Here is a 57,218-nt window from a genome sequence, read left to right on the forward strand (position 1 = left end):
CAGCGTTTCCGTCGTCGCTTTCCAGTATCCGAGATTGATGATGAACAACAGGCCGAGTGCGGTGAAGATGGGCATGCCGACCGAGCGGCGCGTCCAGGCCGAAAGCGCCGTCACGATCGCGACGATGATCAGCGGATGCGGCGCCTGCAGCACATAAAGCAGGGCGTTGATGACGCTTTGGAAAATGAAGGAGAGCCAATCGAAGAAAAAAGCAAGATTGCCGGTCAGCCAGTCGATGGCCTCCTTGGCATATCGGCCGACAGGCAGGCGGTTTTCAGGAGCGCTGAGCCATTCCACGGTAAGAAAAGACCTTTCGTGAATGAGAGCAATTCCAGCAAAAAAGCAGAGCGGTTTTGCGTCCGGAATTGCGCAGACAACAAAGAAACGGAGGATTCCGGTGATCCCGTGTCACCGGAATTGCTCCAATGCAGAACGACGACCGGCAGCGTGTCTGCCGGGCGCGGTGCAGATACATGGCCTTCTATGCGAGGAAAATTCGCGCGCAAGGTCATGCATGGGCATCGTATTTCCCGCTGCATCCGACCTGCCGCGCAGGCCGGGTACAGTCATGCATCGTCTTGCGGCTTAAAGGCCGAGAGCCTTCTTGACGGTGGGCAGGGCATCGGCGCTGCCATCCTTGGTCTTGACGTTGGCGAGCCAGGGCTCGATCGCCGCCGGATTGGCCTTCAGCCAGGCGGTCGCAGCCGCCTCACCCTCGAGACCGTCATTCAGGATCTTGCCCATGATCTCGTTTTCCATGGGCAGCGAAAATTGCAGGTTCTTGAGAAGGACGCCGACATTCGGGCATTCCTCAACATAACCCTTGCGGACATTGGTATGGATCGTCGCGCCGCCGAGATTGGGGCCGAAGACTTCGTCGCCGCCGGTCAGATAGGTCAGCTTGAAATTCGCATTCATCGGATGCGGTTCCCAGCCGAGGAACACGATCGGCTCACCGGATTTTTCGGCGCGGGCCACCTGGGAGAGCATGCCTTGTTCGGAGGATTCCACCACCTCGAAGGACTTCAGTCCGAAACTGTCCTTGGCGACCATGTCGAGGATCAGGCGATTGCCGTCATTGCCGGGCTCGATGCCATAGATTTTGCCGCCGAGTTCGGCGCTATGGGCAGCGATGTCCTTGAAATCCTTGATGCCGAGTTCGGCACCCTTGGCATTGGTCGCCAGCGTGTACTTCGCGCCGGTCAGGTTTTCCCTGAGCGTTTCGACCGATTTGTCTGCACGGTAGGGCGCGATATCACCTTCCATGGTCGGCATCCAGTTGCCGAGGAAGACGTCGATATCCTTGTTTTTCAGGGATGTGTAGGTAACGGGTACGGAGAGAAGCTTGACGTCGGTTTCATAGCCAAGGCTTTTCAGAATCACGGTGGCGGTCGCCGTCGTGGCGGTGATGTCGGTCCAGCCGACATCGGAGAAACGCACCGTGCCGCAGCTTGCCGGTTCGGCGGCAACGGCCGCGCTGAACGTCATGGAGGAGATTGCTGCAGCCAAGGCCAGACAGCGAGTTCTATTTGCAAACATTGTTTGCTCCCTGTTTTTTCGTTCCCTTGCCATTATCAATATCTTCCGGACACAATCAACTCGCGTGCATTTGCGTGCTTTGGCCCCCCGTTTGCGACAAAATCGTGAAAATAACCGCCTTTTCGCCGATCCGATTCGCTGAAAGGTCAGGTTGCGGAAATCTGTGTTTTTCCCTCGATGGCACTTTTCAACCCGCTTTTCCGCAGTCAAAAGACGCGGCATATGGCATCGGCGCAAAACGAGAATCGCTTTTGTGGGACGCGATGTGCCGTTTAATAGATTGAAGCATTGTGAAGCGTCCGCAGACGTAAGGCGCTCCGGGAGTGGATGATGGCAAAACTCTATTTCAATTATTCGACGATGAATGCCGGCAAATCGACCATGCTGCTGCAGGCGTCCTACAATTATCAGGAACGCGGCATGCGCACGCTGATCTTCACGGCTGCCTTTGACGATCGGGCGGGCGTCGGCCGCGTTGCCTCGCGCATCGGCCTGTCCTCCGAGGCCCGGACCTTCGATGAAAATACCGACCTGTTCGCAGAGGTATCGGCACTGCACGCGGAAGCACCTGTCGCCTGCGTTTTCATCGACGAAGCCAATTTCCTCTCCGAGCATCATGTCTGGCAGCTTGCCAATATTGCCGACCGGCTGAACATTCCGGTCATGACCTATGGCCTGCGCACGGATTTCCAGGGCAAACTCTTCCCGGCCTCGAAGGAACTGCTCGCCATTGCCGACGAGCTTCGCGAAATCCGCACCATCTGCCATTGCGGCCGCAAGGCGACGATGGTGGCCCGCTTCGACAGTGAAGGAAGGGTCGTGACGGAAGGTGCCCAGATCGAGGTCGGCGGCAACGGAAAATACGTTTCCTTCTGCCGCCGCCACTGGGTGGAAACGTTTAACGGCGGCTGACCCGCTGCGTCCGGTTGCCGCATTTGATTTTTCGCAAAGATGGCTTGTTCGCTCCTGCGCTAAGACGACGGGGACACATTCGCGTGGATGTGCTTTCTCTCAGGAGCAAAACTATGCAGAACAGAACTGCCAAATTCGCCGGCCTCGTCATCGTCGCAGCTCTTTGCGCTTTTCCCGCTTTCTCCGCCGAAATCGAAGTGAAGATGCTCAACAAGGGCAGCGACGGTCAGGCGATGGTCTTTGAACCCGCGACCGTCAAGGCCGCCATCGGCGACGTCATCACCTTCGTGCCGGTCGATAAGGGCCATGATGCGGCAGCCGTGAAGGACATGATCCCCGAGGGCGTTGCCGAGTTCAAGGGCAAGATGAACGAGGCGGTGAAAGTGACGGTCGAGAAGGAAGGCGCTTACGTCGTCAAATGCACCCCGCATCTCGGCATGGGCATGGTGGCGCTCGTCGTTGTCGGCGATGCGACGCCAGCCAATCTGGACGCCGTCAAGAATGGCAAACTGCCGAAAAAGGCACGCGACCGGCTGAATGAGGAGATCGCCAAGCTCGGTCTCTAACCTCATATTGCCTCGGTTCCGTGCCGCCCCTGTTGCTCCGGCATCATCGACATGCCGCAGCGGCCGGCGCGGACCGCAGGTTGAGAAAAGTTTCGCAATCATGTTGTATCCCGGTTGACCGGGACATATCTGGAAGACAGTAAATGACCGCGGTTGATATGGAGCGCCGAAGGGCGCCCGGCCGAGCCGCGGATTTTTCTTCCCGCATCCGGCCCACGGGCAGAGGAGACTATGACGACATGATAGACCGGATCACCGCTTTGATTCAGGCAGGCTTCAGCGCCATCGGCAGGGCCGCCGGTCTTCTCGTCGCATGGCTTTTGTGGCCCTTCATGGCCGCGCATGGCTGGTACAGCCGCCGCAACTGGCTCATCAAGGGCCCGATCGCTCTGATCGTCATCCTGCTGGCCGGTTTCTACGGATATTTCGTCTGGCAAACCCAGGTCTGGACGAATTTCGATCCGGATTATATTTCCCGCTACAAACTGGCCGAACGCACCGTGCCACCCGGACAGGAATTGCCGACCGCAACCCCTGCTGCCGCCGCCGGCGCAACCGGCGTTGCGGCAAACACCTCAGCACCCGTGTGCCAGCGCTCGGCCATCGTGGATGCGGCCGCCGATCTTACCGACTTCAACGTCAACCAGAACGCATGGATTTCCTCCATGCTGCTCTATCGCCTCGGCCTCTTCGGCATGGAGTGGGACAGCACGCCGTTTCTCGATAACAAGGCGTCATTCCAGCGTGGCGTAAACCAGGCCGTTCGCCGTACCTCGGTGGAGCTGGTGGATACGCTCGGCCGCGTGCGCGGCACCTCCGGCATCAACAACAATCTCCAGGAAGCGCGCGGGAACATGCAGTTCAGCGAATATTCCTGGTATTTCGGCCTTGATCCCTTCGGTCCGAAGACACCGACCCCCAGCTATTACCGCGCCGCCATCCGCAGCTTCCAGGCCTTCAACGGCGAACTCACCGCCTGCAAGGCCGTCTTCGATACCCGCGCCGACAACCTGATCCAGTTCATCGACCGTATTTCCGGCGATATCGGCTCCACGTCTGCAATTCTGCGCGAACGCTCGGAAAACTATAATGGCGGCTGGTTCGACACCCGCGCCGATGACCGTTTCTGGTTCGCCTATGGCCAGCTTTATGGTTATTACGGCGTGCTTTCCGCCGCCGGAGCCGACTTCGCGCAGGTCATCCGCGAGCGCAACCTGACCAATCTCTGGAACGACACGCTGTTGCAGACCCGTGCGGCATTGCGCATCCAGCCGGCCATCATTTCCAACGGCGAGGAAAGCGGCTGGATCATGCCTTCGCACCTTGCCACCATGGGATTTTACGTTCTGCGGGTTCGCTCGAACCTCGTCGAGCTTCGCTCGGTTCTCGACCGGTGATAGGAAAGCCGGCCCCGCGCGGCCGGCTTACTCTATCAGCCGCAGTCGTATGGTCTTGGCCACCAGCTGCGTGCGGTTGACACAATCGAGCTTGCGCATGGCATTGTTCATGTAGGTATTGACGGTGTGCTCCGAGATGGAGAGAAGCTCGGCAATCTCCACCGAGGTCTTCCCCTGCGCCGTCCAGCGCACCACATCGAGTTCCCGTTTCGTCAAGGGCGACGGCCCTTTCGAACCGAGGCGGCAGAGGCGGTCATAGGCTTCCAGCGCATGCACCGCGATCATGCAAAGTTCATTCAGCGATGCCTGCGGCAGGGTATCGCGGTCGCCCGCGAAATTCATCAGATGCCGGTTTCCGGACATGCCGTTCACCGGCACCATGAGGCCAGAGGTGATGCCCATGCTGCCCACCGAGTCTACCGCATCCACCAGCGACCCGCAGGCGATATCCGGGTCATCCAGCGACCAATATTGCGGCATCATCGATGAGGCGCCACGCTTTATGACGGGACAGTCCCCGAGCGCCCCATCCTTGGTCATCGCATTCACGACCCAGACCGGCAGGCTGCTTTCAACAACCACGGGCAAAGCATAGGCGTTCGGTCCGCCTGGTAACCTCAAGAGGGTCACATGGGCATAACCAAACGCATGCATCACCTCCTGCAGCGCCTCCAGCCATTGCGATTTGTCGGCGGCGGCCGACAGATCCCGGCACAGTCTGGCTTGGCGCTCCGTCTTTACCATTCACGCACCGCCGCCATGCCGGGCTGGCCGGAGCGAAGAACACCTGAGCGGGTCAAACGGGGGGCGACCTTCATAACGAGCGGACCAACTGGCCTAAAGCACCGGCTTTTCGGATTTGTCCTTCGGCTTGGCCATCAGTTTTTCCAGAAAACCGAGCATGACCGCCGAGACGACAAAAGCCAGATGGATGATGGTGAACCACATCAGCTTGCTGTCCGAATATTGATTGGCGTTGAGGAAGATTTGCAGCAGGTGGATAGACGAGATCGCCACGATCGACGACGCGACCTTGATCTTCAGGCTGCCGGCATCGAGCTTGCCCAGGAACGAAACCTCGGCATCCGCCTCATCGAAGCGGCTGACGAAATTCTCGTAGCCGGAGATCATCACCATGACGATCAGGCTGGCCACCAGCGCCGCATCGATCAGACCGAGCATGGCAAGGATCATGTCGGCTTCATCGTAGATGAAAACATTCTTCGCAACTTTGAGGAATTTTAGCGCGAAGGAGAAGGCATAAACCGCCAATGCCGCGACGAGCCCGAGATAAAAGACGACGAGGAGCCAGCGGCTGGAGAGAATGATCCGCTCGACGAGCAGTTCAAGAGACTTCATTTCCGTATCCGATTAAATGATCTGTTTTGCATGGGGCATGTTTTTCTTTCGCCATGTAAACTGGCCGCGAATATCCTAGCAAGCGCCAATGTCGGGACTTTGACCACACTGCGGCGTTTTAAGCCCCGATCCGCCATTTTGGCCACGGCCTGACAAACGTAGTATTTTTGCAACATACCCTTATACACTAAAACATGATGCAAAAAGTCATATATAATATGTTGACAGTTATCGTCATGTTTTTTAGTCCTCGCGTATCGGCTCGCCCGTAACACATCAGAACATGTCCAGCCGCGCTTGAGCGCGGCGCGTTTTTGCGCGCCGTGGCTTCCTTGCGCGCATATCCGGGGGTATTTAATGTCCATCTCACGCACGCAATCCGCGCTGCTTCTGTGCACCGCCATGTCTCTTCTGCCCCTGACCGGCCATGCGCAGGCGCAGGATGCCGCTTCGCAGGAAAACGGCACGACCGCGCTCGAAAAAATCGTGGTGAAAGGCAAGCGCGTCAAAAACGCCAATGCCGCCGCCGACACGCCGCTGGCAAGCCAGACGACCGCGGAAGATATACGCAAAAAGGAAATCAATAACGCCCGCGATCTGGGCAACACCACCGAGCCCGGTGTCGATTTCATCGAAGCCAAGCCCGGCAAGCCGGGCGGTCTGTTCATTCGCGGTCTGGGCGGCGCGCGCGTCACGACGCTGATCGATAATATCCCCGTTCCTTTCTTCGAGAATTATGCGCGTAGCACGGTAGCTACGACCGGCATGAGCGACGCCAATAACAGCTATGACTTTTCCTCTCTGTCGACTGTCGATGTCGTGCGTGGCGCAGATTCCAGCCGGATCGGACCCGGAGCGCTAGGCGGCGCCTTGGTACTGCGCACGCTGGAGCCGGAAGACCTCATCGAAGAGGGCCGTGATTGGGGTGGCGTTGCAAAGACGACATATGACAGCGAAGACAGAAGTTTCGGCGGGTCTCTGGCTGTCGCCAAGAAAATCGAAAATACGTCCGTTCTGTTTCAGGGCGGCTACAAAAAAGGCCATGAGCGCGACAGTCAGGGAACTGCGGATATTCTCGGCATCAATCGCACGGAATCAAACCCCAGCGATTACGACCAGTACAATCTTTTGTTCAAGGTCCGCCACGATCTGGAAGGTGGCCATCGCATCGGCCTGACTGCCGAACGGTTCAATCTTGATAGCACCACCGATCTGAAAACCGTTCAGGGCCTCATCCCGAACCCGCCCGCACCTGCCTCGAACTTCACACCCGGCAATTACTGGGGCTACGACGATACGCGGCGTGAACGTATATCTCTCGACTACAGCTATGAATCTCCTTCCACGGATGGGCTGATCGATTCCGCAAATCTCGCCCTGTATTGGCAAAGATTGCAAAAGGACGCAGGTTCCTACGGAACGCGCGGCATACCGCCGGCCGCCCTGTCGGCATATTCCCGTGACAATGAGGTAGAAGAAAGCTCTTTCGGCATTGTCGGCGACATGCTTTCAGAATTCAGCGCGGGCGATTTGAACCACGCGATCCGCTTTGGCGGATATTTCCAGTACTCTGAAACGCAGCAGTTCCTTCGCGTCGTACCCGCCACCACGGTCGTATCGCAATCGGATATGCCGGATGTCGATGCCAAGCGCCTGGGTCTTTACCTCGACGATCGCATTGCCTTTGCCGATAGCGGCTTTGCTTTGACACCCGGCGTCCGGCTCGACTGGTACGACTACACCCCGAAGAATTCCGACGCCTTCAGAAACAATACCGGTTTCTCGGTCTTCGGCTTGCCGGACGGACAGGACGGCATACGCTTGTCGCCAAAGCTTCTGGCGACCTATCAGCTTACCCCGGAAGTCGAGCTCTTCGGGCAATGGTCCATGGCGTTCCGCCCACCGACGGTCAACGAACTCTATATAGATTTTCGCAATGGCAGCAGCTACGCGAATATCGGCAACCCCAACCTGAAGCCAGAAACGGCGCAGGGCTTTGAAATCGGCGCGAATTATACGAGCAACGATCTGAACGGGAAGCTCTCGCTATTCCATAATCGCTACTCCAATTTCATCGATGTTTTCCGGACGACCGGCAACATCGCCGCCGGGGAGCCGGCCATGTTGTTCACCTGGCGCAACCGCGACAAGGTCGAAATCTCAGGTGTTGAAGTCAGCGCACGCAAGGACTTCGCAAACGGGATATTCCTGCATGGTTCTCTTGCTTATGCTTATGGCAAGGATTCTGACACCGGTGAATTCATCCGCACGGTTGCGCCGCTGAAATCGGTCCTCGGCGTTGGCTACGAACAGGAGCAATGGGGCCTGGATTTCTCCACCATTCTTTCTTCAGGCATGCGCAAAGACGGCACGGCGACGACGATTACCGGCACATCCTACGAGACCTTCGATGCGCCCGGTTACGGCATCTTCAACCTTACCGGCTGGTGGGAGCCGGAACAGACAAAGGGTCTGCGCATTCAAGCGGGTATCTACAACATCTTCGATAAAACCTACTGGAATGCAGTCGGCGTGCGCGATGTCAGCACAAGCAGCACATCGACCACAAACCAGCCCGTCGCCTTCTATTCCGAACCGGGTCGTACCTTCAAAATCTCCCTGACCCAGAAATTCTAAAACGGGACGGGATCATCATCTCCAGTCGGGGCGGCCTTCGGGTCGCCCCTTTTTGTCAGCGGCAATAGAGATAGCCACCTTTCCGTTCCAGCACGTCGAGATGCAGGTGATCCTGATGGGTGGCGTCGCTGCCGGGCGAGAGAACCGTGCGGAAGAACAGACAGGCGGCGGCGGTGATGGTGCGCTGGAAGGCGCCTTCCCGCGTCCCGTCCTCACCGCGCGGCTTCATCACCAGCGGCTCGCCCTTGTCGAAGGAGATTGTGGAAATATCGACGGCATTGCCCTTGGCATGTTCGGAAATCTTGCCGTTCTCCGCGCTGTTGCGGTTGCGGCAGATATAGGTCGAGGCATTGGCGATGGCCGTCACCTTTTTCTCCGGCATGGCAAGCGCCGCCGCTGGCAGCATCATATCCTTGGTCCAGCGGGAAAGGGCAAGCGCAGTTTCACAGCGCATGGTGCCTGATGGTTCGAGCTTGATGCCGGGCAGAACCACGGAAAGCTCGATGGGCGCTTCAATACCACAGCCCTGCTCCTCATCGCGAACGGGTTCAAGCTCCCTAAACTCCGCGCCGATCTCCTTCAATGCGCCAAGGCAGGCCTGAAGTGCTGCCGGGTCTTCCGGCTTTACCGGCTCTCGTGGCGTCTCGGGTTTTGCCGCCTCGTCAGCCGGTTTCTGCCGTTCCCCGCCGTCCTTGCCCTCACCTTCCTTTTTAGGATCATCAGAACCTTTATCGGCGGGTGGCTTTTCAGTATCCGGTTTCTGCTCTTCCGGCGTCTCTGGTTTCGGGGCTGGTTTCGGCGCTTCCGCCGGACTTTGCAGCTTTTCCTCCCCTGGCTTTTCCGAAGGGGTGGAGGATTGCCCCTCACCCGGCTTGGGTTGTGGCACCGGCACCTGCGCCGGGGGTTCGGAAGCGGAAATCAATGCGAGGCTGGCTACCAGAAGACACAGGCGATGAAGCATTTTACGGGGCACTCCTGACCGTTTCGGCAGAAGTGCAACGCGGCGGCGGCGGGTAAGGTTCATTCCGCTTCTAAATCCCCTTGCCAAGGCGGATCGTGCACGCTAACAATTTTCCTATGAATATCGTGTCTAAGAACATTGCTAACTGGTGGTGGAGCAGCTTTTTGCGGCCTTGACCAGTCATGTCTTCAGACAAAGTCCAAGCCGCCCGAATTTTCAGGCGGCTTTTTTGTTATTATGCCGCCTGTCATCGGGCCTGAACAACAGGAAGTACGAAAGAAATGGTAACGATCATTCAGGATGACGGAGCGGAAACCTACGAGACGAAAGGCGGCATCAAGGTCAGCCGAAAGCGTCGGCCCGCCGATTACGCCAGCGCCATCGATAATTACATCGAAAAGCTCGATTCCCATCGCGGCGCGGTTTTTTCGTCCAACTATGAATATCCGGGCCGTTACACCCGCTGGGATACGGCCATCGTCGATCCGCCGCTCGGCATTTCCTGTTTTGGCCGCAAGATGTGGATCGAAGCCTATAATGGCCGTGGCGAAGTGCTGCTCGATTTCATCACCGAAAAGCTGAAGGCGACGCCTGATCTCACCCTCGGCGCCTCCTCGACCCGCCGCCTTGATCTTACCGTCAACGAACCGGACCGCGTCTTCACCGAAGAAGAACGCTCGAAAATCCCGACGGTCTTCACCGCTCTCAGAGCCATCGTCGATCTCTTTTATTCGAGCGCGGATTCGGCCATCGGCCTGTTCGGCGCCTTCGGTTACGATCTCGCTTTCCAGTTCGACGCCATCAAGCTCTCGCTTGCGCGCCCGGAAGACCAGCGCGACATGGTGCTGTTCCTGCCCGATGAAATCCTCGTCGTGGACCACTATTCCGCCAAGGCCTGGATCGACCGTTACGACTTCGAAAAGGGTAGCGTGACGACGGACGGAAAGACCTCGGACACCACGCCCGAACCGTTCCAGACCACCGATACGATCCCGCCCAAGGGCGACCACCGCCCCGGCGAATATTCCGAACTTGTCGTGAAGGCCAAGGAAAGCTTCCGCCGCGGCGACCTGTTCGAAGTCGTTCCCGGCCAGAAATTCATGGAACGCTGCGAAAGCAATCCCTCGGCAATTTCACGCCGCCTGAAGGCGATCAACCCGTCGCCCTATTCCTTCTTCATCAATCTCGGCCATCAGGAATATCTGGTCGGCGCCTCGCCGGAAATGTTCGTGCGCGTCTCCGGCCGCCGCATCGAGACCTGCCCGATCTCAGGCACCATCAAGCGCGGTGACGATCCGATTGCCGACAGCGAGCAGATCCTGAAACTGCTCAATTCGAAAAAGGACGAATCCGAACTCACCATGTGTTCGGATGTGGACCGCAACGACAAGAGCCGCGTCTGCGAACCCGGCTCCGTGAAGGTCATTGGCCGCCGCCAGATCGAGATGTATTCGCGCCTCATCCACACGGTCGATCACATTGAGGGTCGCCTGCGCGACGACATGGATGCCTTTGACGGTTTCCTCAGCCACGCGTGGGCCGTCACCGTCACCGGCGCGCCGAAGCTGTGGGCCATGCGTTTCATCGAAGGCCATGAAAAGAGCCCGCGCGCCTGGTATGGCGGCGCGATCGGCATGGTCGGCTTTAATGGCGACATGAATACCGGCCTGACGCTGCGCACCATCCGCATCAAGGACGGCATCGCCGAAGTGCGCGCCGGCGCGACCCTGCTCAACGATTCCAATCCGCAGGAAGAAGAAGCAGAAACCGAACTGAAGGCTTCCGCCATGATCGCTGCCATTCGTGATGCCAAGGGCACCAACACCGCCGCCACCAAGCGCGATGCCGCCAAGGTGGGCACCGGCGTGAAAATCCTGCTCGTCGATCACGAGGACAGCTTCGTGCACACGCTGGCGAATTATTTTCGCCAGACGGGCGCCACGGTCTCGACCGTCAGAACGCCTGTCGCGGCAGAGGTGTTTGATCGCTTCCAGCCGGACCTCGTCGTGCTTTCTCCCGGTCCGGGCAACCCGACCGATTTTGATTGCAAGGCGACGATCAAGGCTGCCCGCGCCCGCGATCTGCCGATCTTCGGTGTCTGCCTTGGCCTTCAGGCACTGGCGGAAGCCTATGGTGGCGAGCTGCGCCAGCTTGCGGTGCCGATGCACGGCAAGCCTTCGCGCATCCGCGTGCTGGAACCCGGCCTCGTCTTCTCCGGTCTCGGCAAGGAAGTGACAGTCGGTCGCTACCACTCGATCTTCGCCGATCCCACCACCCTGCCGCGTGATTTTATCATCACCGCGGAAAGCGAGGATGGCACGATCATGGGTATCGAACACGCCAAGGAGCCGGTGGCCGCCGTTCAGTTTCACCCGGAATCGATCATGACGCTTGGCCAGGATGCCGGCATGCGGATGATCGAGAATGTCGTGGTGCATCTGACCCGCAAGGCGAAGACGAAAGCCGCGTGATGGCGCTCGACGACACCGTCTGCATCGAGCCTATCCGGGCGGAGCACGTTGAAAGCTTTCACCGTGCACTCGATACGGTGTCGCGTGAGCGGAAATATCTGAGCTTTCTGGAGGCGCCGCCGCTCGAAGCGGTGCGCGCCTTCGTTCTCGACATGATCGAAAACGACCATCCGCAATTTGTCGCGATTGCGGATGGCGAAGTGATCGGCTGGTGCGATATTCGCCGCGGGAGCAGAGCAACCCGCACCCATTGCGGCACGCTCGGCATGGGCCTCCTGCCGGCCTATCGCGACAAAGGACTGGGCGGACGGCTGATGTGGCGGACGCTCGATGCTGCCCGCGAATTCGGGCTGCATCGTATTGAACTGAGCGTACATGCCGACAACACCAGAGCCATTGCGCTTTATGAAAAGATCGGCTTCGTGCATGAGGGGCGGGCCCGCGATGCCGTTTCGATCGACGGGCGCTATATCGACAGCCTGAACATGGCGATCATCTTTAGCGACTAAACCCTTGGCAGCGAAGCCGAGATGCACAGCGCAAATTTCTTCAGAAGCTGCATGTCGAAATGACCACCCCGCCGCAGCATCCAGGTCAGCGCATCATTCGCCGTCCATGGCTTCTTATAGGGCCTGACCGAGGTGACGGCATCATAGACATCGCAGATTGCCGCAATACGCGCGTAGAGGCTGATCTGGTCGCCCGCACGACCGGTGGGATAACCGCCGCCATCCATCCGCTCATGATGATTGAAGCAGACATCGAGCACCATGTCAGGCATCTCCCCGTCACGCGACAGAATATCCCGGCCGACTGCGGGGTGACGATTGATGACCTCCCGCTCTTCAGCCGAAAGCCCCTCTGTCTTGTTCAGAATGGATGAGGGTATTTCCACTTTGCCAATATCGTGGAGCAATCCGCTGACGCCGAGCAAATTCACCGTTTCCTTGTTCAGCCCGAGATAATTGCCGAAGAGGATCATCAGGCCGCTGACGGAGACCGAATGCACGAAGGTCGTCTCATCCTTCGACTTCAGGCGGGTGACGCCGATAAAGACGGCCGGGTTGGCCTGAATGGCGTCGGAAATCTTTCCCCCCGCCGCCGTCATTCCCTCGAAGGAAACGCAACCGCCGCCTTCGGCAACTGAAAATGTCTCGGCGATCGCATCCGCGGCCGAACGCACCGCCTGCGTGACGGCTGTTACCATCAATGGGGACGAATCCGTCTGCAACACGCCGGCACTCCCCGAGTGTTGGCTGGCGCTGACATCGCTGCCCTTGGCGGTATTGATGACGATACTCTCGGCCCCGCTTTTTTTCAGCTGCTGCACAACCTCCTCGCGCTGCAAAAGAAAACGGTATTTCTGTGTAATCTTATGGTTCGAAAACGTCCCCTCGACCGCTTCGATAAACATGCCCACAGCCAATTGCTGGGTTGAAATTCGTTTCAACATCAGACTCTTTTATTTTCCTTCCCGGGAATGTTACGGTCGAACCGAAATTCGTAAGAACCCGGCCAGACCGCCCTCCCTCGAAGCATAAAGCTTTCGCCCTCCCGGCGTTGCTCCATGATGCGACACTATAAATAAGATAACACGAATATGAAAATTTTTTACTATCGCTATATTTAAAAACCACAAAAACACGAAGGAAGAGGCGGAAAACAGCCTCAGAATGTAAATGAAAGAAAATATCGCATGCAAACAATACCAGGAGTCGAACAAAAGCCCATGAGTTCCCAGTTAGAATCACGCATCGATCAGGGTACTGGCCGGGAACCGGCAGATCTGGTTCTCAAGGGAGGGCGTTTTTTCGACCTTGTCACCGGAGAACTTGTCGCCTCGGACATTGCTATTTGCGGAGATACTGTCGTTGGCACATGTGGAGACTATAAAGGTCTTCGCGAAATAGACATTTCCGGAAAAATCGTCGTTCCGGGTTTCATCGATACGCACCTCCATATCGAATCCTCGCTCGTCACGCCGCATGAATTCGACCGCTGCGTTCTGCCCTATGGCGTCACCACCGCCATCTGTGATCCGCATGAGATTGCCAATGTGCTGGGCACGGAAGGGCTTCAGTTCTTCCTCGACAGCGCCATGGAAACCATCATGGACATCCGCGTGCAGCTGTCCTCCTGCGTGCCCGCCACCCATCTGGAAACGTCGGGCGCCGATCTGCCGATCGAAAAGCTGCTGCCATTCCGAAATCACCCGAAGGTCATCGGGCTTGCCGAATTCATGAATTTCCCCGGTGTCATCCACAAGGACCCGGTGTGCATGGCCAAGCTTGAGGCGTTTCAGGGCCAGCATATCGATGGCCACGCACCGCTTTTGTCGGGAACGGCGCTGAACGGTTATCTCGCCGCCGGCATCCGCACGGAGCACGAATGCACAAGCGCCCCGGAGGCGCTGGAGAAAATCCGCAAGGGCATGCATATTCTGGTGCGCGAAGGCTCTGTCTCGAAGGACCTGCACGCCCTGATGCCTATCATCACCGAGCGCCTTTCGCCCTATCTGGCGCTCTGCACGGATGATCGCAACCCGCTCGATATCGCCGAACAGGGCCATCTCGACTATATGATCCGCACCGCGATCGCCAGCGGCGTGGAACCGCTTGCCATCTATCGCGCCGCCTCGATTTCCGCTGCGAAAGCCTTTGGCCTGCGTGATCGCGGTCTTGTCGCACCCGGCTGGCGCGCCGATCTCGTGGTCATCGACACCCTGCAAAACTGCAAGGCCAGCATGGTGTTTTCCGGCGGCCGCATCGTCGATGACGCGCTGTTTGCCACCCGCAAGCCGGTCGCGCCCGTCGGCCTAGACAGCGTCAAGGCAAGGCCGGTGCTCGCCTCCCATTTCGGCGTGCCGGTCACGGAAGGCGAAAGCCCTGTCATGGGCGTGCTTCCCGGCAAGATCATCACCGAACATCGCCGTTACAAGCTGCCGACGGACGGCAATCAGACGACCGTCGATCTCGGAAACGACATCATCAAGGTTGCCGTCATCGAACGCCATGGCAAGAACGGCAATCATGCCAACGGCTTCGTGCAGGGCTTCGGGCTGAAGAAGGGCGCCATCGCCTCCACCGTGGGCCATGACAGCCACAATATCTGCGTCGTCGGCGTCAACGAAGACGACATGGCGCTCGCCGCCAACCGGCTGGGTGACATCAAGGGCGGTTTCGTGGTGGTTGAAGACGGCAAGGTGACGGGCGAAATCGCGCTCCCCGTCGCCGGACTGATGAGCCTCGAACCTTACGAGACCGTACGCGATACGCTCCACACCCTGCGCAAGGCCGCCTACGCGCTAGGCACGACGCTGGAAGAGCCCTTCCTGCAGGTGGCCTTCCTGCCGCTGCCCGTCATTCCGCATTTGAAGATTTCGGATATGGGCATGGTGGATGTAGATCGGTTTGCGCTGATCTGATGATATCTTATAGATCAGAAACGGTGAAACGCGGTGTAACCGCGTTTTGAGATGAAGAAATATCCATATATTCCAAATACAAAAAACACTAAAACAAGAAGAGAGTTTCAGGCAAGTTCAATACCGCATTAAAAACCGTGATTTGTTTGAATAACAAATGAAATTACTCGAACTTTACACGGGGCATCCATGAAAATTCCCGGAAGCAATTATTTCACCTATACGACATCGACCAGAAACGTGACATCTCCAAGCGGGGGTGTTGCAGCGACCAAGCCCGCCTATGCCGGACTGGCCGATTATAACAGTCGCGACAATATCATTTTTCAAAACTTACTGAAAAATCCCACCGTTCAGGACAACGTCGTTCTGAATGAAGATGGAACCTATTCCTTTATTATTCCCGGCGCGAGGGCGCTCAGCGAAGAGGAAGATGTCATACGCGCGCTGATAGAGGAGCAGAACGGCGATTTCTTTCAGTCGGGAGACCAGCAACCCTATTCCATGGCTGAACTTACAATGTTCAGACAGATGACCGGCTACAATCTCCTGCAAGCGGGGGGCGGATACAGTATTGTAGACGACTTTGGACGCAGCGTCCCCCAAGACGACCGTCAGATGGTGGCAGCCGCATGGGAGACGTTCGACATCGCGAAAGGCATTCAGGAGCTGGAGGCGCCAAATAGCGAGATCACCATTGATGGCCTGAAAGCCGTCGGCGCAATGCTTCGGGATCGTCTGGGGGCGAATACCGAACTTTACCAACACCTCATCGATATGCTGACGGAGATGGGGCAGACGACTGACAGTGCAAATGCAAATACCGCAGCGCTTTCAAAAGACAACCAAATATGAATGCAAACAAGTCAACCTACCCTGCCGGGCAAGGTAGGTTGACGAACGGCCGGTCCAGCGGACGCGAAATGTGCAAGACGCTCGATTTGCAAATCCGGAAGTATCGACCGCATTATTCCTTCGAGGACAGTACCTTCCGGAAATAAACCACTCGCTCCGTTTCCTCAAATCCAAGCGCCGCATGCATGCGATGGGAAACGACATTTGCAATATCGGCATCGGACGCCAGCTCGCTCACGCCTCGGCCGATTGCCCAGCGCGTCACCTCCTCCACCATGAGGGCGGCAACGCCCCGTTTGCGAAATGCCTCCTCGACATAAATCCCCTCTAGAAACGCCACAGGCGATGTATCGCAGCCGTTGACATAGTCCCGCCGCAGGCTGACCTCCGCAAAACCAATGGCCACGCTGGCCGGGTCGTGGACGATAAATCCAGCCCCTGTTTCGGAGACGTCCTGCAACTCCGCCCTATGTTCGGCGGGCGTGGTATCGGGCCACAGGCGATGCCGTAAAAGGCACCACGCATCAGGGTGGTCGGCGGCGTTTCCGATAACAAATTGCCCGCTCATGCAACGGTCCCACAAAATACATCCAGCCCCTCGAGCTTCACGATATCAGCATCATAGAGCGGCGCAAAACCCGGCATCGGCACGATATCCGTAACGCGCATGGTCTTCGGCACGGGAAACTCCACCGCCTCGCGCGTCAGGTTGAAAACGAACAGCAGCTTTTCATCACCCTTCTGGCGCGTGAAGGCCAGCACATCGAGATTGGTCTTGATGAAATGCATGTCGCCGTCGCGTAGCGCACCATGGCTTTTGCGGAAGGACAGGACGGCCCGATAATGGTTGAGAACCGAATCCGGCTTGCGCTCCTGCGCATCCACGGCCTGCATGGCGTGAACATAGGGAACCGGCAGCCAGGGCTTTTCAGCGCTTGAGAACCCGGCATTCGGCTTGCCCGTTTCCCACACCATCGGTGTGCGGCATCCGTCACGCCCCTTGAAGGCGGGCCAGAAGCGGATGCCATAGGGATCGCGCAGATCCTCGAAGGAAAGCTCTGCCTCGGTCAGACCCAACTCCTCGCCCTGATAGAGACATATGGAGCCGCGCAGGCTGGCGAGAACGCAGATGGCGAGTTTCGCCACCCGCGTCTGCTCTTCCACGCTTTCGGAAAATCGGCTGAGATGGCGCACCACATCATGGTTGGAGAAAGCCCAGCACACCCAGCCATCCGTCACCACCTTGCCGAATGTCTCGACGGAAGCGCGGAGATGCTTCGCGCTGAAATCCGGCCCCAGCAGGTCGAACGTATAACACATGTTGAGCTTGTCATTGCCGGATGTATAGGCCGCGACCGTTTTCAGCGATCGCGCGCCATCTCCCACCTCACCTACCGTGGCGCGGCCCTCATATTCATCGAGCAGAGCGCGGAAGCGCTTCAGAAAAGCCACGTTTTCCGGCCGCGTCTTGTCGTAAAGATGGTCCTGCATGCCATAGGGATTGACGTCGGATGCATCGAGACCAAAGCTTTCCTCGTCGAAAAGCGGCGGGTTGTCGCGCAAAAGCTTGTCGTGGAAATAGTGGTTGACGGTATCCAGCCGAAAACCGTCCACACCGCGATCCAGCCAGAAGCGCACGGTTTCGAGAAGCGCGTCCTGAACATCCGGATTGTGGAAATTCAGGTCCGGCTGCGAGGCGAGGAAGCTGTGCATGTAATATTGCTTGCGCACGCCGTCCCATTCCCAGGCCGGCCCGCCGAACACGGAAAGCCAGTTGGTGGGTGCGGTGCCATCCGGCTTGGGATTGGCCCAGACATACCAGTCGGCCTTGCTGTTGATGCGGCTTGCGCGGCTGTCCACGAACCAGGGATGCCGGTCGGAAGTGTGCGAAATCACCTGATCGATGATGACCTTCAGCCCCAACCGATGCGCCTCGGCCATCAGCGCATCGAAATCCGCAAGCGTGCCGAACATCGGATCGACATTGCAATAATCGGAAACGTCATAACCCATATCGGCCATCGGCGAGGTGAAGAAGGGCGAGAGCCAGATGCCATCGACGCCAAGCGAGGCGATATAGGGCAGACGTTTCGTCACCCCGGCAAGATCACCAAATCCGTCGCCGGTCGTATCCTGAAACGAGCGCGGATAGACCTGATAGATCACCGCTCCTTTCCACCAGTCCGATTGTGCTTGAGGTTTGTGGACCGGGGCATGGGGCAGCGTCATCGGCGATCTCCTGAGGGTGTCTCGCGGGAGAATATAAAGCCGTTGCCTCCGCGTAAACCGGAACTTCGCACATGCACAATCGGCCAGAACCGCCCTTGTCAGCGGCCTATACTCGTCGTAAGCCGCATGGCTGGAAAAAACGGGAGGATGACGGCGTGGGCGGACGGTTTCTGTCGATTGGCGAATGCATGGTGGAACTGTCGCAAGCCGGCAACGGGCTGCTGCGCAAGGGTTTTGCGGGCGATACGTTCAATACCGCCTGGTATGCCCGCGCCTGCCTGCCGCAAGACTGGTCCGTCGATTATTTCACGGCACTCGGCGATGATCCGTTGTCGGAAGACATGCTGGCCTTCATTGCGGAAGCCGGCATCGGCACGGAAAAAATCCGCCGCATCAAGGGCGGCACGCCCGGCCTTTACCTCATCAACCTGAAGGATGGCGAACGCACCTTCAGCTACTGGCGCAATGCCGCCGCCGCAAGACAGCTGGCCGCGGATGCGGATCACCTGCGCAGGACGGTCGAAAGCGCCGATGTGGTCTATTTCTCCGGCATCACGCTCGCCATTCTCGCCTCCGCGCATGATGTCGATACGTTCCTCGCGGAACTGCGCCGCGCCAAGGCGGCCGGCAAGCTGGTGGTCTTCGATCCCAACATCCGCCCGCGCCTCTGGGCCGACAGGCAAGTGATGCTGGAGACGATCTCCAATGGTGCCCGCGCCGCAACGCTCGTCATGCCGAGCTTCGATGACGAAGCCAGCCATTTCGGCGACATCTCCGTTGAAGCGACCATCGACCGCTACCGTTCGCTCGGCGTCGAAAATATCGTCGTGAAGGACGGCGCCAAGGGCGCAACGCTCGATTTCGGCGGCAGCCGCAGCCACGCCCCGGCGGAAAAGGCCGTGGATGTGGTGGACACGACGAGCGCCGGTGACAGCTTCAACGGCGCCTTCCTTGCCCGTTACGTGACCGGAAGCTCTCCGGAAGAGGCCGCCACCTTCGCGGCAAGGGCTGCGGCAACCGTCATCGGCCACCATGGCGCGCTGATCAGCCCCGAACTTCTGCCGCTGGTGGGATAGGTAGCGACGCTGCCCTGAAAAGGGACGATACTGACCATCCTATGGCCTGACATGATCCTGTAACACGCGCGCCGCATATACGGGCAGAAGCCGGGCAATGGGGATTCGCCCGTGCGCAGATGAGCAGGATCAGTGTTTCATGACGAGAATCACGATTGTCACAGATGCCTGGCACCCGCAGGTCAACGGCGTGGTTCGCTCGATCGAAAACACCAATACCGAACTGGCGCGGCTGGGCGTGGATGTGCGCATGGTCACACCGCAGAGTTTTTACAGCATCCCCTGCCCCACCTATCCGGAAATCCGCCTGTCGGTCGCCGGTTATCGTCGTGTGGCGGCGGAGATTGAAAAAAGCCAGCCCTCCTTCGTGCATATTGCGACGGAAGGGCCGCTCGGCTTCATGGCACGGCGCTGGTGCGTGAAGAACCGCATGCGGTTTTCCACCAGCTATCACACCCGCTTTCCCGAATATGTGGCGGCGCGTTTTCCGGTCCCGGAAAGCTGGCTTTATGCTTTCGTGCGCTGGTTCCATAATGGCGGCAACACCTGCATGGTGGCGACGCCGAGCCTCGAGACCGAACTGGAAGCCCGCGGCGTGCGCAACCTCAAGCGCTGGAGCCGCGGCATCGACGCCGAGCTTTTCCATCCCCGCCCGAAAACGACGTTGCCGTTCGACCTGCCGAGGCCGATCTTCATGACGGTGGGACGTGTGGCGGTGGAAAAGAACCTGCCGGAATTCCTGGAACTCGATCTGCCGGGATCGAAGGTCGTCATCGGCGACGGTCCCGCCCGCCATGAATTGCAGGAGAAATATCCGGATGTGCTGTTCACCGGCATCAAGACCGGCGAGGACCTCGCCGATGCCTATGCGCAGGCCGATGTCTTCGTTTTCCCCTCGAAGACCGACACATTCGGCAACACCATTCTGGAAGCGCTGGCAAGCGGCGTACCCGTGGCCGCCTTCCCCGTCACCGGACCTATCGACATTCTGGGCGGCAACCCCGCCGCCGGCGCGCTGGACAATAATCTGCGCGATGCCTGTCTGGCGGCGCTTCAGTGTTCACCACAGGCAGCACTTGCCCTTTCCAAAAGCTACAGCTGGGAAAAGGCCTCGCGGCAATTCCTCGACAATGTAATCCACGCCGCCGGAAAATCGCTGCCGCTTCTATCCCGCTCGCGGCTTGCATGAGCAATCCCCGAGATTTGTGAGGGAATGAGTGGACGAAAGGGTGCGGGAGTGTCACAAGGCGATCAGGACGCGACTGCCGTTATCTTTAGAACGGGGTCGGGCTGCTGATTGACGTCAGGCGGCTGCCGCGAGATTACGCTGGCCGTCCTTTTATCAGATCGATCTCCTCACCAAGCACCAATGAGAGACTGGCCCGTCAGCGGCACGGTCCGCGCCTTACCGTCCCGGTCGGTCACCGAAAGTGATGCGGCCATCTGCTTTGGGGATTTGCGGAACCAGTTGGCGGCAACGCTCGCCATATCGCCGATCATCGCCTGTTTGTGCCAGTCGGCAAAACGTCTGGCCGTGGCTTCCGGCTCGGAACGGTAGAAGAAATCGCCCGATTGCCCGAGATCATTGATGGATACCGCCATGGCCGACAGCGGCCGCTGGAACATTTTTGCCGGCACCGAAAGCGCATCGGCACCCTCAGAAAAAGCGGGTGCCATGAAATCGATAGTCCAGCCGTCGGCCTCGACCCAGCAATGGAAATTCTCGCCCGCGCCCGTCACATAACCGTCTTCGCGATGATCTGCGAATAAGAGAACCGTTCCGCCGAGATTATAGGCGGCAAGCCCGCCCTTCGGCACCGCCTTCACCTTGTAATACTGCTGCAGGATGAAGGCGCCGAAGGTGCTGAAATACATGGAGGCCGAGGCGGGATCGGCATTCTGGCTAATGAGCAGGCTGTTGATGACGCGGTAAATCCGGTGATAGTCCGTCTGCTTGATCAGCATGATATTTTCCTGATTTTTAACCTGGCCGCCTCAGCTCATGCAGACGCGACAAGCAGATGATGGAGCGGCGTGCGATGCACGAATTCAGCTTCGATATGCCGCAGCACATGGCGCTGCCCTGAAAACGGAACCATCGTCAGCGCATCCTCGAACGAGACCCAGCAAAACGCGCTATGCTCTTCATTCAGCACGACGTTGCTGTCGGAATCCACCATACCGACAAAAACCGGCAGCATGCCGATAGAATTCCGGTCGGCCTCATAAAATTGTTCGCAGATATCCGCCGAGTATAGTTTGCGGCAGGTCAGCCCGGTCTCTTCAAAAACCTCGCGCAGGGCAGTTTCCCATGCCTTTTCGCCGTTTTCGATGCTTCCAACGATCTGGCACCACTCACCGACAAGCGTGTGGTTGCGCCGAAGCAAGAGAACATCGCGCCTGCCTTCGATTTCGCGAAGCACGACGACAGACACGGCAGAACAACGAATGGGAATGTCAGCCATAACTTTCTGCAATCTCCGCGGCAGGACTTACCGCCGCTTCTTCGCCTTGCTCTCGAACGGATTGTCCGAACCACGATAATGCACGCGGATCGGCACGCCCGGCATGTCGAAATCCTTGCGCAGGCCATTGACCAGATAACGCGTATAGCTCTCCGGAATGGCTTCCGGCCGTGTGCAGGAAATCATGAAGGCCGGTGGGCGGGCCTTGACCTGCGTCATATATTTCAGCTTCAGGCGGCGGCCGGAGACGGCCGGCGGCGGATGCTGCGTGGTCTGCGCATCCAGCCAGCGGTTGAGTTTGGCGGTCGAGATGCGGCGGTTCCAGGTCTTGTCCGTATCGATGATGTTCTGCATCAGCCGGTCGAGGCCATAACCCGTCTGGCCGGAGATCGGCACGGCGCGAATGCCGCGCGCCTGCGGCAAGAGACGCTCGGTCTTTTCACGCAGATCGGCCAGATAGGCCTGCGGGTCTTCCACCAGATCCCACTTGTTGAAAGCGAGCACGGCGGCGCGGCCTTCGCGGATGACGAGATCGACCAGTTGCAGATCCTGCTTTTCGAACGGGATGGTGCTGTCGAACACAATCACCACCGTCTCGGCAAAACGGATGGAGCGCAGCGAATCCGCCACCGAGAGCTTTTCCAGCTTCTCCGTCACCTTGGCCTTGCGGCGCATGCCGGCCGTATCAAACATCTTGATGGTGCGGCCGCGCCAGTCCCATTCAACCGAAATACTGTCGCGGGTAATGCCGGCTTCCGGGCCGGTCAGCAGCCGGTCTTCGCCGAGGAAACGGTTGATGAGCGTCGACTTGCCCGCATTCGGTCGACCGATAATGGCGACGCGCAGCGGCTTTGTCTCGTCATAGACGGGCTCTTCGTCTTCCTCTTCCTCGCTGCCGGGCTCAGTGCGCGGCAGAACGATATCCGTCTCCGCTTCATCCACTTCGGGCGGGAAGGCGGCGTCTTCGCCGATCGCCGCAACGATGGCGTCGCGCAGGTCGATCATGCCCTGACCGTGTTCGGCCGAGATCGGGCAAGGCTCGCCAAGACCCAACGTGAAGGCATCATAGAAACCGGCGTCAGAACCGCGCGCTTCGGACTTGTTGGCCACCAGCACGACAGGCTTGCCGCGACGGCGCAGCATTTCGCCCAGCGTCTCGTCGGCGGGCGTCAGCCCGGCCTTGGCGTCAACCACGAACAGCGTCACATCGGCTTCATCGATCGCCGCTTCCGTCTGCGCCCACATGCGGCCCTGAAGCGTTTCCGGCCCGGATTGCTCCAGACCGGCAGTATCGATGATGGTGAAACGCAGGTCGACGAGCTTCGCATCGCCGGGGCGGCGGTCGCGGGTCACGCCCGGCGTGTCGTCCACCAGCGCCAGTTTCTTTCCGACCAGACGGTTGAAAAGCGTGGACTTGCCGACATTGGGGCGCCCGACTATGGCGACGGTGAAGCTCATTGATCGTTATTCCTTAGGATGGCGAAGCGGCGTTAAGCAGCTTTGCCCGAAGCGGTGATATTGTCGAGCATGATCTGCGCGCGGTTCGTCACGTTGCGCGGTGCCTGCGTGTCACTCATGATTTGCTCGAACCATTGTTTGGCCTTGGCGAAATCGCCGGCCTTGTAGGCGGCGAGACCCAGAGCCTCACGGGCCGACGCCCGCATGGTCTGGCCCTCAGTGCTGAGCGGCTCGGCAAGCGCCACGACCTGATCATAGGTGCCGTTATCGACCAAAAGCCAGGCCGCGCGCACCCTGGCGGTGTCGCGGAAGACCTGCGGCGCGGAGGTGTCGTTGCCGATGGCGGTGAAGGCGGCAATCGCGCCGGCCGCATCGCCCTTCTGCGACAGCAGCGTGGCCGAACGGAACTTCGCAAGCACAGGATAATTGCCGTGACCGGAGGTTTCGAGATCGGCAAAGGCCTTCAGCGCGTCATCCGTCTTGTTTTCGGAAGCGAGCTTCAGGGCGGCCAGGAACTGGTCGCCGGAATTGGAAGCGCGGCTGGTGTTCCAGTATTCGTAGATGCCGGCGCCCGCAGCACCGACAACCACGAGAATGGCCGCACCCACGACCACGATACCGTACCGGCCCCAGAAGCGCGACAGTTGCTCGGAGCGGATCTGCTCGTTCACTTCGCGGATAAAGGTATCATTTTCGTTTGCCATCAAATTCTCCGTTACCCGCGCGGAGATCGTTCCCGATCCATCCGTCCGCGGACATACCAAGCCGCTTACCCGGATCAGCAAAAAGCGGCCGACCGAGGGTCATGGTCGGCCTTCTAGCCTATTTTGCCTGATATGTAAGGGGGAAACGTCGTTTTCCTACAAGGCGATGGGCTGAACGCCGATCAACCATTCGTGCAGTTTCAGAATGAAAGCACCCCAAAGAACGATGCCGCCGAGAATGGCCACCAGATCATAGCGGCTTGAAACGAAGTCGCGGACCACTTTTTCGCCCGCCCTTTCCCGCCGCTTCAGCGAAATCCGCATCACCACGCCCCAGGCCAGGAAAGATGCGAAGAGCAGGATCGAGGAGGTTTCGCCATTGGCCAGAAGATGGGCGAGCGCCCAGATCTTGACCGACAGAATGAGCGGATGTTTTGTCTTCGTGGCGATGTGGCCAGCCGGGTGGAGGCTGGCGACCAGACAGATCATCGCCAGCAGCATCAGTGTCACGGCGATATGGCTCATAAACACCGGCGGATACCAGAGCATGCCTGTCTCCTGCCGGGCTTCACCGAAAGCATAGATGACAAGGCCGAGCGTGATGAGGCTGACGAGGGAATAAACGCCCTTGAAAGGCCCCTCCCCCATCGCCGCAATCATGCGGGCGCGAAATTGCGGTGCGACCACCTTCAAAAGATGGGTCAGCAGGAACAAGGCAAGACAGAGTGCGAGAAAAAGCATGGAACACGGTCCCCCGGTGGAACGAATGCGGCCCGATCACCGCGGTTGAGAACAGGAATTAGGCTGAAAGTCATCAAAACGCCAGCCACTTCAAAGCTTCGCCTTATTCCACCCGCAAAAGGCCACGGTGTTTCATATGACGGATAACTGATGTTTCGCCCCTTTGTCGCTTTTTCCCTGTCGCTTCTCGCCGCCCTTCCCGCACTTGCGCAAGAGACGCAGAAGCCGAAGCAGCTCGTCATCGTCTCCTTCGACGGCGCGGGCGACAATTCGCTGTGGGAACGAAGCCGGGCGACGGGCAAGCAGGTCGGTGCGCATTTCACCTATTTTCTCGCCTGCACGCTTGTCATGGACAGGAAGACCAGCGCCAAGACCTATCAGGGACCCGGCCAGAAGGCCGGCCGCTCCAATGTCGGCTTCGGCCAGTCACCGGAAGAGGTGGAGACGAGGCTCAGAAACATCTGGGCGGCCTATCGCGAAGGCCACGAGATCGGCAACCACACCTGCGGCCATTTCGATGGCGGGCAGTGGACCGCCGAACAATGGGACGGCGAATTCACCACCTTCACCAGCACGCTGGAAAATGCCTGGCAGATGATTGGCAAGAAGGGCGAGGAGCCCGAAGGCTGGCGCGACATGGTCAAAAAGATCAATGGCTTCCGCGCCCCCTATCTGTCGCAGGGGCCGGCGCTGACCTCAGCACAGAAAAAGCACGGCTTCGTTTATGACGCGACCAGCATCACCAAGGGGCCGGAATGGCCGGTGGAGCGCGAAGGCATCCAGCATTTCGGCCTGCCACTCATTCCAGAGGGACCCGGCAACCGCCCGATCATCGCCATGGACTACAATCTCTTCATCCGCCATTCCATCGGCATCGAAACGCCAGATCGTACCGCGGAATTTGAGGAACGCGCCTACACGGCATTCCGCAATGCATTCGACAGGCAATATAATGGCGAGCGCATTCCGCTGCAGATGGGCTTTCACTTCGTGAAGATGAACGGCGGCGCCTATTGGAACGCCTATGAGCGGCTGCTGCGCGAAGTCTGCCAGAAAGGGGATGTCGCCTGCGTGAGTTACGCCGAGGCGATGCCAATGATCGAGGCGCGCAGGAAGCAGAAGACGGAGGGGTAAGTTCCCCAAGTATAATGCAAAGGGCGGCCAATCGGTCGCCCTTTTTGTTTTCCGTCAAGGTTTGTTGGCCGCCAGCTCTCCGGCTTCCGCCTCCCGCAGCAGATAACGCTGGTCAATTTCAGGAAGGGGCTTGTCGTCAATCGCAGCTTCGAAGGCGCGCAGACGTTTGTAGATCGACATCAGCTCAACAATGGTTGTCCATGAGTTGATGAGATACTGGAACGAGCCACGGACCTGATCGAAGACATTGCCGATCTGCGTGAAAACACCAAGCGTCACCTTGCCGGCGGCGATGGATGGAATGAGCACGATAAGGCTGTAGATGTTATCTGCCTGAAGATAGAAAATCCGCGCCACGTTGAAATACATATAGTGGAAATAGAGACGGAAGTAGTTCTTGCGAACATTTGCAAACAGCTCGGCCACAGTGACTGGTTGCGCACGATTTCCGTCGTCTTCACCATAGACGAGTTCTTTTCGGTAAGCCGCCTCGACCCGCTGGTTGCGGAATTCGAGACCCGGCAGCTTGATACCCACGAGGGCAAGAAAGCCGGTGCCAAACAGCGACCACAAAATAGCCGCCCAGACCAGAGCATGCGGCACCTGACCGATGATCGGCAATTCGTTGATCGTTTCGGAAAAGGTGAACAGAACCGGCAGGAACGCGATAAGCGTCATAATGGCGCGCACCAGACCGACGCCAAGCCCCTCGACTGTCGAGGAAAACCGCATCGTATCTTCCTGAACGCGCTGGGAAGCACCTTCGATATGGCGCAGACGATCCCAGTTCGCCATGTAGAATTCGTTCATCGCCGTGCGCCAGCGAAAGATATAATGGCTTACGAAGAATAGGTTCAGCACACCGACCGTGATCGCAAAAAACAGAATGCCGCTGACGCCAACGAGGCCCATATAAAGCTGCTCGGCGGTCACCGGCGCGGTCTTTGCCAGCGCCTGCTGGATAAGGTCGTAATAAGGTCCATACCACGCATTGAGCGCGACACTGACCTGCACCGAAAAGTAAGTGGCGAAAACGATGAGCGCGGAACCGAGGATGGACCAATTCTGCCAGCGGTGCGGCCTGTACCAGAACCAGAATCCGGCAAACACCAGCACGGCCGCAGCGTAATAGACGTAAAACCACAGGAACGGCGTGGACCAGAACACCGAGACGCCGATCGCTGGCGCCTGCCCCTCCGGCAACGGCGGCAAGCCGATTGTCGCACCCCAGTTGCGGGCGCCTGCATACCACAGCCCAATCATGGCCATTGTCCAGACGAAGGCAGAGGTGAAGAACAGTTTCGGCTTTGGAAAGAAGGAATGAAACACGTTGTTGGACTCACGCGCGTTTGAAGTCAGCCATTATTGGCGAAGCACTAGATGGCCCGAACCTAGGGCAGAAATTTGTGCACAGCAACGACGAAGCAGCCACCTTAACAAGATGTAAGACACAAACGGTGGATCGATCCCCACAAAATATCGCAGATATCACCCGAGAGAAACGAAAAGGCGGATGGCGGGCTACCGCCGCCCTTCCGTGGCAAGCACCGGCAGCATCAGCAGAATGCTGACGACAAGCACAGCGGAAGCGAGAATGCTGGGTGCGGTGAAACTTCCCGTCACCTCGGCAATCCAGCCGGCGGCAAGCGGCCCGACGATCTGGCCCGTGCCGAAGGCGGCAGTCATCAGCGCAAAAGCGCGACGCGGGCTCGGTCCGGCAAATTCCCGGCCAAGCTGCAGGCCATAGGCGGTGATGACCATGAAGGTCAGCCCGAGAAGCAGGCCGCCGGCCAGCACGCCGGCCACCGGCGGCAGCATCACGGAGGCAAAGACGCCGACAGCCTCGACGGCGAGAACGATCACAAAAGCCCGCTTCAGCCCCTGTGACTTCAGGACCGGTTTCCACAGGAAAAGCGAAACGGCGGCAGCGCAGCCGGTGATGAACCAGGCCAGGAATTCCACGAAAGCGCCGGCCGCCGCCATGCGGGCAATCGCCACGATGAAGGTGGCAGTAATGACGTAACCGAAACCGAACAGCCCATAGGCCAGCGTCGTCAGGAACAGCGGTCGCGTCCAGCTAAGCGGCGGCTCAGCCACTGAGGATGCATGCCGCGGCGGGCCGGCGGGCAGCACCCGGAAAACGAGAAGAAACGTGATGAAGGAAAAGACGGCACCGGCGATCCACTCCTCTCTCCACGAGGAGCCGCCGCCTTCAAAAACCACGCCGATCAGATAGACCGCCAGCGAGGAAATCGCGATACCGGCGCCCACCCCGCCATAATGCAGCGCCTGCACACTGTCCCTGCCGGCTTTTGCGGCATGGCCGATGACGATCTGCGAAGTGAAGATCATGGTCATTGCACTGGCGACGCCCGCCAGAAACCGGATGACGGTGAAAGCCGCAACGGAGTTGAAGGCGGCCATGGCAAGCAGCAGCGCAGCCGTGGAAAACAGGCCGCAAAGGGCAACCAGCCGCTCCCGCCCCGCCCCCCAGGAAGAGGCGGCGAGAACCGCACCCGCGAGATAACCCGCGAAATTTCCGGCCGCGACAATCCCCGCATCCCCTGCCGAGAGCGGCACATCAGCCATCATGCCGGGCAGGATGGGGGTAAAGGAAAAGCGGCCGAAACCCATGGCGGAGGCCATCATGAGGGCTCCGGCGAAACCGAGCGCGGTCAGATGTCTGGCGGAAAGTGGCTTGTCGATGCTCATGCACGGCTTATCGCAACCGGCTGGATAAGCGACAAGCGAGTTATTTTGATCGGCGTTATAAGCGGTCTTTATCGGTCATGAGTGTTCGGATGTTGCTGCTTCGCTCCGACTGCGAACACAAGGGCGGCAAAAGAAGGTTGTCACTCCGCAAGCGTCAGCACCAGCGGCCCGTTCTTCGTCGCCACCACGGTATGCTCATATTGCACCGTCGGCGCGCTCGGGTCGCTGTAGAGCGTCCATGGATCATCGTCGCCGTCTTCGGCCCAATAGGCGCCCGTCGAAAGAAACGGCTCGACGGTGAACACCATGCCTTCCTGCATGATGCGGCGCTCGTCCTTGTCCGGCCAGGTCGCCAGTTCCTTCGGCTCCTCATGCAGCGAACGGCCGATGCCGTGGCTGGCGAGGTTGGTGATCAGCGTGTAGCGGTTCTTTTTGGCAAAAGCCCCGATGGCGTTGCCGATATCGGCGAATGGCCGCCCGGTTTTCACCTGCTGCAGGCCCGTCCACATGGCACGTTTGCCATCACGGCACAGCCGCTCGATGTCCTTCTTCACCGGCGGAACGGCGAAAGACGAGCCTGTGTCACCGAAAAAGCCGTTCTTCACCGCCGAGACATCGATATTGACGAGATCGCCCGCCTTGATGATGCGTGGCCCCGGAATACCGTGGGCCACTTCCTCATTGACGCTGATGCAGGTCGCACCCGGAAATTTGTAGCAGAACTCCGGCGCCGATTGAGCGCCGTTATCCTCCAGCACCTTGCGGCCGATCGCATCCAGTTCGGCCGTGGTGATGCCGGGTTCCAGCGCGTCCGCCATGGTCTGCATGGCAACCGCACACAGGCGGCCGATATCCTTCAGCAGATCAAGTTCTTCTTCGGTGGAAATGACCATGTCTCTGTCCGTCGTTCTGCATGGCGGGTCTGAAAACGCCCGCCTTGGTAATCATCAGGCCGTGGCTTTCACCGGATCGGCACTCCCCGTCAATTCTTTTCTGACAACAGGGGCGACTTTCGTACCATAAAGCTCGATGCCGCGCATGATCTGATCGTGCGGCATCAGGCCGATGGCCATCTGCAGCAGGAAGCGATCATTCTTGAAAACGCCATGCGCCTTGATGATCTTTTCCGCCACCAGCTCCGGCTCGCCGAGGAAGAGATTGCCCTCCGGCCCGCGCGCCGCATCGAAATGCGCACGGTTCGTCGGTCCCCAGCCGCGCTCGCGGCCGATGCGGTTCATCACTTCCGCCTGCGGGCCGTAAAACTGGTCAGCAGCCTTGTCCGTGGTATCGGCAATGAAACCATGGACGTTGATGCTGGTGCGCAGCTTCGTCTTTTCCTGGCCAGCCCGGCGAGCGGCCTCGTGGTAAAGATCGAACAGCGGTGCAAAGCGGCGATATTCGCCGCCGATGATGGCAAGCGCCACCGGCAGGCCCATGGCGCCGGCCCGCGCCACCGATTGCGGCGTGCCGCCCACCGCGATCCACACCGGCAGACGCTCCTGAAGCGGACGCGGATAAACGCCGCGCCCGTTGATGGCCGGGTGTTTGGTGCCGGACCAGGTGATGACTTCCTGTTCGCGCAGCGCCAGCAGCAGATCGAGCTTTTCGGCAAACAGCACGTCGTAATCTTCGAGATCGTAACCGAACAGCGGATAGGATTCGATAAAGGAACCGCGCCCGGCCATGATCTCGGCACGACCGTTCGACAGAAGATCGACCGTGGCGAATTGCTGAAATACGCGCACCGGGTCATCCGAGCTCAGTACCGAGACGGCGCTCGTCAGTCGGATGTTCTTCGTCTTCACCGCCGCCGCGGCAAGCACGGTGGAGGGTGAGGAAACGACGTAGTCCGGGCGGTGATGTTCCCCCAACCCGAACACATCGAGCCCAACCTGATCGGCGAGTTCGATTTCCTCAAGCAATTCCCGCAGCCGGCGCGCGCCTTCCGGCCCGCGGCCATCGGCAGGATTGGGATTGACATCCGCGAATGTATAAAGACCGAGTTCCATAAACGATACCTCTGTTTGCTTGCCTGAGAGATAGGGACGGAGGGTCCATCACACAAACGCAAAATCTGGAAGCTTAGCTTCGAAAAAATGGATGGGCGCAGCCGGTTTTAACGCGCCGCCACCCTTCCCCGAAATGACGCCTCAAATGGCGATTGCCAGCCCGCCCCCTTTGGGCATAACCTGCTTAAATATGTGCGAAGTAATGCAAAAAGGGGAAAGCATGCATCGGACAGTTATCGTGACAGGCTCCACAAGCGGCATCGGCCTTGGCATTGCGCAAAGATTTGCGCGGGAGGGCGCCAATATCGTGCTGAACGGCTTTGGCGACGAAGACGAGATCGAAAAACTGCGCCTTCTACTGGAAGCCGAAAGCGGCGGGCGCGTGCTTTACCACCCCGCGGATATGACGAAACCGGACGAGATCGCCGATCTCATTCAATCCTCGCACGAAAAACTCGGCTCTGTGGATGTCCTCATCAACAATGCCGGTATCCAGCATATCGCGCCCATCGAAGAGTTCCCGACGGAAAAATGGGACTGGATCATCGCCATCAATCTGACCAGTTCCTTCCATACCATGCGCGCCGCGATACCGTTGATGAAAAAGGCCGGCAAGGGCCGCATCATCAACATTTCCTCGGCCCATGGTCTCGTCGCCTCGCCGTTCAAATCGGCCTATGTGGCGGCCAAACACGGCATCATGGGCCTGACGAAGACGGCAGCGCTCGAACTTGCGCAGACCGGCGTCACCGTCAACGCCATCTGTCCCGGCTATGTGCTGACGCCGCTGGTTGAAAAGCAGATACCCGAAATGGCCAAGGTGCGTGGCATCAGCGAAGAGGCGGTAAAGAACGACGTGATGCTGGAATTGCAGGCAACCAAGCAATTCGTCACCGTCGATGACGTCGCCGCCGCCGCCATCTTTCTGGCAAGCGACGCGGCAAGCAACATCACCGGCACGCATATTTCCGTGGATGGCGGCTGGACGGCGCAATAATTGCCGGATTTTCTTTCCGTTATGGAAACAATGAATTGCCAAAACGGAAATCGATATGCACGCGCGGCCGTGCATAGATGGGCATAAAGCATTTCCAGTAAAAGTGCGTAGCGGTTTTACGTCCGGACAATGCGCTAAAACAAAGAGATAGAGCACGTCCGATTTCGTGTAAATCGGACGTGCTCTAGACAATGACAAGAAACCGGCTCGGCAGCCGGTCAAAACAGCAGGGCATTGCATGAAAGACGCGATCAGCTTCATCCTCAACAGCGAAACGATTTCGCTTAAGGATTTCGGACCGACGGATACGCTTCTCGATTACCTCCGCATCAGCAAGCGGTTGACCGGGACAAAGGAAGGCTGTGCGGAAGGCGACTGCGGCGCCTGCACGGTGCTGGTCGGGCGGCTGCTTGATGGTTCGCTGCGGTACGAAAGCGTCAATGCCTGCATCCGTTTTTTAGGCTCGCTGCACGGCACCCATATTGTCACGGTGGAGCATCTGGCTGCCCGCGACGGCACGCTGCATCCCGTGCAACAGGCCATGGTGGATTTCCACGGCTCGCAATGCGGTTTCTGCACGCCGGGCTTCATCATGTCGCTTTATGGCCTGTGGCTATCAAGCGAAAACCCCGGCCGCGCCGATATCGAAAAGGCTCTGCAAGGCAATCTCTGTCGATGCACGGGCTATGAGCCGATCGTGAAGGCCGCCGAAAAAATCGCCGCAGCCCGCCCGAGCGCACTGTTCGACCCGCTGCAACGGGACCGCACCGACATCATGGCAAGGCTCTGGGCGGTCCGAGAAAACGAGACGATCACCGTCGTCAGAGGCAAGGAGCGCACCATCATTCCGGCGACGCTTGCTGATTTGACCGAGATTTACGCCACGGAACCGAAGGCGACCATCGTCGCCGGTTCCACCGATGTCGGCCTGTGGGTGACGAAGCAGATGCGGGCGCTGAACCCTGTCATCTTCATCAACAATCTCGGGGACTTGCAGACCACCACCGTGGGTGAAGACGGCATCACGCTGGGTGCCGGCGTCACCTACAGCCAGGCCTTCAAGACCGTTGCAGAACACTTCCCGCCGCTCGCCCGGCTGTTCGACCGTCTCGGCGGCGAGCAGGTACGCAATATGGGCACCATCGGCGGCAATATCGCCAACGGCTCACCCATCGGCGACACCCCACCGGCGCTGATCGCGCTGGGCGCGACGCTCACCTTGCGCTCTTCCTCCGGCAACCGAACCCTGCCGCTGGAAAGTTATTTCATCGATTATGGCAGACAGGACCGGCTGAGCGGCGAATTTGTCGAAAAGCTCTTCATTCCGTTCCAGAAGCCGGAAAGCCACTACGCCGTCTACAAGATTTCCAAGCGCCGCGACGAGGATATTTCCGCGCTGTGCGCCGCTTTCAATCTGACGCTCGACGCTGACGGCACGGTCGAAGACATCCGCATCGCCTTCGGCGGCATGGCCGGCACGCCGAAACGGGCCGCGCATCTGGAAGCCGCGCTTCTCGGCAAGGCGTGGTCGCAGGACACGATCGACGCGGCGCGCGATGCACTGGATGAGGATTTCACCCCGCTGACGGATTGGCGCGCCACCGCAGAATACCGACAGCTGACGGCCAAGAACCTGCTGACGCGGTTCTTCCTCGAGACATCAGGCGAAAAGCAGGAACTTGCGCGCTTCACGCTGGAGGAGGTTTGAACCATGGACACCACAAGCTTCGACAAGACCAAGACCGAAATCGACGGCCCCATGCATACCTCGCTTCGGCACGATTCCGCCCATAAGCATGTGACCGGCAGCGCCGAATATATCGATGACATCCCTGAACCCGCCGGCCTCGTCCACGGCGCACTCGGCCTTGCCGACCGTGCCCATGCCGAAATCATCTCTATGGACCTCTCCGAAGTGGAGGCCACACCGGGCGTGCTCTGGGTGATGGTTGGCAAGGATGTGCCCGGCGAAAACGATATCTCCTCCGGCGGTCGTCACGACGAGCCGCTGCTGGCCGAGACAAAGGTCGAATTCCACGGCCAGCCGATTTTTGCGGTCTTTGCCGAAACCCGCGATATCGCCAGAAAGGCGGCGCGCAAGGCAAAGATCACCTATAAAGACCTGCCGCATTTCACCGATATCGACACGGCTATAGAAAATGGCGGCGCCCTCGTCATCGATCCGATGACGCTGACGCGCGGCGATGCCAAGATCGAAATGGATGTCGCGCCCCGCCGCCTCACCGGCACCATGCGGATCGGCGGGCAGGAGCATTTTTATCTCGAAAGCCACATCGCCATGGCCGTGCCGGGTGAGGATGACGAGGTGACGCTGTGGAGCTCCACCCAGCATCCGAGCGAAATCCAGCACATCGTCAGCCATATTCTTCAGGTGCCGTCAAATGCCGTAACGGTGCAGGTGCGCCGCATGGGCGGCGGTTTCGGCGGCAAGGAAACTCAAGGCAACCAGTTTGCAGCACTCTGCGCCATCGCCGCCAAGAAGCTGAACCGGGCCGTGAAAATCCGTCCGGACCGCGACGAGGACATGAGCGCCACCGGCAAGCGCCATGATTTCCGCGTCGATTACGAGTTGGGCTTCGATGAAGAAGGCCGCATCCACGCCGTCGACGCCACCTATGCCGCGCGCTGCGGTTTTTCCTCCGATCTGTCCGGCCCGGTCACGGACCGCGCGCTGTTCCATGCGGATTCCAGCTATTTCTATCCGCATGTGCACCTCACCTCGCGGCCGCTGAAAACCCACACGGTCTCCAACACCGCCTTTCGCGGTTTCGGCGGCCCGCAGGGCATGCTGGGGGCTGAACGTTTCATCGAGGAAATCGCCTATGCCGTCGGCAAGGACCCGCTCGATATCCGCAAACTGAATTTCTACGGCGAGACCGGCTCCGGCCGCACCACGACGCCCTATCATCAGGAAGTCGAAGACAACATCATCGCCCGCATCGTCGAGGAGCTGGAGACATCCAGCGACTATCGTGCGCGACGCGAGGCGATCATCGAGTTCAACAAGACCAGCCCGATCATCCGCAAGGGCATTGCGCTCACCCCTGTCAAATTTGGCATCTCCTTCACCATGACTGCCTTCAATCAGGCGGGTGCCTTGGTGCATATCTATAATGACGGCTCCATCCACCTGAACCACGGCGGCACCGAAATGGGCCAAGGCCTTTACACCAAGGTGGCGCAGGTGGTGGCCGATGCCTTCCAGGTGGATATCGGCCGGGTGAAGATAACAGCCACGACCACCGGCAAGGTGCCGAACACGTCAGCCACCGCCGCCTCCTCCGGCACCGACCTCAACGGCATGGCGGCGTATGACGCCGCGCGTCAGATCCGCGAGCGGCTGGTCAAGTTCGCCGCCGAGAACTGGAACGTGCCGGAAGAAGAGGTTGTCTTCCTGCCGAACCGGGTGCGCATCGGCCTTGAGGAAATCGCCTTCAATGATTTCATCAAACGAGCCTATTTCGCCCGCGTGCAGCTCTCCGCCGCCGGTTTTTACAAGACGCCGAAAATCCACTGGGACCGCGCCGCCGGTCGCGGCACGCCGTTTTATTATTTCGCCTATGGCGCGGCCTGCTCGGAAGTATCGATCGATACGCTGACCGGCGAATACCTGATGGAACGCACCGATATCCTCCACGATGTGGGAAAGTCACTGAACCCGGCCATCGATATCGGCCAGATCGAAGGCGCCTTCGTACAGGGCATGGGCTGGCTGACGACGGAGGAATTATGGTGGGACGGCAAGGGGCGGCTGCGCACCCACGCGCCCTCCACCTACAAGATCCCGCTCGCCTCCGACCGGCCGAAGAGCTTTAACGTCAAGCTGGCGGAATGGGCGGAAAATGCCGAGCCCACCATCGGCCGCTCCAAGGCCGTGGGCGAACCGCCCTTCATGCTGGCGATCTCGGTTCTCGAAGCCCTCTCCATGGCCGTCGCCTCCGTCGCCGATTACAAGGTCTGCCCGCGCCTCGATGCACCGGCAACGCCGGAGCGGGTGCTGATGGCGGTGGAACGGTTGAAGAAGGTGTGAGAATGCCAGCGCCAATGCCTGACACCCCACTCACCAATTTCCTCACCCGCTCCACCCCCGCAATTCTCGTGGAAATCGAGGCCGTCAAAGGCTCCTCACCACGCGAGGCCGGCACCTTCATGCTCGTCTCACAGGACGACTTGTGGGAAACCATCGGCGGCGGGCAATTCGAATATATGGCGATAGACCACGCACGCGCCATGTTGCGAAGAGGTGTCGCCGAAGACCGCATGGATATTCCGCTCGGGCCGGAAATCGGCCAGTGCTGCGGCGGCCGCACCCTCATCCGCTTCAGGCTGATAACGACGCAGATCGCGGCCGCGCTCGAAGCAAGGCTAAAGGTCGAAGCCGAACAGCAGCGTGCCGTGTTCATTTTCGGCGCGGGCCATGTCGGCAAGGCACTGGCCCAGGCGCTGTCGCTGCTGCCCCTGACACTGACGGTAGTGGAAACCCGTGAAAGCGAGTTGCGCGATCTTCCAGCGACGGTCGCATCCGTACTCACACCCGTGCCAGAAGCGCTCATCGCAAAAATCCCGGCCAATGGCGCGGCGATCATCGTTACCCACGACCATGCGCTCGATTTCCTGATTGCGAAGGAGGCGCTTGCCCGCAATGATCTCGCCTATGTCGGCATGATCGGTTCGAAGACCAAACGCGCCACCTTCGCCCATTGGCTGGCGGATCAGGCAGAGCCCGCTTCCGGCCTTGCAAGACTGACGCTGCCCATCGGTGGCACAGGCGTCAGGGACAAGCGTCCCGCCGTCATAGCGGCCCTTGTGGCAGCCGAGTTGCTTCAAGCGCTTTCTGCCACCGAAACTGGGAATCCCCGCAAACACCAGCCCGCCCATCCCTGAGGCCGAGATCGCGCTTCAACGCATCAGGCAGGCTTTCATCGGCCAGATTGTCCGGCCGAAAGCTCTCAAAAGCAAAATGTTCCGCTGTCCGCAGACCCGCGCGCAGGCGGGACCACGCGCGCAAGAATGCTGTGCGCATGTTCATCTCCATCCGAATTTTCAGAAGCTCAGTTGATCTATGAAACTGAAAATGACTTGATTTCCGGATAAAAACCAATGAAACGTTTGGGGGGTTAGCATAAAGAGAGCTTATCCATGAAGATGTCTCGCCAGTTTCCGCTGAATGCGCTGCGTGTGTTCGATGCCGCAGCAAGACATCTGAGTTTCACCAAGGCCGGTGAAGAGCTGGGCATGACGCAGACGGCTGTCAGCTATCAGGTGAAGCTGCTGGAGGAGAACATCGGTGAGCCGCTCTTCATCCGCAAAGCGCGGCAGGTTCTGCTGACCGAGGCCGGACACAAACTGGCGCCGAGGGTGGCGGAAGCCTTCAACAGCCTGCAGGAGGCCGTCGACACTATTCGCGACACTTCGGACGCCACCCTGACCATCCATTCCACCGCCACTTTCGCCTCGCGCTGGCTGTCGCGGCACCTAGGGGCCTTTCAGCTCGAGCACCCCTCGATCGCGGTGCGGCTCGATACATCAAGCGCATTGATCGATTTTTCCCAGTCCGACTGTGATGTCGCCATTCGCTGGAGCCGCGACGATGGCAAGGGGCTGACCTATCATCAATTGCTGCGCGGCGTTTATACGCCGATGCTACATCCGAGCCTCGCCGAGAGCATCGGCGGATTGCACAAGCCGGAAGATCTGCTGCGCCTGCGGATCATCGATCCCGGCGATATCTGGTGGAGCCAGTGGTTTCGTGAGGTGGGCGTCGAAAATCCGGGCCTTGACCGTTATCCGCGCAGCCGCCTCAATGTACAGGCCTTCGAAGCCGCCGCGGCAATCGCCAATCAGGGGGTGGCCATGCTCACACCGGAACTCTATGCCGACGAGATCGCGCTCGGCCGCCTTTACCAGCCCTTCGAGCACCTCAGCAGCGAAGGCAAGAACTACTGGCTGGTCTATCCCGAAAACCGCAGGAACATCCGCAAGATAAAACTGTTTCGCGACTGGATATTGAAACGGATCGAAGAAAGCCGGCCACCGCAGCTGCCTCAATACCCCATGTCCGGCGCATAAAAGCAGCGCGGCGTATCCTCGTCCGGAAACAGACAGAGATGATATTCGCCATCTTCGGATCGTCTTGCCTCGCTCTGCGACCAGCTGAAGAAATGACGCCGCGTGACCATGCGGTGATCGCCGGGCGCGAGCGAAACCTCGTAACCGTCGGGCGTGATACGAACGCTGCGTGTGGGGATCATCTGGCAGTCGCCGGTTTCGGCGTCGCCATTGCAACAATAGCTTTCATATTTGAACCCCTTGTGGGATTCATGAGCAAGTGCTGTGGCGGTGACCGCCAGGAGCAGAAAGAGAACCGTCAGAACAAGGCGCATCGGCATGGTCTCCGTTGAAAACAACGGCGGCTGCCGGAAGGTCATTGCGTCCCTTCAAAATTTCACACATCAACCCGCACCCGGACACAATGGTACCGGGAACTGCAACACCTGCCCCCTGATCTGCCCCCGCCCCAGGGTTTGCAGCGCCCGCCTTCGGAATAACCGCCAGCGAAACATGTCATGGGAGCTTAAAAGCTCCGCAGCCCTATATTTTAGCACATCGGCGGGCCGCTCACAGAATAATAGCTGAGTCGCGTTAGCCAGCTAAGCACAAACTATGCGGCAGGAAGCGCGCATTGCAACTTTACCGGGCCTACCGCGATACCTTGCAGCCCGAACCGGGTTGTGGACATGAACGCACCGGATTGTGAACAATCACTCCCCGACCGCTGCTTTTCCCTTTCCTAACGGTCAAATTTCTCGCAAGGTGCGCTGCACAAGGATCAGGGGAACCGCATGTACGAATATGCCATTGCGTGGGAATGGATGGCCTTTGCCGTCCGCTGGCTCCACGTCATCACCGCCATCGCCTGGATCGGCTCATCCTTTTATTTCATCGCACTCGATCTGGGGCTGGTCAAACGCCCGGATATGCCGCCGGGGGCCTATGGCGAGGAGTGGCAGGTGCATGGCGGCGGCTTTTACCACATCCAGAAATATCTGGTCGCCCCTGCCCGGATGCCCGAGCACCTGACATGGTTCAAATGGGAAAGCTACGTCACCTGGCTTTCCGGTTTTGCCATGCTCTGTATCGTCTATTATGGCGGCGCGGACCTGTTCCTCATCGACCATTCCGTGCTTGATCTCACCCAGTTCCAGGCCATCTGTCTGTCGCTGGCATCGCTGGCCATCGGCTGGCTGTTTTATGATTTTCTCTGCAAATCGCCGCTCGGCAACAATACCTGGGGCCTGATGGTGGTGCTCTATGTCGCGCTGGTGGCGATGGCATGGGGTTATACGCAGGTCTTCACCGGCCGCGCCGCGTTCCTGCATCTCGGCGCATTTACCGCCACCATCATGTCGGCAAACGTGTTCTTCATCATCATTCCCAACCAGAAGATCGTCGTCGCAGACCTGATCGCCGGGCGCACGCCGGATCCGAAATATGGCCGCATCGCCAAACAGCGCTCGCTGCACAACAACTATCTGACGCTGCCCGTCATCTTCTTCATGCTGTCGAACCATTATCCGCTGGCCTTCGCCACGCAGTTCAACTGGATCATTGCGGCGTTGGTGTTCCTGATGGGCGTCACCATCCGCCATTGGTTCAACACCACCCATGCCCGCAAGGGCAAGCCGACATGGACCTGGCTTTTGACCGCGCTGATCTTCATCGTCATCATGTGGCTTTCCACCGTGCCGAAAGTGCTGACCGGCGAAGAGGAGCAGAAGGCAGCGACCCTTTCCCCCATGCAGCAGCAATTCGTCAGCGACGCCCATTTCACCAAGGCGCGCGATGTGGTTCAGGGCCGCTGTTCCATGTGCCATGCCGCCGAACCGGTGTGGGAAGGCGTGCCCTTCACGCCGAAATCGGTGAAGCTGGAAACCGACGAACAGATCGCCGCCCATGCGCGCGAAATCTATTTGCAAGCCGGCCGCAGCCATGCCATGCCTCCCGGCAACATCACCGCCATCACCCCGCAAGAGCGCAAAGTGCTGACCGCCTGGTATGAAAGCGCGGTTTCCGGGGCTGGAAAAGCCGAAGGAAAGACTGAATGAGCATGGTTCTGCTGCGTGGCCGCCTGCTGAGCTTCCGCCGCGCGCCGCTCTCCATCGACGATACGCAAAGCTATCTCTATATCGAAGATGGTGGCCTGCTGCTCGAAAACGGCAAGATCGCCGCCATCGGCGAATACGCCGATATCCGTGAGACAGCGCCTGATGACATCGAGGAAAAGGACCACCGTCCGCATCTCATCGTGCCCGGCCTCATCGACATGCACCTGCATTTCCCGCAGATGCAGGTCATCGGCTCCTATGCCGCCAATCTGCTGGAATGGCTGAACACCTATACGTTCCCGGAAGAATGCCGCTTCGTCGAAAGTGCCCATGCCCAGCGCATCGCCACGCATTTTTACGACGAGCTGCTGCGCCACGGCACCACCACGGCCGCTGCCTATTGCTCCGTGCATAAAACCTCCGCCGACGCCTTTTTTACTGAGGCCATGAAGCGCAACATGCTGATGGTCGGCGGCAAGGTGATGATGGACCGCAACGCCCCGCAGGGCCTGCTGGACACGCCGGAAACCTCCTATGACGAGACGCGCGCCGTCATCGCCGACTGGCACGGCAAGGGCCGCAACCACGTCGCCATCACGCCGCGCTTCGCCATAACCTCCACCCCGAAGCAGATGGAAGCCGCCCAAGCGCTGGCGCAGGAATTCCCCGATCTCTTCATCCAGACTCACCTCTCGGAAAACTTGGACGAGATCAAATATACCTGCGAGCTGTACCCCGAAGCGACCGACTATACCGACATCTATGTGCGCTACGGCCTGATGGGCAACAAGACGCTGCTCGGCCACGCCATCCACCTCTCCGAACGTGAGGCGGACGTACTGTCGGAAACCGGTGCGGTGGCCGTGCATTGCCCCACCTCCAACCTCTTCATCGGCTCCGGCCTGTTCCCGATGAAAAAGCTGCAGCGGCGTGAAAAGCCGGTGCGGATCGCGGTCGCCACCGATATCGGCGGCGGATCGAGCTATTCCATGCTGCGCACCATGGACGAGGCCTACAAAATCCAGCAATTGCTCGGCGAGCGCCTGAACCCGCTGGAAAGCTGGTATCTGATGACGCGCGGCAACGCCGAAGCGCTTTCCATGGTCGACCGCATCGGCACGCTGGAGGCCGGCACTGACGCCGACATCACGGTGCTGAACGCCTCCTCCACGCCCGCCATGGCGCTGAAGATGGAAGTGGTGAAAAGCCTGACGGAAGAACTGTTCCTGATGCTAACCATGGGCGACGACCGCACGGTGGTGGAAACCTATGTGGCCGGCAGGGCGATGAAGAGCGTGTTGGCATAGTTCGGCTGAGGCCGAAACATAAGGCCGCCGACTCACTTACACAGTCATATATTGGATTGAGCGAGTGCCGCGTCGTTCTTCTCCCCGCCGGGGAGAAGTCCGCGGCAGCGGGATGAGGAGGCAAGGGTGCGGTCCATCGCTAACGTTGCCCCCTCATCCGACCCTTCGGGCCACCTTCTCCCCGGCGGGGAGAAGAAACCGTGCCGCACCCGCTCGCTTCATATGACTGGCTGGCATCACCGGCCAAAACGCGAATGACCTCTGGAGCGCCCCGTGCCGGCTTTAGACACAACCACCCTGTTCATGGTCCTCACGACTTTCATCATCGCGGGCATCGTCAAGGGCGTGACCGGCATGGGACTGCCCACCGTTGCCATGGGCGTGCTCGGCCTCTTCATGCCGCCGGTCATCGCCGCAGGGCTGCTCATCCTGCCCTCCTTCATCACCAATATCTGGCAATTGCTCGCCGGACCGGATTTCCGGGCCATCGTGAAGCGGCTGTGGCCGATGATGATCGCCATCGCGATCGGAACGCTGCTTGGCATCCGGCTGATGACATCAGGCACCGGCGTCTGGACCACCTCGGCGCTCGGCCTCTGCCTTGCGGCTTACGCGGCCTACAGCCTGTTTGCCAGACCGGTCTCGATTCCGGCAAGGCTGGAACCAAAGCTCTCCCCGGTCATGGGGCTGGCAACCGGCCTTCTAACCGGCGGCACCGGAATTTTCGTCGTGCCCGCCGTGCCCTATATCCAGTCGCTCGGTTTCAACCGCGATGATCTGGTGCAGGCGCTGGGCCTTTCCTTCACCGTCTCCACCGTCGCACTGGCTGCCGGCCTTGCCTCCCAGAATGCTTTTCACGTCGAGCATCTGTCACTGTCAGCACTCGCCGTCCTGCCTGCGCTCCTCGGCATGTGGCTTGGCCAGAAAATCCGTTACGTCGTCAGCCCGGCGACATTCCGGCGCTGGTTTCTCATCTGCCTGCTCATACTGGGAGCCGAGCTGTTTTTGCGGGCATTCTGGTGATGGAAATCCGTCGATTTTGATGTCGTGACCGCCACATCCATGTTATGCGAAGTCATCATTCAAATGTGAAGGCTTTATCCATGGGCAAAATCCTGACCATAGCGGACCTGAAGAAACAGGCTCAGCGCCGTGTGCCAAAAATGTTTTTCGACTATGCCGATAGCGGCGCATGGACCGAAAGCACCTACCGCGCCAATGAGGACGATTTCGCCAAGATAAAGCTGCGCCAGCGCGTGCTGGTGGATATGACCGACCGGTCACTCGCCACCGAAATGGTTGGTGAGAAGGTTTCGATGCCGGTGGCGCTCTCCCCCACCGGGCTGACGGGCATGCAGCATGCCGATGGCGAAATGCTGGCCGCCAAGGCGGCGGAGGAATTCGGCGTGCCTTTCACGCTCTCCACGATGAGCATCTGCTCCATCGAGGACGTTGCCTCGGTCACCTCGAAACCCTTCTGGTTTCAGCTTTACGTGATGAAGGACCGGGATTTCGTCAACAATCTGATCGACCGCGCCAAGGCCGCCGGGTGCTCGGCGCTGGTGCTGACGCTTGACCTGCAAATCCTCGGCCAGCGCCACAAGGATCTGCGCAACGGCCTGTCCGCACCGCCGAAATTCACCCCGAAACATATCTGGCAAATGGCGACACGGCCGAAATGGTGCCTCGACATGGCTCGCACCCAACGCCGCAGCTTCGGCAATATCGTCGGCCATGCGAAGAATGTTTCTGACCTCTCATCACTCTCCTCCTGGACGGCGGAGCAATTCGATCCACGCCTGTCGTGGAAAGACGTCGAATGGATCAAAGAGCGCTGGGGCGGCAAGCTGATCCTCAAGGGTATCCTTGACGAGGAAGATGCCCGCGCCTCGCTCGATACCGGCGCCGACGCCATCATCGTCTCCAACCATGGCGGCCGCCAGCTCGACGGCGCCCATTCCTCCATCGCCATGCTGCCGAAGATCGTCGACACCGTTGGCGACAAGGTGGAAGTACATATGGATGGCGGCATCCGCTCCGGTCAGGACGTGCTGAAGGCGGTGGCGCTCGGCGCCAGGGGCACCTATATCGGCCGCCCCTTCCTCTACGGTCTCGGCGCTGATGGCAAACAGGGCGTGACGACGGCGCTGGAGATCATCCGCAAGGAAATGGATATCAGCATGGCGCTTTGCGGCAAAAGACTGATCACGGATGTGGATCGCAGCATTCTGGCGTGATGTTGGTTGGGCGGAGACACCAGAGGCGCCGCTCCATTCTCTGCCGTCATGCCGGACTTGTGTGGATGTTGCCCTCACGAACGACCTCAGCCAGCCAATCTCAATGCCCCACCGTCTTCGAAAACACGTTCACGATGACCACCCCCATCACGATGAACCCCAAACCGATGACGGCCGCAATATCCAGCGTCTGGCGGAACACGAAATATCCAATGCCGGAAATCAGCACGATGCCGAGCCCGCTCCAGATCGCATAGGCAACGCCAACCGGAATCACACGCAGCGTGAATGACAGCAGGTAGAAAGCCGCGCCGTAAAACACCGCCATAAGCACTGTCGGCAGCAGCTTGGTGAATTGCTGCGACTGCTGCAGGAAGGAGGTCGCGATGACCTCGCAGATAATGGCCGCGACAAGCGCGCCATACGTAAAAACAGCCGCGTTCATCGTTCCATTTCCTTTTTCGTCTGCGCGATCATCCGGGCCTTGAGAGCCGCCCTGTCGCCGCCCGCCCTGCCATCATCGGCCAGAAGATCAGCAAACCATATGCCGTCTGCTGCCAGCCGCACGAGTTCCAGTACCACCCCGTCATCCGTTTCTTTATGACGGGCAAGGCGCCCCTCGATCCATCTGTTCCACAGGCGCCGAAGCGATGGTTCGCCGACCATGGAAACGGAGATCGCCGCCCATTGCCTGCCCGATTCCCTGCCCCGATCCGAGAAAACAGCGTTCACATAGGCCCGCGTAAAGCTTCCAAAGGCTTCACGATCGTGTGAGAGGAGGTCGTCGATCTCAGTGTCCAAAGCCGCGAGAAGGTCCGCCATGACCGCTTCCAGAAGTGTCTGCTTGGAAGGAAAATGATGAAACAACCCGCCCTTCGTCACCCCGGCAGCATCGGCCACCGCCTGCACGGAAAGCGCCGCAACACCCTGCTCAGCAGCAAGTTTCGCCGCGCAATCGAGAAGATTGCGGCGCACGATTTCCGGCTGCTTCTTGCGTTCGTGAGCATTTGTCATGCCTTTAAACATACCGGATGGTTGGTTTCTTTGCAAGGAAATTGTGGGGGCAGGCATCGGGTTGAAATTCATACTTAATTAAGCATGAAAGCGATCTCTAAAGTTTTAGCGGTTTTGTTGCCGGAAAGTGTCAGTAAAACTTCGCTCATCACGGCGATCGAGAAAAGGGGCGGATTATGTCGGGAACGATCAAACGGGGAATGGCGGGTGCATGGGTCTTCGTGCTCACCTTCTTTTGCGCGATCCTCTCCTTGCAGGCATCGCCTGCTCAGGCCGGCTACGCCCATTTCATCATGGATGCCAATACCGGCAAGGTTCTGGCGTCCCGCAATGCCGATGTGCTGAACCACCCCGCCTCCCTCACCAAGATGATGACGCTTTATATGACCTTCGAGGCGCTGCACGCCGGCCGGCTTCGCTGGGATCAGAAGATAACCATGTCCAAGAACGGCGCATCGGTCATCCCCTCGAAGCTTTACGTGCGCCAGGGCCAGACCTTCACCGTGCGCGAGGCCGTTTATGGCATGATCGTCAAATCCGCCAATGACATGGCGGAAGGCATGGGCGATCACCTCGGCGGCTCCGAGGCACGGTTTGCGGAAATGATGACCCGCAAGGCCCGCCAGCTCGGCATGTCGAAGACCGTGTTTCGCAACGCCTCGGGCCTGCCCAGCAAATCCCAGGTGACGACAGCGCGCGACATGGCCAAACTCGGCCTTGCCTTGCAGCGCGACTTTCCCAAGGAGTATGGCCTCTTCGCCATGGAATCTTTCAGTTTCCGGGGAAAACGCATCCGTGGCCACAACAATCTGATGTATCGTTATCAGGGCATGGACGGCATCAAGACCGGCTACACCAATGCCTCCGGCTTCAACCTCGTCAGCGCCATCAACCACAATGGCCGCCGTGTCGTCGGCGTCGTACTGGGTGGCAAGACCGCCCGCAGCCGCGATGCGCAGATGGCAGCCCTTCTCGAAAAGGCCTTGCCCCAGGCATCGAGAAGCCGCAACACCGAACAGCTCGTCGCCAGCGCCAATGTCAGCCGCACTTTCGATGTGGCCGCCACCGCCGTGCCGACCGCTTCGGTGCCCCCTACGTCCGTTCCATTACCGATGTTCGCCGAACGCCGCGCCGACCCGGTCGCCATGCAGATTGCCACCGCCAATAGCCAGATGGCCGACATGATGCAGGTCTCCGCCATTCCGAGGCCTGCTCCCGCCGCTGCTACGACCGGCCAGAGAAGCCGTTGGGAAGTGCAGATCGCCGCAACCGACAGCGAAGCCGCCGCCCGCTCCCTGCTCGCCAATGCCCGTTCCAATATCGGAAACTACGCCGGGATCGCTCCCTATACCGAGGCTGTTCAAAGCGGATCGGCAACGCTTTACCGCGCCCGCTTCACCGGCTTCGAAGACCAGTCTTCGGCCGTATCCGCCTGCAAGGAACTGAAGGCGCAGTCCTATGCCTGCGTGGTGATGACCAGCGAGGGGTGATTCAGCGCTTGAGCCACCCGTTCGTCAGCGCATCGGCCAGATAGGGAATACCGTTGACCCGCGCCATTTCGGACATGGCCAGATTGTCGTAGCGGATATTCCGGAAATACACCTGCCAGCCGCGCGAGGTCTCTTCCAGCACGGCATAGGTGGCAAGCGGATGTCCGGCCTCGACATGATGGTCGAAAGGCGTGTCATCCTTCCAGCCGGGGCAACCGACGCTGCCGGGATTGACGATCAGCCGGCCATCGGAAAGCTGCACGGTGCGGGGAATATGCGTATGGCCACACAGCATCAGCGGCTGCGTGATACCTTGCGCCCTCTCCTCGATTTCGGCGAGAGGCCGCAGTTTCAGCACTCCTTCCGGCGACAGCGTTTCCAGCCAGTAGTCGAGATCGCCGAGCGGCGAACCGTGGCAGCAATAGGCGACATCCCTGAACACCATGCTGAAGGGTAACGTATGCAGCCAGTCCAGATGCGCGGCGGTGAGCTGCGCATGCGCCGGCTTCTCCCAGCTGCCCATCTCTTCCGGCGCCCGCTCGATCAGCTCCCGGTCATGATTGCCGCGAATGCTGGGTATCCAGTTGCCAACAAGCACATCGCCGGTAAAACCTGCCTCCAGCGGGCCGCTGAAACAATCACCGAGATTGACGATGTCCGTGATCCCCAGCTTCGCAATATCCTCCAGCACGGCCTCCAGTGCGGCACAGTTTCCGTGAATATCGGCAATCGCGGCAAAGATCATGGCTGTCAGCTTCCTCGATAGGTGGAATAGCTATAGGGCGAAAGCAGAAGCGGCACATGATAGTGGCCGCTTTCATCGGCAATGCCGAAGCGGATAGGGATGATGTCGAGAAAGGCCGGTTCCGCCAATTGGACGCCTCTGCCTCGGAGATAGTCGCCGGCATGGAAAACCAGCTCATATTCGCCGGCCGTGAAACTGTCGCCAACCAGCAGCGGCCCGCCATCGACCCGGCCGTCGCTATTTGTCCTCACCGTTTTCAGCTTCTCGCGGCGATCCCCGGAGAGTCGGTACAGCTCGATCGTCAGTCCCTCGGCGGGCGTCCCATGGGCGGCATCGAGAACATGGGTTGTCAGGCCGGTCATAGGCTGGGCTCCGCGATCATGAAGGGGTCGTCGAAAAAATACTCTTCCAGATTGTTACCCGGACCTTCGCGATCGGCAACCAGAAAATCCGAAACCGCCTGCAATGGCATCAGCGGATAATGCCAGATATTGCGGCGGTAATTCACGCCCTGATCACCCCGCGCCAGAAACACCTGCGGCCGGACGGGCCTGCCACCGTCATCTTCCGCAACGACAACGAGGAAAGGCCGGCCGGAAAGCGGCGAAAAACTCTGGCTGCCGAGCGGATGCCGCTCCATCATTTCGATCTTGTGCGGGAAAACGCGTGGCTGGCCCCGGAAGATATTGAGAATGATGCGCGCCCCCTCGCCCACAGCCTCTGGCGCTGCAAGCGCATGATGCCGCTCGGTCTGGCCACCATTGATGTGGCGCATGGAAGAGGGTGTCGTTTCAATCACATCACCAAAGGGTGTGAACGCCTCTTTGGTGAGAGGCCGTATCTCGAGAAAATCAGTCAAATGTCATTCACCTTGGGCATGCCAATTGTGCAGAAGAGAGAGTTTGTCCAGAAGGTCGGGTATCGCCGTCTGGGTCGTATCCCAGACCGTTTCCAGATTGATGCTCATGTAACCATGTGCGATCCTGTCGCGCATGCCGCGCATCTTGACCCACGGAATATCAGGAAAATCCGCAACGAAAGCCGGGAACTCTTCCATGATCCGAGCTGTCGTCTCGCCAATAATCAGAAGGTTCATCGCCACCGCCCGTTGACGGACGAGATCAGCCAAAAATTCGTCTTTTGTGTTCCGTTGAACAAAGTCGATGGTTTCCGAAGCGACCTGCCGGATGTCTTGAAGATAAACGTTCAGCCGCTCGACGCTCATACAGGCTTCGCTTCCTGTAGCACCTTCACACGGACACGCTCCGGAAAATCGCCCGGCGTCAGCAAGTGAATTTCTGTACCCCGCATAATGTCCGTCAATTCCTCCAGCAAACCGCCAAGGTCGAACAATGTCGTTCCCGGCAACGCATCCACCAGAATATCGAGATCGCTGTCCGGCCGGTCTTCGCCACGCGCCACGGAGCCGAACACGCGCGGGTTCGCCGCGTTGAAGCGCTTCGTTGCTTCGCGGATCGCCTCCCTGTTCTTTTCCAGCACCTCGGACGGTCGCATGATCTTTATCTCCAGACGGCACGATTCTAGCAGAACGGCCCGCACTCGCCAATTCAGCCTTCCGGCAGCATCGAGGCAAGGCGCAGCCAGGCGATCTTTTCCACCTGCGCCGTTGCGGTAGCAAATTCCTGCGCCGCATCGTTGCCGATGCGGGTCTCGAAGGCGGAGAGGATATCGTGCCTGTTCAGCCCCTTCACCGCAATGATGAAGGGAAAACCGAATTTTTCGGTATAGGCGCTGTTCAGTTGGGTGAACCGCGCATGTTCCTCCGGCGAAAGCCGGTCCAGCCCGGCACCGGCCTGTTCGTTGCGGCTGTCGGCGGTCAATTCGCCTGCAATCGCCAGCTTGCCGGCGAGATCGGGATGCGCCCGCAGCACGCCGAGCCTCTCCGCCTCGGAAGCCACCCGGAACTGCGCACAAAGGGTTGCGTGAACCGCCTTCGCCGTCAGTTCCAAGCCTGCTCCGCCAGCATCGTAAGCACGTTCGGCGATGAAGGGCGAATGTTCGAACACGCCGCCAAAACGGGCGACAAATTCCTCACGCGTCACCATCAGAGAGTCTCCGGCTTGTGGTGTTCATGCCAGTGGCGGGCGATCTCGAGGCGCTGCGGAATCCACACCTTCTCGTGACCAAGCACATATTCGATGAAACGGCGCAGCGCCGCAGCTCGGCCGGGCCGGCCGACGAGACGGCAATGCAGGCCGACGCTCATCATCTTCGGCGCACCTTCAACACCCTCCTGATAAAGCACATCGAATGCATCTTTCAGATAGGTGAAGAACTGATCGCCGGAATTGAAACCCTGCGGCGTGGCGAAACGCATGTCGTTGGTTTCGAGCGTATAGGGAATGATCAGAAACGGCTGCTTGCCCTCGCCCTTTACCCAATAGGGCAGATCGTCGGCATAGGAATCCGAGGAATAAAGGAAGCCGCCCTCCTGCATGACGAGGCGCAACGTATTGTCGGAGGGCTTGCCCTGATACATGCCGTAGGGACGCTCGCCCGTCAGTTCGGTGTGCAGGCGCACCGCTTCGATGATGTGCTTGCGCTCTTCCTCTTCGGAGAAATCCTTGTATTCAAGCCAGCGATAACCGTGGCTGGCAATTTCCCAGCCCGCTTCCTTCATGGCGGCAACGGCCTCGGGGTTGCGGGCCATGGCGGCGGTCACGCCATAAACCGTGGTGGTGACGCCTAGCCCGGTGAACATGCGCCACAGCCGCCAGAAGCCGGCGCGCGAACCATATTCGTAGATCGATTCCATATTCAGATTACGCTGGCCGGGCCACGGCTGGGCGCCGACGATTTCCGACAACAGCGATTCCGATGCCTTGTCATTGTCGAGAATGCAGCTTTCGCCGCCCTCCTCGTAATTGATGACGAATTGCACGGCGATGCGCGCCCCGCCCGGCCATTTCGGATCGGGAGCGTTGCGGCCATAGCCCACCAGATTGCGGGAGTAATTTTCGGAAATCATTCAGCCACCCAGAACATCTCTCCCGGGGCTCAAAGCCGGTTGCGGGAGATAAGATAAACCTCCGAACCTTGCCGGGCCGGACAGGCAGGCGTGCTTCGGATATGCGATGCCGAACGGTAGCATTCGCATCCGGAATGTCGAGACAATCTTGCCGACATTCCGATGCTTTTTTGTATACGATTACAGGCAGACGCGCTTCAGGCAATCTTGCGGGCGGAAACGCGGCCCATGGGATGCAGCGAATGCACGCGGAAAGGCGCACCGGGCTCATCCTCGATGAAAAGCGCCAGGCTGGTAAATTGCAATGTCCGGGTCAATAACGGCTCGAAAACCTTGCGCACGGCCCGCTCGATCCTCTGGCTGCTGGAAGGCTCCACACCACCCGTCAGCGACATCTGGAACCGGAACTCGTCCATCACATGCGGGCTGCCCCAGCGATGCAGATTGGTGAGCTGCGAGGCCGACAGCCGGTCCGGATCGGCGCGCTCGATTTCCGCCTCGGAGAGCGGTGCGCGGTAACGGTCAAACTCCTGCACCACGCGGGCGGCAAAGAAATGCAGCACTTCACAGGGACGCTCGGGAACGAGGCTGAAGACATTCTCCTGTCTTGCCACCACCAGTTGCGGAAGCGTGAAGGGATCCTGCCTGCCGGAAAAATACATCAGGTCACGCAGCAACCCCGCCTCGGACTGGCCTTCGGCAAGGCGGAAAGGTGCCTTGATCGTGCCATGAAAACCGTAACGGCGCGGCAGCGCCGTGTGGTAGGAAATCTCCTGCATGCCGAGATCGATCATGCCCGGCGGCTCCACCGCATGACCGGAATAGGCATCACGCCCCAGCCACGCGGCGGCAGCCTGCGTCAAAGGGTCATTGGGGGAAGGCGTGAAATGAATGGCGTATCGCATGCGCTGTCACCTCGCCGCAAATGCGGACAAACCGGCCTCTTTGCAGGCCAGCAAATAAGTGATTTGCGTGACAGATTAACGACGTGGGCGGCCTGATCAGAACTTTCTAAAGTCCGGGACGGCAATACTCACGTGTTCTTGAAGGCGAAAGCCTGAGGGGATGACAGGCGTATGACCGCATACGGTTTGCAACGCCGCATCGGCAAGAAAATGCGCGAGACCGAAGCTCACCTTGAAACCGCCGGAGAGCGCAACGAGCTTCGGAGTGCCGGCCATCGCCCCCACCATCGGGTCCCTCCCCACCGCCTTCGGGCGCAGCCCGGCCCAGCGTTCGAGCACCGGCGCGCCGGCAAGCGAAGGGACGACGGCGCAGGCGTCCGCAAGCAGTTTTTCGAGCTTCTCATCAGTACTGAAGGGCTCGGAAAAACAATCTTCGCTGGTACTGCCGATCGCGACGGTGCCATCCTCATGCGGCACGATATAAAGACCGTTGAGGAACACGACCGGCATGGCCGGGTCAGCGGCAGCGCCGAGAAGCGCCGCCTGCCCCTTTACCGCCTGCCCGAGCGCAACCTCCGCTTCCAGACCGAGAGCGTCACGGATCAGGGGAAAGGAATCATGACCGTTGGCAACCACGGCATGGCCGAAGCTTATCTCCTCTCCCGAAGACAACACCGCCCGCCCGTCATCCGCATCGAGAGAAACAACGCGGCAACCTTCCGCCACCTGCACATGCCGCGCCTTGCGGAGAAAAGCCGAGAGCAGCGCGATCATGGCGCGCGGCGAGACCCTTGCCGCCAGCGTGTCGAAGACAAAACCCGCCTCGCCTACCGCGTCATCCACCCAGCCCGCGACCGACGGCCTCTCTCCCACATGCCAATGGAACCGGCGTTCGCCCGATCGCCAATTTTCCGCCGCATCCCGCTCATGTCGCGCGGCGATGCCGCGCAGATGCGGTTTGGGCAGTGGAATGATCCGGCCGCAGCGGCGATAACCGCCGGAAAGCCCGGTCTCCGCCTCCAGCCCCGCGATCTCCGCCTCCAGCGCCACAAGAGCATCAAACTGAAACTGTTTCTTGTCCGACCAGCGGTCTGGCATATGTGGCATCAAGGCGCCCAGAAGCCCGCCGCTCGCGCCGCCGCCAAGACGACCCGCCTCCACCAGCAGGGTATCGATGCCGACCCGCTCCGCCTTCACCGCCGCCCACAGGCCCATGATGCCGCCGCCGACGATGAGCAGCGGCACGGAACCCGGCAAACTCATTCTTGGTGATTGACCCTGTTCGAAAGCGGGATTATCGGCTTTAGCCATGAAAAATTCCAACGACACTATCAGAGAAACTGGCAGAGAGACTGGCGCAGAGACCGGTTCGGCAACCGGAGAAAACCAGACGGCGCTCGACTGGCGTGACGGGGATATGCCCTATTCGCTGGCCTTTGACGATCATTTTTATTGCCAGACGGATGGCAGGCTGGAATGCGGCCATGTCTTCCTGTCCGGAAACGGGTTGCCGCAACGCTGGCTCGAACGGGACGGCGTTTTCCGCATCGGCGAGCTGGGCTTCGGCACCGGCCTCAATCTCTGCGAGACCTGGCGCCAATGGAAACAGGTCCGCAACGGCCGCTCCACGCTGCATTTTATCTCCTTCGAACTTTACCCGATGAAGGCAGACGAGATCGACCGGGCGCTTTCCCGCTGGCCGGAGGTGGATGCTGAGCGCAAGGCGCTTGTCGCCCGCTGGCCCGCCGAGCCGCAAGGCCGGGTCGAGATCGAACTGGACGATGCAACGCGCCTGACGGTGGTCTGCGGTGAGGCACTTGCCGGCATTTCCGGCAGCGATCTGAGTTTCGATGCCTGGTTTCTCGATGGCTTCACGCCAGCGCGTAACCCGGACATGTGGTCGCTGGAGATCATGCAGGCGCTTTTTGCGAAAACGGCGCCGGGGGGCACATTCGCCACTTACGCCGCCGCCGGCTTCGTCCGCCGCAATCTCATCGCCGCCGGTTTTGACCTGGAGCGCAGAAAGGGATTTGCCGGAAAGCGGGAAATGCTCTGCGGCACCAAACCCTCGACCTGAGGCAATTCAGAAAACCAAAATGGCGCCGGATATTCAGATGCCCGGAGCATCCCGCCGCAGCACGTTCTCGCCCAGCCATTGCGCGATCTTGTCTTCGAGGCTTTCGGGGCTGATCGGCTTCGACAGATAGTCATCCATGCCCGCCTCCAGGCAGCGTTCCCGGTCTGCCTCCTGCGTATGGGCGGTGACGCCGATGATAGGCACATGCCGGCCGTCGGCCGCAGATTTTTCGGCAGTACGGATGGCCTGTGTCGCCTGGTGTCCGTTCATGACAGGCATGGACACATCCATCAGAATGAGGGCGGGGTTATAGTCCTCCCATGCCTGAACGGCCCTCTTGCCATTGCCGACGATCAGAAAGCGCAGGCCTGCCTGCTGCAAGATCTGGCTGAAGACAATCTGGTTGACGTCGTTATCCTCGGCCACCAGCACGTCGAGAAGGCACGGCCGGCTGCGTTCGGGAACCGTGGCCGGAGCTTCGACCCGTTGTTTCCTTTCGGCGGGGCGGCCTTCCGGCCGGGCCTTCTCCCCACCCATCCCCTGCGCAAGCGGATGCTGCCGGCTGCGCTTCAGCCGCACATCGCGTACCACGTCGAACAGGGTGGAGCGCAGCAGCCGCGCCCGCGCCGGTTTCATCAGATGCGCCTGCACGCTGAGATCGGTAAACAGCGTCTCGTCGCCCACGACATCCATCGAGGTCAGGAAAACAATGGCGATATCGTCAAAGCGCACATCCGCCCGGACCCGTTCCACCACGTCGAGCCCGTTCATCACAGGCATATGATAATCGAGGATGATGGCGTCGATGGCAAAGCCGAGTGATGTCGCTTCCTGCAACACGGCGATGCCGGATGGTCCATCCTCCACCGCATGGCCGTCTATGCCCCAGCTTCGAAGCTGCTCCGTCAGGATGCGGCGGTTGACGTCGTTATCGTCGATGACCAGCACCCGGATATCGTCGATCGCCACGGAAAGCAGCGGCGCGTCCCGCCGTTGCTCCATCACCTGAAACGGAATATCGACCTCGAAGGTCGAACCCCTGCCGACTTCGCTGACGACATTGATCTTGCCGTCGAACAGGCCGACGAGGCCGACCGTGATCGCAAGGCCCAGCCCCGTTCCCTCGTGCCGCCGTGTCGCCGAACCGTCGACCTGGCTGAACTTGTCGAAGATCGTTTCCAGCTTGTCGGCCGGAATACCGATGCCGCTGTCTTCGACGCGCAACGAAAAAATGCTTTCCGACGCCTCCGCAGACTGCGCCGAAAGCTCCACCAGCACATGTCCGGTTTCGGTGAACTTGACGGCATTTCCGACGATATTGGTGACGATCTGACGGAACCGGCCGGCATCGCCAATGACCTTGCCGGAAACCGAGGCATCGATGCGGACGATCAACTCGATGTCCTTTTCCAGCGCCGCCGAGGACAGGAGCGAGACCACATCCTCCACCGCTTCCGCGGGATCAAAGGGCACGCTGCGCAGCTTCATCTGCCCGGCCTCGATCTTGGAGAAATCCAGAATATCGTTGATGATCGTCAACAGCGCATTGCCTGACTTGACGATGATGTCGGTAAAGGTCTTCTGGCGCGTATCGAGCTTGGACTTGGCCAGAAGCTCCGCCATGCCGAGCACGCCATTCATCGGCGTGCGGATTTCATGGCTCATATTGGCCAGAAATTCCGATTTGGCCCGATCAGCCGCTTCCGCACGGGAGAGCAGCCGCTGCAACTCCTCCTCGCGCATCTTCATCTCGGTCACGTCAGTGACGATGATGAGCCAGTAATTGCCGGAACTGTTGGTGGCTTCCAGATTGAGCCAGCTTTTGCCGGCCACCTGGATGAGCCAGGAAAATGGCCGGTTGGCGGCGATATGCTCCCTCCAGGCGCTGAGGGTCGCCTGCGCCTCTTCCGGATTGCCAAAATCACCGCGCGCAGCGCAATGGCTGAAAAAGCCTGACCAGTTCTCACCCTTGTCCAAAAGGTGCGGCGGCACGTCGAACATGCGCGCCATCGCCTCGTTGGACATGATAATCGTGCCCTGCTCCACCAGCACCAGGCCCTGCGCCATGGCCCGTGTGGCGCCCTGCATATATTCCCCGACACGCTCCAGCTCTGCCTTCGCCTTGCTGATCTCGGCGTCGCGCATGCGCACATCGGTCACATCGGCATAGGTGCTGAGGATCTTCCCGCCTTCGAGGCGGGTTTTCGAGATAACGGTCACTTTGCCGCTTTTGCTGCGCACCTCGCGGGGGGCGAAGACCGCATCTTCGGCCAGCCGCTGCACCCGCTCGTCATATACCTCCTCGAAGGACCGGTCGCCATAGTCGTAAAGGCCGCTCTCGAAATTCATCTCCATGAATTCGCGATAGCTCTTGCCGACAAGCGACTTCTCGCCGCCGATCTCACCCCAGACCTGGTAGAAGAACGGATTGACATATTCGATGACGAGATCGGCATTGAGCAAAAGCACACCCACCGGCAGGGCGCGGAGAACCGCCTGGAGCTGCCGATGCAGCGCCTCGGCCTCGGCCTGCGCGGCGATCAGCGCCTTTTCCCGATCCTGCAGCAGGCTGACATCGGTAACCGAACCCACCAGATAATATTCATCGTCGGGCGTCGCGACCCGGCCGAGCCGGGTGATGATGGGAATGGTGCGGCCATCCGAAAGCAGAACGCTTGCCGTCTTTTCAACAGCCTCTCCGGTTTGCAGAATATACTCGTTTTCCCGCTGGAACTGCGGCCCTTCCTCCGGAAACATCTCACATTCATTCTTGCCGATATGATCGGCAAGGTTGCCATCCAGGAATTTCTCATAGGCCGCATTGGCAAAGGTCAGCCGCCTCTTCTGATCCCTCAGGAACACACCGACGGGCAATTGCTCCAGGGCGGCGCGCAGCAGCCAGGTCTCGCGGATCTGGGTGCTCAGAAGCGTCTCATGTGCCTTGAATTCGGTCACATCGACACGGAGCCCGACCAGCATGCCGTTTTCCAGCCGCTTGTTGACGATGCGCACCCAGCGGCCATCGGCGAATTGCTCCACCTTTTCGAAATAGGGCAGGGAAAAATTCTGTAGCTGCGCCTGCATCCACCCTTCGAAGGCCGGATCATCGTCCTTCGTATCGCGATAGCCACTCGAAAAATAAAGGGCTTCCATCAGCGTTTCGAGCCGGACGCCGGGCCTCAGCTCGACGCCGAGGGCGCCGTAGAACTCGCGGAAGCGAGCGTTGCAATAAACAAGCCGGTTTTCACGGTCATAAATGACGATACCCGCGTCGACGAGATCGATCACCCCGCTGCCGAACAGCAGGTCAGAAGTGCCCCTGGCATCCGGAAACTCCTCCACCACGGCGGACGGCATGTCTTCGAACACCTCGAACAGGAAAATATTGCCGTCATCGCCGATAAACCGCTCGCAGCGAAGCGTGTGCGCCACCGTGGAACCCTCAACATGGCAGGCAATCATCTCATCGGTGGCGAAGACCAGTGAGCGGCGCTCCCTGTCCTCGCGCTCGGCGTCGCGAATATCGCCGGAAAGGGAAAGGCCGGTGCGGCCTTCGAATGCTGAGGGCTCTCGCCCCATCACCCGGCCATAGGCGGCATTGACCACGACATAGCGCAGCTCGCTGTCCTTGATGCACGCGGGCAGGTCCAGGGCGGCCACGGCCCTGCACGCTTTTTCCAGCAACCCGCAGCCCTCGGTCAATCGATACTCCACACCCTGCAGTCCATCCCTGTCGAATCAAATATTTCCGGATGCCGTCGCAAAAAACGTTATGTGAGAAAATCGATCTTTGCTATGTATCCTGAGGTCGCGCTACCCTTTTTTAACCACAATTCTTCGCCTGTGGCGTGCGTTCCGAAGATAGCCGGCAACCGATGCGCATGGCTGCCATGCGCTGTCAGGCGGCATCGTTACAAAACTATTGCTTGACTTTGACGCACAAAACGCCCACATCCCCGTCAAGCTTTCACCTTCGGCAGCCGCGTGAGCTGCAGCGTATGAACCAAGTCCCTTGGACCGCATGAAGGAAAAGCGCAACGAATACAGAAGACGGCATTTGCCGCACTGATGCGCAGAAAGTTATTCCAACCCACAAGTTCCCAATTCACGCGGGGTTCTTGACGCCAAAACCGCCGGACAGCAACCCTGCTCCGGACGAATGGTTTTTGGCGCCCCGAAAGGCAATTTTATTGACCAGTTTTAGCGAACTCGGCCTCTCTGAAAAGATTGTGGCCAGCGTTACCCAGCTTGGCTATACCGCCCCCACTCCCATTCAGGCAAAGGCCATTCCGCTGCTGCTTGAAGGCCGCGACCTCATCGGCCTCGCACAGACGGGCACCGGCAAGACGGCCGCTTTCGGCCTGCCGATCATCGAAATGCTGATGAAGCAGGCCGACCGCCCGGCAAACCGCACCACCCGCACCCTCATCCTCGCACCGACCCGCGAACTGGTGAACCAGATCGGCGACAATCTGCGCTCCTTCGTGAAGAAGACGCCGCTGCGCATCAACCAGGTTGTCGGCGGCGCGTCGATCAACAAGCAGCAGCTCCAGCTCGAAAAGGGCACTGATATCCTCGTGGCCACCCCCGGCCGCCTGCTGGACTTGATCGCCCGCAATGCGATCTCGCTCTCGAAGGTCACCTATCTGGTGCTTGACGAAGCCGACCAGATGCTCGACCTC

The 57,218-nt window shown here is 59.3% G+C and carries 53 protein-coding genes (2 of these 53 only partly in view); 23 read left to right on the forward strand and 30 right to left on the reverse strand.

The window, feature by feature from the left end:
• Positions 1-297, reverse strand: the beginning of a protein-coding gene (gene choW, locus CFBP5499_RS10535) for a choline ABC transporter permease subunit (protein WP_080824550.1). Its footprint begins 555 nt before the window's first position; 297 of the gene's 852 nt are visible here — the first part of the coding sequence; it begins with the start codon at positions 295-297; its stop codon lies off the left edge, out of view.
• 288 nt (positions 298-585) lie between these two features.
• Positions 586-1,488 (reverse strand): choline ABC transporter substrate-binding protein, encoded by a 903-nt coding sequence (locus tag CFBP5499_RS10540; protein WP_371506466.1) that lies wholly within the window; start codon positions 1,486-1,488, stop codon positions 586-588.
• 381 nt (positions 1,489-1,869) lie between these two features.
• Between CFBP5499_RS10540 and CFBP5499_RS10545 the strand changes: the two genes are divergently transcribed.
• The 3 genes from CFBP5499_RS10545 to CFBP5499_RS10555 all read left to right on the forward strand — a co-directional run bounded on the left by CFBP5499_RS10545 (position 1,870) and on the right by CFBP5499_RS10555 (position 4,414).
• On the forward strand, positions 1,870-2,451 hold the full coding sequence (locus CFBP5499_RS10545) for a thymidine kinase (protein WP_080827246.1): 582 nt from the start codon (positions 1,870-1,872) through the stop codon (positions 2,449-2,451).
• A 113-nt stretch (positions 2,452-2,564) separates the two neighbouring features.
• Positions 2,565-3,017: a pseudoazurin gene (locus CFBP5499_RS10550; RefSeq protein ID WP_080824548.1), complete on the forward strand. Its 453-nt coding sequence runs from the start codon at positions 2,565-2,567 to the stop codon at positions 3,015-3,017.
• Positions 3,018-3,256: 239 nt separating this feature from the next.
• Complete coding sequence (locus CFBP5499_RS10555) at positions 3,257-4,414, forward strand: DUF2333 family protein (protein WP_080827245.1); 1,158 nt, start codon at positions 3,257-3,259, stop codon at positions 4,412-4,414.
• Between the two features lie 27 nt (positions 4,415-4,441).
• On the opposite strand, the gene CFBP5499_RS10560 is transcribed toward CFBP5499_RS10555, so the two are convergent.
• Both CFBP5499_RS10560 and CFBP5499_RS10565 read right to left on the reverse strand, forming a co-directional pair.
• On the reverse strand, positions 4,442-5,158 hold the full coding sequence (locus CFBP5499_RS10560; RefSeq protein WP_080824547.1) for a helix-turn-helix transcriptional regulator: 717 nt from the start codon (positions 5,156-5,158) through the stop codon (positions 4,442-4,444).
• Positions 5,159-5,251: 93 nt separating this feature from the next.
• Positions 5,252-5,773: a TIGR00645 family protein gene (locus tag CFBP5499_RS10565; protein ID WP_080824546.1), complete on the reverse strand. Its 522-nt coding sequence runs from the start codon at positions 5,771-5,773 to the stop codon at positions 5,252-5,254.
• Positions 5,774-6,130: 357 nt separating this feature from the next.
• Here CFBP5499_RS10565 and CFBP5499_RS10570 point away from each other — a divergent pair, with 357 nt between their 5' ends.
• The gene (locus CFBP5499_RS10570; protein ID WP_080824545.1) at positions 6,131-8,410 is read left to right on the forward strand and encodes a TonB-dependent hemoglobin/transferrin/lactoferrin family receptor; all 2,280 of its coding nucleotides are present in this window, start codon (positions 6,131-6,133) and stop codon (positions 8,408-8,410) included.
• A 55-nt stretch (positions 8,411-8,465) separates the two neighbouring features.
• Here CFBP5499_RS10570 and CFBP5499_RS10575 read toward each other — a convergent pair whose 3' ends face one another.
• Complete coding sequence (locus CFBP5499_RS10575; RefSeq protein WP_080824544.1) at positions 8,466-9,371, reverse strand: extensin family protein; 906 nt, start codon at positions 9,369-9,371, stop codon at positions 8,466-8,468.
• Positions 9,372-9,652: 281 nt separating this feature from the next.
• Between CFBP5499_RS10575 and CFBP5499_RS10580 the strand changes: the two genes are divergently transcribed.
• On the forward strand, positions 9,653-11,842 hold the full coding sequence (locus CFBP5499_RS10580; RefSeq protein ID WP_080824543.1) for an anthranilate synthase: 2,190 nt from the start codon (positions 9,653-9,655) through the stop codon (positions 11,840-11,842).
• Positions 11,842-12,351 (forward strand): GNAT family N-acetyltransferase, encoded by a 510-nt coding sequence (locus tag CFBP5499_RS10585; protein ID WP_080824542.1) that lies wholly within the window; start codon positions 11,842-11,844, stop codon positions 12,349-12,351. The genes CFBP5499_RS10580 and CFBP5499_RS10585 overlap by 1 nt, the downstream gene beginning before the upstream one ends.
• Here CFBP5499_RS10585 and CFBP5499_RS10590 read toward each other — a convergent pair.
• The gene (locus CFBP5499_RS10590) at positions 12,348-13,295 is read right to left on the reverse strand and encodes an HD-GYP domain-containing protein (protein WP_080824541.1); all 948 of its coding nucleotides are present in this window, start codon (positions 13,293-13,295) and stop codon (positions 12,348-12,350) included. The two genes, CFBP5499_RS10585 and CFBP5499_RS10590, sit on opposite strands and share 4 nt — an antisense overlap.
• A 276-nt stretch (positions 13,296-13,571) precedes the next feature.
• Between CFBP5499_RS10590 and ade the strand changes: the two genes are divergently transcribed.
• Together ade and CFBP5499_RS10600 are read left to right on the forward strand one after the other, a co-directional pair.
• Entirely contained in the window at positions 13,572-15,266 is a 1,695-nt protein-coding gene (gene ade, locus CFBP5499_RS10595; RefSeq protein ID WP_175416679.1) for an adenine deaminase, read from the forward strand.
• Between the two features lie 189 nt (positions 15,267-15,455).
• Positions 15,456-16,121 (forward strand): hypothetical protein, encoded by a 666-nt coding sequence (locus CFBP5499_RS10600; protein WP_080824539.1) that lies wholly within the window; start codon positions 15,456-15,458, stop codon positions 16,119-16,121.
• Between the two features lie 112 nt (positions 16,122-16,233).
• Here CFBP5499_RS10600 and aac(6') read toward each other — a convergent pair whose 3' ends face one another.
• Entirely contained in the window at positions 16,234-16,689 is a 456-nt protein-coding gene (gene aac(6'), locus CFBP5499_RS10605; protein ID WP_080824538.1) for an aminoglycoside 6'-N-acetyltransferase, read from the reverse strand.
• Entirely contained in the window at positions 16,686-18,350 is a 1,665-nt protein-coding gene (locus CFBP5499_RS10610) for an alpha-glucosidase family protein (RefSeq protein ID WP_080824537.1), read from the reverse strand. Before CFBP5499_RS10610 ends, aac(6') begins: the two co-directional genes overlap by 4 nt.
• Before the next feature lie 155 nt (positions 18,351-18,505).
• Between CFBP5499_RS10610 and CFBP5499_RS10615 the strand changes: the two genes are divergently transcribed.
• Both CFBP5499_RS10615 and CFBP5499_RS10620 read left to right on the forward strand, forming a co-directional pair.
• A complete protein-coding gene (locus CFBP5499_RS10615; protein WP_175416777.1) occupies positions 18,506-19,426 on the forward strand; it encodes a sugar kinase in 921 nt (306 codons plus the stop codon).
• Positions 19,427-19,565: 139 nt separating this feature from the next.
• On the forward strand, positions 19,566-20,615 hold the full coding sequence (locus CFBP5499_RS10620; RefSeq protein WP_080824536.1) for a bifunctional monoglucosyl/glucuronosyl diacylglycerol synthase: 1,050 nt from the start codon (positions 19,566-19,568) through the stop codon (positions 20,613-20,615).
• A 167-nt stretch (positions 20,616-20,782) separates the two neighbouring features.
• Here CFBP5499_RS10620 and CFBP5499_RS10625 read toward each other — a convergent pair whose 3' ends face one another.
• The 5 genes from CFBP5499_RS10625 to CFBP5499_RS10645 all read right to left on the reverse strand — a co-directional run bounded on the left by CFBP5499_RS10625 (position 20,783) and on the right by CFBP5499_RS10645 (position 24,794).
• A complete protein-coding gene (locus CFBP5499_RS10625; RefSeq protein ID WP_080824535.1) occupies positions 20,783-21,391 on the reverse strand; it encodes a DUF2026 domain-containing protein in 609 nt (202 codons plus the stop codon).
• A 35-nt stretch (positions 21,392-21,426) separates the two neighbouring features.
• The gene (locus CFBP5499_RS10630; RefSeq protein WP_080824534.1) at positions 21,427-21,891 is read right to left on the reverse strand and encodes an NUDIX hydrolase; all 465 of its coding nucleotides are present in this window, start codon (positions 21,889-21,891) and stop codon (positions 21,427-21,429) included.
• Between the two features lie 27 nt (positions 21,892-21,918).
• Positions 21,919-23,349, reverse strand: a complete 1,431-nt coding sequence (der, locus tag CFBP5499_RS10635; RefSeq protein WP_080824533.1) for a ribosome biogenesis GTPase Der — start codon at positions 23,347-23,349, stop codon at positions 21,919-21,921.
• Between the two features lie 32 nt (positions 23,350-23,381).
• Positions 23,382-24,053 (reverse strand): tetratricopeptide repeat protein, encoded by a 672-nt coding sequence (locus tag CFBP5499_RS10640; RefSeq protein ID WP_080824532.1) that lies wholly within the window; start codon positions 24,051-24,053, stop codon positions 23,382-23,384.
• Between the two features lie 156 nt (positions 24,054-24,209).
• The gene (locus CFBP5499_RS10645; RefSeq protein WP_080824531.1) at positions 24,210-24,794 is read right to left on the reverse strand and encodes an NnrU family protein; all 585 of its coding nucleotides are present in this window, start codon (positions 24,792-24,794) and stop codon (positions 24,210-24,212) included.
• Positions 24,795-24,944: 150 nt separating this feature from the next.
• Between CFBP5499_RS10645 and CFBP5499_RS10650 the strand changes: the two genes are divergently transcribed.
• Positions 24,945-25,928, forward strand: coding sequence for a polysaccharide deacetylase family protein (locus CFBP5499_RS10650; RefSeq protein ID WP_080824530.1), 984 nt, complete (start codon positions 24,945-24,947; stop codon positions 25,926-25,928).
• Between the two features lie 54 nt (positions 25,929-25,982).
• Here the strand turns inward: CFBP5499_RS10650 and sbmA are convergent, their stop codons facing one another.
• From sbmA to CFBP5499_RS10670, 4 genes are all read right to left on the reverse strand, one after another.
• Positions 25,983-27,257: a peptide antibiotic transporter SbmA gene (gene sbmA, locus CFBP5499_RS10655; RefSeq protein WP_080824529.1), complete on the reverse strand. Its 1,275-nt coding sequence runs from the start codon at positions 27,255-27,257 to the stop codon at positions 25,983-25,985.
• Between the two features lie 192 nt (positions 27,258-27,449).
• Positions 27,450-28,640, reverse strand: coding sequence for an MFS transporter (locus tag CFBP5499_RS10660; protein ID WP_080824528.1), 1,191 nt, complete (start codon positions 28,638-28,640; stop codon positions 27,450-27,452).
• A gap of 140 nt (positions 28,641-28,780) precedes the next feature.
• Positions 28,781-29,533 (reverse strand): type I methionyl aminopeptidase, encoded by a 753-nt coding sequence (gene map, locus CFBP5499_RS10665; RefSeq protein ID WP_080824527.1) that lies wholly within the window; start codon positions 29,531-29,533, stop codon positions 28,781-28,783.
• Between the two features lie 54 nt (positions 29,534-29,587).
• Positions 29,588-30,649: an LLM class flavin-dependent oxidoreductase gene (locus CFBP5499_RS10670; protein WP_080824526.1), complete on the reverse strand. Its 1,062-nt coding sequence runs from the start codon at positions 30,647-30,649 to the stop codon at positions 29,588-29,590.
• A 220-nt stretch (positions 30,650-30,869) separates the two neighbouring features.
• On the opposite strand from CFBP5499_RS10670, the gene CFBP5499_RS10675 reads away from it, so the two are divergent.
• From CFBP5499_RS10675 to CFBP5499_RS10695, 5 genes are all read left to right on the forward strand, one after another.
• Positions 30,870-31,646 (forward strand): 3-hydroxybutyrate dehydrogenase, encoded by a 777-nt coding sequence (locus CFBP5499_RS10675; protein WP_080824525.1) that lies wholly within the window; start codon positions 30,870-30,872, stop codon positions 31,644-31,646.
• A gap of 238 nt (positions 31,647-31,884) precedes the next feature.
• A complete protein-coding gene (gene xdhA / locus CFBP5499_RS10680) occupies positions 31,885-33,354 on the forward strand; it encodes a xanthine dehydrogenase small subunit (protein WP_080824524.1) in 1,470 nt (489 codons plus the stop codon).
• Between the two features lie 3 nt (positions 33,355-33,357).
• Entirely contained in the window at positions 33,358-35,697 is a 2,340-nt protein-coding gene (gene xdhB / locus CFBP5499_RS10685) for a xanthine dehydrogenase molybdopterin binding subunit (protein ID WP_175416680.1), read from the forward strand.
• Positions 35,698-35,711: 14 nt separating this feature from the next.
• On the forward strand, positions 35,712-36,551 hold the full coding sequence (gene xdhC / locus CFBP5499_RS10690) for a xanthine dehydrogenase accessory protein XdhC (protein ID WP_175416681.1): 840 nt from the start codon (positions 35,712-35,714) through the stop codon (positions 36,549-36,551).
• Between the two features lie 255 nt (positions 36,552-36,806).
• Positions 36,807-37,736 (forward strand): LysR substrate-binding domain-containing protein, encoded by a 930-nt coding sequence (locus CFBP5499_RS10695; RefSeq protein ID WP_080824522.1) that lies wholly within the window; start codon positions 36,807-36,809, stop codon positions 37,734-37,736.
• Here the strand turns inward: CFBP5499_RS10695 and CFBP5499_RS10700 are convergent.
• On the reverse strand, positions 37,712-38,050 hold the full coding sequence (locus CFBP5499_RS10700) for a hypothetical protein (RefSeq protein ID WP_175416682.1): 339 nt from the start codon (positions 38,048-38,050) through the stop codon (positions 37,712-37,714). The two genes, CFBP5499_RS10695 and CFBP5499_RS10700, sit on opposite strands and share 25 nt — an antisense overlap.
• Before the next feature lie 459 nt (positions 38,051-38,509).
• Between CFBP5499_RS10700 and puuD the strand changes: the two genes are divergently transcribed.
• From puuD to CFBP5499_RS10720, 4 genes are all read left to right on the forward strand, one after another.
• Positions 38,510-39,772: a urate hydroxylase PuuD gene (gene puuD, locus CFBP5499_RS10705; protein WP_080824521.1), complete on the forward strand. Its 1,263-nt coding sequence runs from the start codon at positions 38,510-38,512 to the stop codon at positions 39,770-39,772.
• Positions 39,769-41,079 (forward strand): guanine deaminase, encoded by a 1,311-nt coding sequence (gene guaD / locus CFBP5499_RS10710; RefSeq protein ID WP_080824520.1) that lies wholly within the window; start codon positions 39,769-39,771, stop codon positions 41,077-41,079. Before puuD ends, guaD begins: the two co-directional genes overlap by 4 nt.
• A gap of 303 nt (positions 41,080-41,382) precedes the next feature.
• Positions 41,383-42,102 (forward strand): sulfite exporter TauE/SafE family protein, encoded by a 720-nt coding sequence (locus CFBP5499_RS10715; protein ID WP_080824519.1) that lies wholly within the window; start codon positions 41,383-41,385, stop codon positions 42,100-42,102.
• Between the two features lie 80 nt (positions 42,103-42,182).
• Positions 42,183-43,316, forward strand: a complete 1,134-nt coding sequence (locus CFBP5499_RS10720) for an alpha-hydroxy acid oxidase (RefSeq protein ID WP_175416683.1) — start codon at positions 42,183-42,185, stop codon at positions 43,314-43,316.
• Between the two features lie 100 nt (positions 43,317-43,416).
• Here the strand turns inward: CFBP5499_RS10720 and CFBP5499_RS10725 are convergent, their stop codons facing one another.
• Positions 43,417-43,761, reverse strand: a complete 345-nt coding sequence (locus CFBP5499_RS10725; RefSeq protein WP_080824517.1) for a DMT family transporter — start codon at positions 43,759-43,761, stop codon at positions 43,417-43,419.
• The gene (locus CFBP5499_RS10730) at positions 43,758-44,342 is read right to left on the reverse strand and encodes a TetR/AcrR family transcriptional regulator (RefSeq protein ID WP_080824516.1); all 585 of its coding nucleotides are present in this window, start codon (positions 44,340-44,342) and stop codon (positions 43,758-43,760) included. The genes CFBP5499_RS10725 and CFBP5499_RS10730 overlap by 4 nt, the downstream gene beginning before the upstream one ends.
• 188 nt (positions 44,343-44,530) lie before the next feature.
• Between CFBP5499_RS10730 and CFBP5499_RS10735 the strand changes: the two genes are divergently transcribed.
• A complete protein-coding gene (locus CFBP5499_RS10735) occupies positions 44,531-45,820 on the forward strand; it encodes a D-alanyl-D-alanine carboxypeptidase (RefSeq protein WP_175416778.1) in 1,290 nt (429 codons plus the stop codon).
• Position 45,821: 1 nt separating this feature from the next.
• Here the strand turns inward: CFBP5499_RS10735 and CFBP5499_RS10740 are convergent, their stop codons facing one another.
• The 9 genes from CFBP5499_RS10740 to CFBP5499_RS10780 all read right to left on the reverse strand — a co-directional run bounded on the left by CFBP5499_RS10740 (position 45,822) and on the right by CFBP5499_RS10780 (position 51,770).
• A complete protein-coding gene (locus CFBP5499_RS10740) occupies positions 45,822-46,565 on the reverse strand; it encodes a metallophosphoesterase family protein (RefSeq protein ID WP_080824514.1) in 744 nt (247 codons plus the stop codon).
• Positions 46,566-46,570: 5 nt separating this feature from the next.
• Positions 46,571-46,927: a hydroxyisourate hydrolase gene (gene uraH / locus CFBP5499_RS10745; RefSeq protein ID WP_080824513.1), complete on the reverse strand. Its 357-nt coding sequence runs from the start codon at positions 46,925-46,927 to the stop codon at positions 46,571-46,573.
• Positions 46,924-47,424, reverse strand: a complete 501-nt coding sequence (locus CFBP5499_RS10750; protein ID WP_080824512.1) for an ureidoglycolate lyase — start codon at positions 47,422-47,424, stop codon at positions 46,924-46,926. The genes uraH and CFBP5499_RS10750 overlap by 4 nt, the downstream gene beginning before the upstream one ends.
• A 3-nt stretch (positions 47,425-47,427) precedes the next feature.
• A complete protein-coding gene (locus CFBP5499_RS10755; protein ID WP_080824511.1) occupies positions 47,428-47,790 on the reverse strand; it encodes a HepT-like ribonuclease domain-containing protein in 363 nt (120 codons plus the stop codon).
• Entirely contained in the window at positions 47,787-48,080 is a 294-nt protein-coding gene (locus CFBP5499_RS10760; protein WP_010972233.1) for a nucleotidyltransferase family protein, read from the reverse strand. The genes CFBP5499_RS10755 and CFBP5499_RS10760 overlap by 4 nt, the downstream gene beginning before the upstream one ends.
• A gap of 53 nt (positions 48,081-48,133) precedes the next feature.
• The gene (uraD, locus tag CFBP5499_RS10765; RefSeq protein WP_080824510.1) at positions 48,134-48,631 is read right to left on the reverse strand and encodes a 2-oxo-4-hydroxy-4-carboxy-5-ureidoimidazoline decarboxylase; all 498 of its coding nucleotides are present in this window, start codon (positions 48,629-48,631) and stop codon (positions 48,134-48,136) included.
• The gene (gene puuE, locus CFBP5499_RS10770) at positions 48,631-49,554 is read right to left on the reverse strand and encodes an allantoinase PuuE (RefSeq protein ID WP_080824509.1); all 924 of its coding nucleotides are present in this window, start codon (positions 49,552-49,554) and stop codon (positions 48,631-48,633) included. The genes uraD and puuE overlap by 1 nt, the downstream gene beginning before the upstream one ends.
• Positions 49,555-49,751: 197 nt before the next feature.
• Positions 49,752-50,459 carry a DUF1045 domain-containing protein gene (locus tag CFBP5499_RS10775; protein WP_080824508.1) on the reverse strand — a complete coding sequence of 236 codons (708 nt, stop codon included), beginning with the start codon at positions 50,457-50,459 and terminating at the stop codon, positions 49,752-49,754.
• A gap of 96 nt (positions 50,460-50,555) precedes the next feature.
• The gene (locus CFBP5499_RS10780; protein WP_175416684.1) at positions 50,556-51,770 is read right to left on the reverse strand and encodes an NAD(P)/FAD-dependent oxidoreductase; all 1,215 of its coding nucleotides are present in this window, start codon (positions 51,768-51,770) and stop codon (positions 50,556-50,558) included.
• Between CFBP5499_RS10780 and mnmD the strand changes: the two genes are divergently transcribed.
• Positions 51,769-52,536, forward strand: coding sequence for a tRNA (5-methylaminomethyl-2-thiouridine)(34)-methyltransferase MnmD (mnmD, locus tag CFBP5499_RS10785; protein WP_080824506.1), 768 nt, complete (start codon positions 51,769-51,771; stop codon positions 52,534-52,536). The two genes, CFBP5499_RS10780 and mnmD, sit on opposite strands and share 2 nt — an antisense overlap.
• Before the next feature lie 33 nt (positions 52,537-52,569).
• Here mnmD and CFBP5499_RS10790 read toward each other — a convergent pair whose 3' ends face one another.
• The gene (locus CFBP5499_RS10790; protein WP_080824505.1) at positions 52,570-56,238 is read right to left on the reverse strand and encodes a response regulator; all 3,669 of its coding nucleotides are present in this window, start codon (positions 56,236-56,238) and stop codon (positions 52,570-52,572) included.
• 488 nt (positions 56,239-56,726) lie between these two features.
• On the opposite strand from CFBP5499_RS10790, the gene CFBP5499_RS10795 reads away from it, so the two are divergent.
• Positions 56,727-57,218: the 5' end (the start) of a DEAD/DEAH box helicase gene (locus CFBP5499_RS10795; protein ID WP_080824504.1), read on the forward strand. Its footprint extends 981 nt past the window's final position; the window shows 492 of its 1,473 coding nt (coding positions 1-492); its start codon is at positions 56,727-56,729; the stop codon falls past the right edge of the window.

Source organism: Agrobacterium tumefaciens, assembly GCF_005221325.1.
GTDB lineage: Bacteria > Pseudomonadota > Alphaproteobacteria > Rhizobiales > Rhizobiaceae > Agrobacterium.

Bases quoted from the DNA above. Each gene is read 5' to 3' on its own strand.
- CFBP5499_RS10780 (WP_175416684.1), bottom strand. From the start codon at position 51,770: ATGGCTAAAGCCGATAATCCCGCTTTCGAACAGGGTCAATCACCAAGA.
- CFBP5499_RS10660 (WP_080824528.1), bottom strand. From the start codon at position 28,640: ATGAGCATCGACAAGCCACTTTCCGCCAGACATCTGACCGCGCTCGGT.
- puuD (WP_080824521.1), top strand. From the start codon at position 38,510: ATGTACGAATATGCCATTGCGTGGGAATGGATGGCCTTTGCCGTCCGC.
- CFBP5499_RS10585 (WP_080824542.1), top strand. From the start codon at position 11,842: ATGGCGCTCGACGACACCGTCTGCATCGAGCCTATCCGGGCGGAGCAC.
- CFBP5499_RS10620 (WP_080824536.1), top strand. From the start codon at position 19,566: ATGACGAGAATCACGATTGTCACAGATGCCTGGCACCCGCAGGTCAAC.
- CFBP5499_RS10570 (WP_080824545.1), top strand. From the start codon at position 6,131: ATGTCCATCTCACGCACGCAATCCGCGCTGCTTCTGTGCACCGCCATG.
- CFBP5499_RS10575 (WP_080824544.1), bottom strand. From the start codon at position 9,371: ATGCTTCATCGCCTGTGTCTTCTGGTAGCCAGCCTCGCATTGATTTCC.
- xdhA (WP_080824524.1), top strand. From the start codon at position 31,885: ATGAAAGACGCGATCAGCTTCATCCTCAACAGCGAAACGATTTCGCTT.
- CFBP5499_RS10740 (WP_080824514.1), bottom strand. From the start codon at position 46,565: ATGATCTTTGCCGCGATTGCCGATATTCACGGAAACTGTGCCGCACTG.
- xdhB (WP_175416680.1), top strand. From the start codon at position 33,358: ATGGACACCACAAGCTTCGACAAGACCAAGACCGAAATCGACGGCCCC.
- CFBP5499_RS10735 (WP_175416778.1), top strand. From the start codon at position 44,531: ATGGCGGGTGCATGGGTCTTCGTGCTCACCTTCTTTTGCGCGATCCTC.
- CFBP5499_RS10565 (WP_080824546.1), bottom strand. From the start codon at position 5,773: ATGAAGTCTCTTGAACTGCTCGTCGAGCGGATCATTCTCTCCAGCCGC.
- CFBP5499_RS10580 (WP_080824543.1), top strand. From the start codon at position 9,653: ATGGTAACGATCATTCAGGATGACGGAGCGGAAACCTACGAGACGAAA.
- CFBP5499_RS10640 (WP_080824532.1), bottom strand. From the start codon at position 24,053: ATGGCAAACGAAAATGATACCTTTATCCGCGAAGTGAACGAGCAGATC.
- CFBP5499_RS10650 (WP_080824530.1), top strand. From the start codon at position 24,945: ATGTTTCGCCCCTTTGTCGCTTTTTCCCTGTCGCTTCTCGCCGCCCTT.
- CFBP5499_RS10775 (WP_080824508.1), bottom strand. From the start codon at position 50,459: ATGCGATACGCCATTCATTTCACGCCTTCCCCCAATGACCCTTTGACG.
- CFBP5499_RS10630 (WP_080824534.1), bottom strand. From the start codon at position 21,891: ATGGCTGACATTCCCATTCGTTGTTCTGCCGTGTCTGTCGTCGTGCTT.
- CFBP5499_RS10755 (WP_080824511.1), bottom strand. From the start codon at position 47,790: ATGAGCGTCGAGCGGCTGAACGTTTATCTTCAAGACATCCGGCAGGTC.
- puuE (WP_080824509.1), bottom strand. From the start codon at position 49,554: ATGATTTCCGAAAATTACTCCCGCAATCTGGTGGGCTATGGCCGCAAC.
- CFBP5499_RS10675 (WP_080824525.1), top strand. From the start codon at position 30,870: ATGCATCGGACAGTTATCGTGACAGGCTCCACAAGCGGCATCGGCCTT.
- CFBP5499_RS10545 (WP_080827246.1), top strand. From the start codon at position 1,870: ATGGCAAAACTCTATTTCAATTATTCGACGATGAATGCCGGCAAATCG.
- mnmD (WP_080824506.1), top strand. From the start codon at position 51,769: ATGAAAAATTCCAACGACACTATCAGAGAAACTGGCAGAGAGACTGGC.
- xdhC (WP_175416681.1), top strand. From the start codon at position 35,712: ATGCCTGACACCCCACTCACCAATTTCCTCACCCGCTCCACCCCCGCA.
- CFBP5499_RS10540 (WP_371506466.1), bottom strand. From the start codon at position 1,488: ATGACGTTCAGCGCGGCCGTTGCCGCCGAACCGGCAAGCTGCGGCACG.
- map (WP_080824527.1), bottom strand. From the start codon at position 29,533: ATGGTCATTTCCACCGAAGAAGAACTTGATCTGCTGAAGGATATCGGC.
- CFBP5499_RS10760 (WP_010972233.1), bottom strand. From the start codon at position 48,080: ATGCGACCGTCCGAGGTGCTGGAAAAGAACAGGGAGGCGATCCGCGAA.
- CFBP5499_RS10590 (WP_080824541.1), bottom strand. From the start codon at position 13,295: ATGTTGAAACGAATTTCAACCCAGCAATTGGCTGTGGGCATGTTTATC.
- der (WP_080824533.1), bottom strand. From the start codon at position 23,349: ATGAGCTTCACCGTCGCCATAGTCGGGCGCCCCAATGTCGGCAAGTCC.
- CFBP5499_RS10610 (WP_080824537.1), bottom strand. From the start codon at position 18,350: ATGACGCTGCCCCATGCCCCGGTCCACAAACCTCAAGCACAATCGGAC.
- CFBP5499_RS10670 (WP_080824526.1), bottom strand. From the start codon at position 30,649: ATGGAACTCGGTCTTTATACATTCGCGGATGTCAATCCCAATCCTGCC.
- CFBP5499_RS10725 (WP_080824517.1), bottom strand. From the start codon at position 43,761: ATGAACGCGGCTGTTTTTACGTATGGCGCGCTTGTCGCGGCCATTATC.
- CFBP5499_RS10560 (WP_080824547.1), bottom strand. From the start codon at position 5,158: ATGGTAAAGACGGAGCGCCAAGCCAGACTGTGCCGGGATCTGTCGGCC.
- CFBP5499_RS10625 (WP_080824535.1), bottom strand. From the start codon at position 21,391: ATGCTGATCAAGCAGACGGACTATCACCGGATTTACCGCGTCATCAAC.
- CFBP5499_RS10555 (WP_080827245.1), top strand. From the start codon at position 3,257: ATGATAGACCGGATCACCGCTTTGATTCAGGCAGGCTTCAGCGCCATC.
- CFBP5499_RS10730 (WP_080824516.1), bottom strand. From the start codon at position 44,342: ATGTTTAAAGGCATGACAAATGCTCACGAACGCAAGAAGCAGCCGGAA.
- CFBP5499_RS10720 (WP_175416683.1), top strand. From the start codon at position 42,183: ATGGGCAAAATCCTGACCATAGCGGACCTGAAGAAACAGGCTCAGCGC.
- CFBP5499_RS10645 (WP_080824531.1), bottom strand. From the start codon at position 24,794: ATGCTTTTTCTCGCACTCTGTCTTGCCTTGTTCCTGCTGACCCATCTT.
- CFBP5499_RS10550 (WP_080824548.1), top strand. From the start codon at position 2,565: ATGCAGAACAGAACTGCCAAATTCGCCGGCCTCGTCATCGTCGCAGCT.
- uraD (WP_080824510.1), bottom strand. From the start codon at position 48,631: ATGGTGACGCGTGAGGAATTTGTCGCCCGTTTTGGCGGCGTGTTCGAA.
- guaD (WP_080824520.1), top strand. From the start codon at position 39,769: ATGAGCATGGTTCTGCTGCGTGGCCGCCTGCTGAGCTTCCGCCGCGCG.
- ade (WP_175416679.1), top strand. From the start codon at position 13,572: ATGAGTTCCCAGTTAGAATCACGCATCGATCAGGGTACTGGCCGGGAA.
- uraH (WP_080824513.1), bottom strand. From the start codon at position 46,927: ATGACCGGCCTGACAACCCATGTTCTCGATGCCGCCCATGGGACGCCC.
- CFBP5499_RS10700 (WP_175416682.1), bottom strand. From the start codon at position 38,050: ATGCGCCTTGTTCTGACGGTTCTCTTTCTGCTCCTGGCGGTCACCGCC.
- CFBP5499_RS10695 (WP_080824522.1), top strand. From the start codon at position 36,807: ATGAAGATGTCTCGCCAGTTTCCGCTGAATGCGCTGCGTGTGTTCGAT.
- CFBP5499_RS10715 (WP_080824519.1), top strand. From the start codon at position 41,383: ATGGTCCTCACGACTTTCATCATCGCGGGCATCGTCAAGGGCGTGACC.
- CFBP5499_RS10600 (WP_080824539.1), top strand. From the start codon at position 15,456: ATGAAAATTCCCGGAAGCAATTATTTCACCTATACGACATCGACCAGA.